This window comes from Pseudomonas sp. NPDC086112, from assembly GCF_044746425.1.
In the GTDB taxonomy this organism is placed as follows: Bacteria; Pseudomonadota; Gammaproteobacteria; order Pseudomonadales; family Pseudomonadaceae; genus Aquipseudomonas.
In genome coordinates this window covers 4,948-61,737 of the sequence record NZ_JBIVCD010000032.1, presented here as the reverse complement: position 1 = coordinate 61,737, position 56,790 = coordinate 4,948, and the positions used below count along the sequence as shown (strand labels likewise).

The 56,790-nt window shown below is 60.3% G+C and carries 51 protein-coding genes and 1 pseudogene (1 of these 52 only partly in view); 27 read left to right on the top strand and 25 right to left on the bottom strand.

The genetic code is table 11. The features are described from left to right. From ACIPLA_RS20530 to ACIPLA_RS20520, 3 genes are all read left to right on the top strand, one after another. Positions 1–1,012 carry the 3' portion of a BMP family ABC transporter substrate-binding protein gene (locus ACIPLA_RS20530; RefSeq protein WP_401175479.1) on the top strand. It extends 71 nt beyond the left edge of the window, so only the last 1,012 of its 1,083 coding nucleotides appear in the window; the start codon falls outside the window, past its left edge; its stop codon occupies positions 1,010–1,012. Between the two features lie 151 nt (positions 1,013–1,163). Then, positions 1,164–2,129: a 2-oxoglutarate and iron-dependent oxygenase domain-containing protein gene (locus ACIPLA_RS20525; RefSeq protein WP_218397375.1), complete on the top strand. Its 966-nt coding sequence runs from the start codon at positions 1,164–1,166 to the stop codon at positions 2,127–2,129. Positions 2,130–2,210: 81 nt separating this feature from the next. After that, complete coding sequence (locus ACIPLA_RS20520) at positions 2,211–3,164, top strand: adenosine deaminase (RefSeq protein WP_007907140.1); 954 nt, start codon at positions 2,211–2,213, stop codon at positions 3,162–3,164. 120 nt (positions 3,165–3,284) lie between these two features. On the opposite strand, the gene ACIPLA_RS20515 is transcribed toward ACIPLA_RS20520, so the two are convergent. The 3 genes from ACIPLA_RS20515 to ACIPLA_RS20505 all read right to left on the bottom strand — a co-directional run bounded on the left by ACIPLA_RS20515 (position 3,285) and on the right by ACIPLA_RS20505 (position 6,781). Then, positions 3,285–4,667: an MFS transporter gene (locus tag ACIPLA_RS20515; RefSeq protein WP_218397373.1), complete on the bottom strand. Its 1,383-nt coding sequence runs from the start codon at positions 4,665–4,667 to the stop codon at positions 3,285–3,287. A 133-nt stretch (positions 4,668–4,800) separates the two neighbouring features. After that, positions 4,801–5,535: a helix-turn-helix transcriptional regulator gene (locus ACIPLA_RS20510; RefSeq protein WP_218397371.1), complete on the bottom strand. Its 735-nt coding sequence runs from the start codon at positions 5,533–5,535 to the stop codon at positions 4,801–4,803. Positions 5,536–5,851: 316 nt separating this feature from the next. Next, positions 5,852–6,781: a LysR family transcriptional regulator gene (locus ACIPLA_RS20505; RefSeq protein ID WP_401175474.1), complete on the bottom strand. Its 930-nt coding sequence runs from the start codon at positions 6,779–6,781 to the stop codon at positions 5,852–5,854. Between the two features lie 117 nt (positions 6,782–6,898). On the opposite strand from ACIPLA_RS20505, the gene ACIPLA_RS20500 reads away from it, so the two are divergent. Further along, positions 6,899–7,912 carry a zinc-binding alcohol dehydrogenase family protein gene (locus tag ACIPLA_RS20500; protein WP_401175471.1) on the top strand — a complete coding sequence of 338 codons (1,014 nt, stop codon included), beginning with the start codon at positions 6,899–6,901 and terminating at the stop codon, positions 7,910–7,912. Positions 7,913–8,143: 231 nt separating this feature from the next. Beyond that, positions 8,144–8,314 carry a hypothetical protein gene (locus tag ACIPLA_RS20495; protein WP_185022254.1) on the top strand — a complete coding sequence of 57 codons (171 nt, stop codon included), beginning with the start codon at positions 8,144–8,146 and terminating at the stop codon, positions 8,312–8,314. 8 nt (positions 8,315–8,322) lie between these two features. Here ACIPLA_RS20495 and ACIPLA_RS20490 read toward each other — a convergent pair whose 3' ends face one another. Next, positions 8,323–9,519 (bottom strand): multidrug effflux MFS transporter, encoded by a 1,197-nt coding sequence (locus ACIPLA_RS20490; protein ID WP_401175468.1) that lies wholly within the window; start codon positions 9,517–9,519, stop codon positions 8,323–8,325. A 107-nt stretch (positions 9,520–9,626) separates the two neighbouring features. Beyond that, entirely contained in the window at positions 9,627–9,824 is a 198-nt protein-coding gene (locus tag ACIPLA_RS20485; RefSeq protein ID WP_008069687.1) for a heavy-metal-associated domain-containing protein, read from the bottom strand. A 161-nt stretch (positions 9,825–9,985) separates the two neighbouring features. On the opposite strand from ACIPLA_RS20485, the gene ACIPLA_RS20480 reads away from it, so the two are divergent. The 3 genes from ACIPLA_RS20480 (at position 9,986) to cueR (ending at position 13,373) form a co-directional block, all read left to right on the top strand. Continuing rightward, positions 9,986–10,369 (top strand): hypothetical protein, encoded by a 384-nt coding sequence (locus tag ACIPLA_RS20480; RefSeq protein WP_008069688.1) that lies wholly within the window; start codon positions 9,986–9,988, stop codon positions 10,367–10,369. Positions 10,370–10,569: 200 nt separating this feature from the next. Continuing rightward, complete coding sequence (locus ACIPLA_RS20475; RefSeq protein ID WP_218397364.1) at positions 10,570–12,963, top strand: heavy metal translocating P-type ATPase; 2,394 nt, start codon at positions 10,570–10,572, stop codon at positions 12,961–12,963. Continuing rightward, positions 12,960–13,373 (top strand): Cu(I)-responsive transcriptional regulator, encoded by a 414-nt coding sequence (cueR, locus tag ACIPLA_RS20470; protein ID WP_007907120.1) that lies wholly within the window; start codon positions 12,960–12,962, stop codon positions 13,371–13,373. The genes ACIPLA_RS20475 and cueR overlap by 4 nt, the downstream gene beginning before the upstream one ends. Here the strand turns inward: cueR and ACIPLA_RS20465 are convergent. Together ACIPLA_RS20465 and ACIPLA_RS20460 are read right to left on the bottom strand one after the other, a co-directional pair. After that, complete coding sequence (locus ACIPLA_RS20465) at positions 13,327–14,541, bottom strand: MFS transporter (RefSeq protein WP_401175463.1); 1,215 nt, start codon at positions 14,539–14,541, stop codon at positions 13,327–13,329. The genes cueR and ACIPLA_RS20465 overlap by 47 nt on opposite strands. A gap of 251 nt (positions 14,542–14,792) precedes the next feature. Continuing rightward, entirely contained in the window at positions 14,793–15,686 is an 894-nt protein-coding gene (locus ACIPLA_RS20460; RefSeq protein WP_007907116.1) for a PA4780 family RIO1-like protein kinase, read from the bottom strand. 444 nt (positions 15,687–16,130) lie between these two features. Here ACIPLA_RS20460 and ACIPLA_RS20455 point away from each other — a divergent pair. Both ACIPLA_RS20455 and ACIPLA_RS20450 read left to right on the top strand, forming a co-directional pair. Further along, a pseudogene (locus ACIPLA_RS20455) lies at positions 16,131–17,219 on the top strand (cache domain-containing protein); the annotation flags it as partial. Positions 17,220–17,309: 90 nt separating this feature from the next. Continuing rightward, positions 17,310–18,077: a methyl-accepting chemotaxis protein gene (locus ACIPLA_RS20450; protein ID WP_370694472.1), complete on the top strand. Its 768-nt coding sequence runs from the start codon at positions 17,310–17,312 to the stop codon at positions 18,075–18,077. A gap of 209 nt (positions 18,078–18,286) precedes the next feature. On the opposite strand, the gene ACIPLA_RS20445 is transcribed toward ACIPLA_RS20450, so the two are convergent. Then, positions 18,287–19,078 (bottom strand): helix-turn-helix transcriptional regulator, encoded by a 792-nt coding sequence (locus tag ACIPLA_RS20445; RefSeq protein ID WP_123500954.1) that lies wholly within the window; start codon positions 19,076–19,078, stop codon positions 18,287–18,289. Between the two features lie 84 nt (positions 19,079–19,162). Between ACIPLA_RS20445 and ACIPLA_RS20440 the strand changes: the two genes are divergently transcribed. After that, positions 19,163–20,191 (top strand): bile acid:sodium symporter family protein, encoded by a 1,029-nt coding sequence (locus ACIPLA_RS20440; protein ID WP_401175459.1) that lies wholly within the window; start codon positions 19,163–19,165, stop codon positions 20,189–20,191. A 21-nt stretch (positions 20,192–20,212) separates the two neighbouring features. Here ACIPLA_RS20440 and ACIPLA_RS20435 read toward each other — a convergent pair whose 3' ends face one another. Continuing rightward, the gene (locus ACIPLA_RS20435; RefSeq protein ID WP_063341659.1) at positions 20,213–21,490 is read right to left on the bottom strand and encodes an acetyl-CoA C-acetyltransferase; all 1,278 of its coding nucleotides are present in this window, start codon (positions 21,488–21,490) and stop codon (positions 20,213–20,215) included. A gap of 271 nt (positions 21,491–21,761) precedes the next feature. On the opposite strand from ACIPLA_RS20435, the gene ACIPLA_RS20430 reads away from it, so the two are divergent. Both ACIPLA_RS20430 and ACIPLA_RS20425 read left to right on the top strand, forming a co-directional pair. After that, entirely contained in the window at positions 21,762–23,114 is a 1,353-nt protein-coding gene (locus tag ACIPLA_RS20430; protein ID WP_123500948.1) for a 3-oxoacyl-ACP reductase, read from the top strand. 2 nt (positions 23,115–23,116) lie between these two features. Beyond that, the gene (locus ACIPLA_RS20425) at positions 23,117–23,971 is read left to right on the top strand and encodes a MaoC/PaaZ C-terminal domain-containing protein (protein WP_218397350.1); all 855 of its coding nucleotides are present in this window, start codon (positions 23,117–23,119) and stop codon (positions 23,969–23,971) included. A gap of 284 nt (positions 23,972–24,255) precedes the next feature. Here the strand turns inward: ACIPLA_RS20425 and ACIPLA_RS20420 are convergent, their stop codons facing one another. Both ACIPLA_RS20420 and ACIPLA_RS20415 read right to left on the bottom strand, forming a co-directional pair. Next, positions 24,256–24,666, bottom strand: a complete 411-nt coding sequence (locus tag ACIPLA_RS20420) for a response regulator (protein ID WP_218397348.1) — start codon at positions 24,664–24,666, stop codon at positions 24,256–24,258. A gap of 70 nt (positions 24,667–24,736) precedes the next feature. After that, the gene (locus ACIPLA_RS20415; protein ID WP_218397346.1) at positions 24,737–24,946 is read right to left on the bottom strand and encodes a Flp family type IVb pilin; all 210 of its coding nucleotides are present in this window, start codon (positions 24,944–24,946) and stop codon (positions 24,737–24,739) included. A gap of 326 nt (positions 24,947–25,272) precedes the next feature. Between ACIPLA_RS20415 and cpaB the strand changes: the two genes are divergently transcribed. The 5 genes from cpaB (at position 25,273) to ACIPLA_RS20390 (ending at position 30,557) form a co-directional block, all read left to right on the top strand. Beyond that, positions 25,273–26,202 (top strand): Flp pilus assembly protein CpaB, encoded by a 930-nt coding sequence (gene cpaB / locus ACIPLA_RS20410; RefSeq protein WP_218397344.1) that lies wholly within the window; start codon positions 25,273–25,275, stop codon positions 26,200–26,202. A gap of 89 nt (positions 26,203–26,291) precedes the next feature. Further along, positions 26,292–27,497 carry a pilus assembly protein gene (locus ACIPLA_RS20405; RefSeq protein WP_123500938.1) on the top strand — a complete coding sequence of 402 codons (1,206 nt, stop codon included), beginning with the start codon at positions 26,292–26,294 and terminating at the stop codon, positions 27,495–27,497. Beyond that, positions 27,494–28,774: a CpaF family protein gene (locus tag ACIPLA_RS20400; protein WP_123500936.1), complete on the top strand. Its 1,281-nt coding sequence runs from the start codon at positions 27,494–27,496 to the stop codon at positions 28,772–28,774. The genes ACIPLA_RS20405 and ACIPLA_RS20400 overlap by 4 nt, the downstream gene beginning before the upstream one ends. Positions 28,775–28,785: 11 nt before the next feature. Further along, positions 28,786–29,670, top strand: coding sequence for a type II secretion system F family protein (locus tag ACIPLA_RS20395; RefSeq protein ID WP_218397342.1), 885 nt, complete (start codon positions 28,786–28,788; stop codon positions 29,668–29,670). After that, the gene (locus tag ACIPLA_RS20390) at positions 29,667–30,557 is read left to right on the top strand and encodes a type II secretion system F family protein (protein ID WP_218397341.1); all 891 of its coding nucleotides are present in this window, start codon (positions 29,667–29,669) and stop codon (positions 30,555–30,557) included. Before ACIPLA_RS20395 ends, ACIPLA_RS20390 begins: the two co-directional genes overlap by 4 nt. A gap of 178 nt (positions 30,558–30,735) precedes the next feature. Here the strand turns inward: ACIPLA_RS20390 and ACIPLA_RS20385 are convergent, their stop codons facing one another. The 3 genes from ACIPLA_RS20385 to ACIPLA_RS20375 form a co-directional block, all read right to left on the bottom strand. Next, positions 30,736–31,113 carry a DUF6124 family protein gene (locus tag ACIPLA_RS20385; protein ID WP_401175452.1) on the bottom strand — a complete coding sequence of 126 codons (378 nt, stop codon included), beginning with the start codon at positions 31,111–31,113 and terminating at the stop codon, positions 30,736–30,738. Positions 31,114–31,805: 692 nt separating this feature from the next. Next, entirely contained in the window at positions 31,806–32,594 is a 789-nt protein-coding gene (locus tag ACIPLA_RS20380) for a response regulator transcription factor (protein WP_218397337.1), read from the bottom strand. A gap of 113 nt (positions 32,595–32,707) precedes the next feature. Further along, positions 32,708–33,178, bottom strand: a complete 471-nt coding sequence (locus ACIPLA_RS20375) for a prepilin peptidase (RefSeq protein ID WP_401175448.1) — start codon at positions 33,176–33,178, stop codon at positions 32,708–32,710. A gap of 75 nt (positions 33,179–33,253) precedes the next feature. Between ACIPLA_RS20375 and ACIPLA_RS20370 the strand changes: the two genes are divergently transcribed. Both ACIPLA_RS20370 and ACIPLA_RS20365 read left to right on the top strand, forming a co-directional pair. Beyond that, positions 33,254–33,694, top strand: a complete 441-nt coding sequence (locus ACIPLA_RS20370) for a TadE/TadG family type IV pilus assembly protein (RefSeq protein WP_401175446.1) — start codon at positions 33,254–33,256, stop codon at positions 33,692–33,694. Beyond that, a complete protein-coding gene (locus ACIPLA_RS20365; RefSeq protein ID WP_401175444.1) occupies positions 33,691–36,459 on the top strand; it encodes an ATP-binding protein in 2,769 nt (922 codons plus the stop codon). Before ACIPLA_RS20370 ends, ACIPLA_RS20365 begins: the two co-directional genes overlap by 4 nt. On the opposite strand, the gene ACIPLA_RS20360 is transcribed toward ACIPLA_RS20365, so the two are convergent. The 5 genes from ACIPLA_RS20360 to ACIPLA_RS20340 all read right to left on the bottom strand — a co-directional run bounded on the left by ACIPLA_RS20360 (position 36,429) and on the right by ACIPLA_RS20340 (position 40,975). Continuing rightward, on the bottom strand, positions 36,429–38,411 hold the full coding sequence (locus ACIPLA_RS20360) for a TadG family pilus assembly protein (protein WP_401175441.1): 1,983 nt from the start codon (positions 38,409–38,411) through the stop codon (positions 36,429–36,431). The genes ACIPLA_RS20365 and ACIPLA_RS20360 overlap by 31 nt on opposite strands. A gap of 265 nt (positions 38,412–38,676) precedes the next feature. Next, the gene (locus ACIPLA_RS20355; RefSeq protein WP_218397333.1) at positions 38,677–39,240 is read right to left on the bottom strand and encodes a DUF4136 domain-containing protein; all 564 of its coding nucleotides are present in this window, start codon (positions 39,238–39,240) and stop codon (positions 38,677–38,679) included. A 53-nt stretch (positions 39,241–39,293) separates the two neighbouring features. Beyond that, complete coding sequence (locus ACIPLA_RS20350; RefSeq protein ID WP_218397331.1) at positions 39,294–39,911, bottom strand: DUF4136 domain-containing protein; 618 nt, start codon at positions 39,909–39,911, stop codon at positions 39,294–39,296. A gap of 12 nt (positions 39,912–39,923) precedes the next feature. Continuing rightward, on the bottom strand, positions 39,924–40,673 hold the full coding sequence (locus tag ACIPLA_RS20345) for a methyltransferase domain-containing protein (RefSeq protein ID WP_030128232.1): 750 nt from the start codon (positions 40,671–40,673) through the stop codon (positions 39,924–39,926). Then, positions 40,673–40,975: a MazG-like family protein gene (locus ACIPLA_RS20340; RefSeq protein WP_095634107.1), complete on the bottom strand. Its 303-nt coding sequence runs from the start codon at positions 40,973–40,975 to the stop codon at positions 40,673–40,675. Before ACIPLA_RS20340 ends, ACIPLA_RS20345 begins: the two co-directional genes overlap by 1 nt. Positions 40,976–41,267: 292 nt before the next feature. Between ACIPLA_RS20340 and ACIPLA_RS20335 the strand changes: the two genes are divergently transcribed. Together ACIPLA_RS20335 and ACIPLA_RS20330 are read left to right on the top strand one after the other, a co-directional pair. After that, on the top strand, positions 41,268–41,561 hold the full coding sequence (locus tag ACIPLA_RS20335; RefSeq protein WP_063341672.1) for a hypothetical protein: 294 nt from the start codon (positions 41,268–41,270) through the stop codon (positions 41,559–41,561). Positions 41,562–41,750: 189 nt separating this feature from the next. Next, a complete protein-coding gene (locus tag ACIPLA_RS20330; protein WP_218397328.1) occupies positions 41,751–43,091 on the top strand; it encodes an MATE family efflux transporter in 1,341 nt (446 codons plus the stop codon). A 19-nt stretch (positions 43,092–43,110) separates the two neighbouring features. Here the strand turns inward: ACIPLA_RS20330 and ACIPLA_RS20325 are convergent, their stop codons facing one another. The 6 genes from ACIPLA_RS20325 to ACIPLA_RS20300 form a co-directional block, all read right to left on the bottom strand. Then, positions 43,111–43,908 (bottom strand): DUF4123 domain-containing protein, encoded by a 798-nt coding sequence (locus ACIPLA_RS20325; protein ID WP_218397326.1) that lies wholly within the window; start codon positions 43,906–43,908, stop codon positions 43,111–43,113. Further along, positions 43,905–45,230 (bottom strand): type VI secretion system Vgr family protein, encoded by a 1,326-nt coding sequence (locus ACIPLA_RS20320; RefSeq protein WP_401175434.1) that lies wholly within the window; start codon positions 45,228–45,230, stop codon positions 43,905–43,907. The genes ACIPLA_RS20325 and ACIPLA_RS20320 overlap by 4 nt, the downstream gene beginning before the upstream one ends. A 233-nt stretch (positions 45,231–45,463) precedes the next feature. Beyond that, positions 45,464–47,377: an arginine decarboxylase gene (speA, locus tag ACIPLA_RS20315; protein ID WP_192345844.1), complete on the bottom strand. Its 1,914-nt coding sequence runs from the start codon at positions 47,375–47,377 to the stop codon at positions 45,464–45,466. A 223-nt stretch (positions 47,378–47,600) separates the two neighbouring features. Then, positions 47,601–47,972, bottom strand: a complete 372-nt coding sequence (locus ACIPLA_RS20310; RefSeq protein WP_007907444.1) for a translation initiation factor Sui1 — start codon at positions 47,970–47,972, stop codon at positions 47,601–47,603. 189 nt (positions 47,973–48,161) lie between these two features. Then, positions 48,162–48,731: an NUDIX hydrolase gene (locus ACIPLA_RS20305; protein ID WP_192345846.1), complete on the bottom strand. Its 570-nt coding sequence runs from the start codon at positions 48,729–48,731 to the stop codon at positions 48,162–48,164. A gap of 3 nt (positions 48,732–48,734) precedes the next feature. Further along, a complete protein-coding gene (locus tag ACIPLA_RS20300; protein ID WP_218397323.1) occupies positions 48,735–49,802 on the bottom strand; it encodes a DUF2333 family protein in 1,068 nt (355 codons plus the stop codon). 289 nt (positions 49,803–50,091) lie between these two features. Here ACIPLA_RS20300 and gcbA point away from each other — a divergent pair, with 289 nt between their 5' ends. The 5 genes from gcbA (at position 50,092) to accB (ending at position 56,783) form a co-directional block, all read left to right on the top strand. Beyond that, complete coding sequence (gene gcbA / locus ACIPLA_RS20295) at positions 50,092–51,762, top strand: diguanylate cyclase GcbA (protein ID WP_401175428.1); 1,671 nt, start codon at positions 50,092–50,094, stop codon at positions 51,760–51,762. A 48-nt stretch (positions 51,763–51,810) separates the two neighbouring features. Then, complete coding sequence (locus ACIPLA_RS20290) at positions 51,811–53,760, top strand: methyl-accepting chemotaxis protein (RefSeq protein WP_401175425.1); 1,950 nt, start codon at positions 51,811–51,813, stop codon at positions 53,758–53,760. A gap of 181 nt (positions 53,761–53,941) precedes the next feature. Further along, positions 53,942–55,681, top strand: a complete 1,740-nt coding sequence (locus tag ACIPLA_RS20285; RefSeq protein ID WP_401175422.1) for a protein-disulfide reductase DsbD — start codon at positions 53,942–53,944, stop codon at positions 55,679–55,681. 132 nt (positions 55,682–55,813) lie between these two features. Continuing rightward, entirely contained in the window at positions 55,814–56,266 is a 453-nt protein-coding gene (gene aroQ / locus ACIPLA_RS20280; RefSeq protein WP_123500889.1) for a type II 3-dehydroquinate dehydratase, read from the top strand. 49 nt (positions 56,267–56,315) lie between these two features. Then, positions 56,316–56,783, top strand: a complete 468-nt coding sequence (gene accB, locus ACIPLA_RS20275; protein WP_401175419.1) for an acetyl-CoA carboxylase biotin carboxyl carrier protein — start codon at positions 56,316–56,318, stop codon at positions 56,781–56,783. Positions 56,784–56,790: the final 7 nt, after the last annotated feature.

Sequence of the window (56,790 nt, the reverse complement as noted above, 5' to 3'; positions counted from 1 at the left end):
CGCCAGTGCTGCCGACCCGCTGAAAGTCGGCTTCGTCTATATCGGCCCGATCGGTGACCACGGCTGGACGTATCAGCATGAACAGGGACGCAAGGTGCTGGCAGAAAAATTCGGCGAGCAGATCACCACCAACTACGTGGAAAACGTCGCCGAGGGCGCCGATGCCGAGCGGGTGATCCGCAACATGGCCAAGGACAAGTACGACCTGATTTTCACCACGTCTTTCGGCTACATGAACCCGACCCTGAAAGTCGCCAAGCAATTTCCCAAGGTGACCTTCGAACATGCCACCGGCTACAAGCAGGACAAGAACCTCGGCACTTACCTGGCACGTACTTATGAAGGCCGCTACGTCGGCGGTTTTCTCGCGGCGAAGATGACCAAGACCAAGAAAGTCGGCTACGTCGCCTCGTTCCCGATCCCGGAAGTGATCCGCGACATCAACGCCATTCAACTGGCCCTGAACAAGTACAACCCGGGTACCGAGATCAAAGTGGTGTGGGTCAATTCCTGGTTCGACCCGGGCAAGGAAGCCGACGCCGCCAATGCGCTGATCGACCAGGGCGTGGACGTAGTGTTCCAGCACACCGACAGCCCGGCACCGATCCAGGCGGCCGAACGGCGTGGCGTGTATGCCGTCGGTTATGCATCGGACATGGCGCACTTCGGGCCGAAAGCGGTGCTGACGTCTATCGTCAATGACTGGGGGCCGCATTACATTCAGGCGACTCAAAGCGTGCTCGACCACACATGGAAATCCCAGGATTACTGGGGCGGTCTGAAGGAAGGTACGGTTGAGCTGCCGATCAGCGACCTGGTGCCGCCCGCGGTAAAAACCGAAGCCGAGCAGATCATTGCCGACATCAAGAGCGGTGCGTTGCATCCGTTCACCGGACCGATCAAGGACCAGGCCGGCGTGGAGAAAATCCCGGCGGGCGCGACGGCAACCAATGCGCAGCTGGCGTCGATGAACTACTACGTCGAAGGCATGAAGGCCGAGATACCGAAGTAATTCCGGCCGAACACAAAACCCTGTGGGAGCGGGCTTGCTCGCGAAGGCGGTGTGTCATGCGATATTGATGTCGACTGACACACCGCCTTCGCGAGCAAGCCCGCTCCCACAATGGATCTTCGGTACTCTTCAGCCAGCGTAGGACAGCAACATGAACCAACTCCCGATCATCGACATCGCCCCACTCTACAGCGATGACCAAAACGCCTGGCAATCCATCGCCACACAAATCGACCATGCCTGCCGCGAATGGGGCTTTTTCTATATCAAGGGCCACCCGATCGCCCCGTCGCGTATCGCCGCCGTGCTCGAGCATGCCCAACGTTTCTTCGCCCTGCCCACCGCCGAAAAACTCAAGATCGACATCACCCAAACCCGCCACCACCGCGGCTATGGCGCCATCGCCACCGAGCAACTCGACCCGAGTAAACCCAGCGACCTGAAAGAAACCTTCGACATGGGCCTGCACCTGCCGGCTGATCATCCCGAGGTGATTGCGGAAAAACCCTTGCGCGGTCCTAACCGTCATCCGTCGTTGCCTGGCTGGGAATCGCTGATGGAGCAACACTACGTCGACATGCAGGCGCTCGCTCAAACCCTGCTGCGAGCCATGACCCTGGCGCTGGGCATTGAGCGCGATTTCTTCGATAGCCGTTTCAAAGAACCGGTCAGCGTGCTGCGGATGATCCATTACCCGCCGCGCCACACTGCCAGCACCGAAGATCAGCAAGGTGCCGGCGCTCACACCGATTACGGCTGCATCACCCTGCTTTATCAGGATGCCGCTGGCGGACTGCAAGTGCGCAATGTGCGGGGCGAATGGATCGATGCGCCGCCGATCGAAGGCACGTTCGTGGTCAACCTCGGCGACATGATGGCGCGCTGGAGCAACGACCATTACCTGTCGACGCCGCACCGGGTAATCAGCCCGTTGGGGGTGGATCGTTACTCGATGCCGTTTTTTGCCGAACCGCATCCCGACACCGCCATTGAATGCCTGCCCGGTTGTCAGGACGAAGGGCATCCAGCCAAGTATCCGGCCACCACCTGCGCCGAATTCCTGTTGTCGCGCTTCGCCGATACCTACGCCTATCGACGGCAACAGGAAGCCGTGTAATGAACCGGCTGGTCAGGTTTTGCTCATTGTTTCTGCGGGCATCTGTAGAATGCCCTCATTGCACCTGATGAGATTTCAAAAATGTACGACTGGCTGAACGCTCTGCCCAAGGCAGAATTGCACTTGCACCTGGAAGGTTCGCTGGAGCCTGAGCTGCTGTTCGCCCTGGCCGAACGCAACAAGATCGCCCTGCCGTGGAGCGACGTTGAAACGCTGCGCAAGGCTTATGCCTTCAATAACCTGCAAGAGTTTCTCGACCTGTATTACCAGGGCGCCGATGTGTTGCGCACGTCTCAGGATTTCTACGACCTGACCTGGGCCTACCTGTTGCGCTGCAAGGCGCAGAACGTGATTCACACCGAACCGTTCTTTGACCCGCAAACCCACACCGACCGTGGCATCCCGTTCGAAGTAGTGCTCAACGGCATCGCCGCCGCTCTGAAGGATGGCGAGCAGCAACTGGGCATCACCAGCGGGTTGATCCTCAGTTTCCTGCGTCACTTGAGCGAAGACGAAGCGCAGAAAACCCTCGACCAGGCGCTGCCGTTCCGCGATGCGTTTGTCGCCGTGGGCCTGGACAGTTCGGAGATGGGCCACCCGCCGAGCAAGTTCCAGCGGGTGTTCGATCGTGCACGCAGCGAAGGCTTCCTGACCGTGGCCCACGCCGGTGAAGAAGGCCCGCCCGAGTACATCTGGGAAGCCCTCGACCTGCTGAAAATCCAGCGCATCGACCATGGCGTGCGCGCCATCGAAGACGAACGCTTGATGCAGCGGATCATCGACGAGCAGATCCCGCTGACCGTGTGCCCGTTGTCGAACACCAAACTCTGCGTGTTCGATCACATGTCCCAGCACAACATCCTCGACATGCTCGAGCGCGGTGTGAAAGTCACGGTGAACTCCGATGACCCGGCCTACTTCGGCGGGTATGTCACCGAGAACTTCCACGCACTGTACACCGATCTGGGCATGACCCAGGATCAGGCCAAGCGCCTGGCGCAGAACAGCCTGGATGCGCGATTGGTGAAACCGTAAGGTTCACCGCACAACCCATGTGGGAGCGGGCTTGCTCGCGAGGGCGGCGTGTCAGTCAACGATGATGTCGACTGGCATACCGCTTTCGCGAGCAAGCCCGCTCCCACATTTGTTCGGTGATTAACGGACGATCACCGGCTCACTCAACTCTTCCAACGTCTTGCCCCGGGTCTCCATCCCGAACATCCACACCACCCCCGCCGCAATCGCAAAACACATCGCCCCCAGCGCAAACACCCCGCCTTGCCCGGTCATCGGGAACACCAGCCCGGTCACTAATGGCCCGAGTAACGACCCCACTCGGCCGATGGCGGACGCGAACCCCGAGCCCGTGGCGCGTGCCGACGTCGGGTACAACTCAGGGGTGTAGGTGTAGAGCACCGCCCACATGCCGAACAGAAAGAACTGCATCAGCAGCCCCGAGGTAATCAACAGACTGACGTTGCCGCCGAACACTGCACTCTGGCCATAAAGAAACGCCATGATGCCGCCGCCTAGCAATGTCACGACGCATACCGGTTTACGCCCCCAACGCTCCACCAGCCAGGCAGCCATGAGGAAACCGGGAATCCCGCCGAGGGAAATCAGCACCGTGTAATACACCGATTGAGTCACCGCGAAACCCGATTGTTGCAACAACGCACTGAGCCAGGACGTCAGGCCATAAAAACCCAGCAAGGCGAAGAACCACACGCTCCAGATCATCATCGTGCGCTGGCGATACTGCGGCGACCAGATCTCCCCTAGCGCAGAGAAGAAAGTGCCCGGTTGACTCGCCACCCGGGGCAGACGAATCGGTTCAGGCAAATCCGCACGACCCAATGAAGCCCGGACCCGATCTTCGATGCCGAGCAAGACCTTGTCCGCCGCGTCATGATGTCCGGCCTGCTCCAGCCAGCGCGGAGACTCGGGAATGAAAAAACGAATCGCCAGGACGAACACCGCCGGCACCGCCAACACCAGAAAGATGTCGCGCCAGCCAATCACCGGCAACAGGAAGTACGACAGCACCCCGGCCGCCACGAAGCCGAGCGGCCAAAAACCATCCATCAACGCGATGTAACGCCCCCGTCGCTTTGCCGGAATCAGCTCCGACAGCATCGACTGAGCAATCGGAAACTCCATGCCCATGCCGATCCCCAGCAGGATTCGGAACAGCGTCAGCGTTTCAACGTTCTGCGCCGTGGAACACAGGTAACTGGCGATGCCCCACAGCACAATGCTCCACTGGAACACTGGTTTGCGCCCGAAGCGGTCGGCCAGCATACCCGACAGCGATGCGCCCAGAACCATGCCGAAAAAACTCGAACTGGCCAGCAACCCGGCCTGCGCCGTGCTCAGGCCAAACTCGGTTTTGATCGAGCCGAGCAGAAAGGTCATCATCGCCAGGTCCATGGAGTCGAAGAAAAATGCCAGGGCAATGATGATGAAAATGATGCGGTGATAACCGCTGATGGGCAGCCGTTCCAATCGTTCTGCCGCGCTGAAGCTTCGTGTTTCCATGCCACATTCCCCCAATCCTGAAAGTCCCCGGATCGAGTGTGCGCGATAGCGGCTGGGGATTATTGCTGAATGCGACCTGTCCACAGCTCTGAACGACGCCTGAAACAAATCCCGGACGTCGCCCTCAATGACTCTAAAGCGCCATTTCCAGTTCGGTTTCCTTGGCGAAGCGATGGATCTCCCGTTGCCCCAAAGCGGTGATCTGCAACGCTCGCGAATCGTTGGGCAGGCTCAACCAGCCCGATTGCATGAACAGCTGCAACAACGCCGCGCCCAATGAACCGCCCATGTGCGGGCGTCTTTCGCTCCAGTCCGGGCAAGCGCAGGCGACTCTGCTGTTACGATGAGCCAGCGCCTGGATGAACACACCGCGCGTTGCCAATTGTGTGGCGCCCTTGTGAGTGATCATGACCCGCTGATCGAATTGCTCGATCCAGCCCGCATCCAGCAGGCGCTGGTAGAGGTCGGCGGCCAGGGTGCCGCCCAGATGGTCGTCGCAGAGCCTGGCCCGCAGCAATGACGAAGGCGCCGCCTGAGGTTTGGCGATAGGGCTCGTGCGTTTGAAAACCTCTGGAATGTCCTGAGGCGCGCTGGCCAGGGTCGCGCTGGCCAGGGCCTCTATCGCGGCGCCGACTTCGGGCGCGGCAAGCCGGAAAAACCGTTTGCGGCCACGGGTTTCGACTTTCAACAGACCTCCGGCGGACAAACGCCCTAAATGCGCACTGGCCGAAGACGGCGACAGGCCGGCCAGCAACGCCAGCTCTTCGGTTTGCCGCGCCGAGCCGTCCATCAAGGCCCACATCATTGCGCTGCGCTTGGGGTCAGCCAGCAATGTGGCGATCTGGCTGATGCAAGGTGCATGTTCCATGTATTCACTCCCTGTTGAATCGTTTCGTCTACTGCTCAGAGACATCTTGACCAGTAATGTGTCGTCGGCCAAGACGCGAAAACCGCCATGGACCGGGCAAAGCCACCCACTCACCCAAGCCATTGCTTCGTGGGTGCAACGAAGGTCTGGTGATGACCATCGGGTATGACCGAATCGAACCTGACCTCGCCATTGCGAGGTCGACGGTGCGTACATGAGGCGGGCGCTAGTATAAGCGGGTTAACCGTCGCTTCCTGCCCTCGGGGATCCATTGATGGTGATAGTTCCTGAGAGAAATTTCGCTATTTGCCTGCGACTAATGATCGACATCCGATTTCGTCGGAAATTGACTGCTTATCCGAGCGCATCGGCTGGCGAGCATTTCCCGCAAAAGGTTCACCGGCTTACTCAATTGTGCGCGATGGGCGCACAGCAAATTCAGCGGTGCACGCTCACAGAGCAGCTCCGGCATCAGCACTTTCAGCCGACCGGCCAGCACATCGGCGGCGACATCGAGCCAGGACTTATACGCAATCCCCGCCCCCGCGACGGCCCACAGACGCACAACATCGGCGTCGTCACTGAAGCGATCACCACTGACCGTCAGGCTCACGTCGCGTTTGCCATCGTGGAAACTCCAGTGATCGTGAACCCGACTACCGAGCATGAATAACAGGCAATTGTGCTGAGCCAATTGCTCCAGATACCGAGGTTCGCCATGCCGGGCCAGGTAACTCGGCGCCGCGCAGAGTACACGACGGTTCTGTGGGGCGATGGGCAACGCCACCAGGCTCGAGTCTTCCGGCTCGCCATACCGCAGGGCAATGTCCACCGGTTGGCGGAACAGGTCGGCGATGCGGTCGCCCAGCAGCAACCGGACCGTGAGCTTCGGATGCTCGCGCTGAAACTCGTCGAGCCATGGCAACAGCAGGTTGCGACCGAAATCCGAAGGCGCCGACAACTGCAAAATCCCGCTGACCTGATCCTGCCCGCTGGCCAGCAAGCGGCGGCCCTCATCGAGATTGCTCAAGGCTGCCCGGGCGTATTCCAGAAAACCTTCGCCTTCCGCGGTCAGGCGCAGGCTGCGGGTAGAACGGGCGAGCAAGCGCGCGCCGAGTTGCTGTTCGATACGCTTCAACGCAGCACTGGCCACCGCCGCCGACATATCCATCACCCGCGCCGCCGCCGACAGGCTGCCCAGGTCTGCAGCCCGAACGAACAACTGCAAGTCATCGAAACGCAACATCGCCAGCCCCGATTATCAAAAAAATATTGAAAGAGACTGCTCTTTTAGCGGGTTTTATCTTGCCGGGAAATAACCAATCATCTGCCCCATCGAAATTATTCCCTCTCAGGAACCCACATGAAAGCCATCGCCTACTACGACTCCCTGCCCATCAGCGACGAAAAATCCCTGCAAGACATCGAACTGCCAGAACCGGTCGCCGGCCCGCGCGACCTGTTGGTGGAGGTCAAAGCCATCTCGGTCAACCCGGTGGATACCAAGGTTCGCCAGAACGTCCAGCCGGAAGGCGGCGCGGCAAAGGTGCTGGGCTGGGACGTGGCCGGTGTGGTCAAGGCTGTCGGCAGCGAAGTGACCTTGTTCAAGGCTGGCGACAAAGTGTTCTACGCCGGCTCCATCGCCCGTGCCGGCGGCAACAGCGAGTTGCATGTGGTGGATGAGCGCATCGTCGGTCATATGCCGAAAACCCTCGGTTTCGCCGAAGCAGCCGCCCTGCCGCTGACTGCCATCACCGCGTGGGAACTGCTGTTCGATCGCCTGCAAGTGCGCGAAGGCAAAACCGATGAAGGCCAGAGCCTGCTGATCGTGGGTGCCGCTGGCGGTGTGGGTTCGATCCTCACGCAATTGGCCAGCCAGCTCACCGGGCTGAAGGTCATCGGCACCGCTTCCCGTGCACAGACCCAGAGCTGGGTGCGTGACCTGGGCGCCGATCAGGTGATCGATCATAGCCAGCCGCTGAGTGAAGAACTCAAACGTGCGGGGTTCGAGCAGGTGACCCACGTCGCCAGCCTGACCCAGACCGATCAACACCTGGATCAATTGGTGGAGGCGTTGGCGCCGCAAGGCAAACTGGCGCTGATCGATGATCCGAAGTCGCTGGACGTGACCAAGCTCAAGCGCAAGAGCCTGTCGCTGCACTGGGAGTTCATGTACACCCGCTCGCTGTTCGAAACCGCAGACATGATCGAGCAGCACAACTTGCTCAACCGCGTCGCCGGGCTGATCGATGCAGGCACGCTGAAAACCACGGTCGGCGAGCACTTCGGGACCATCAACGCGGCCAACCTGCGGCGTGCCCATGCTCTGCTGGAGAGCGGCAAGTCCAAGGGCAAAATTGTGCTTGAAGGGTTCTGAAGAGTAGGAGCTGCCGGAGGCTGCGATCTTTTGATTTTGCTTTTAAAAACACCAGATCAAAAGATCGCAGCCTTCGGCAGCTCCTACAGGGGATGGTGATTTTTTGCCGTCAGTCAGAGAATTGACCGTTGTCACAATTGCGATCGTATTCAGGTCTACAATCGAAAACTCTGCGAACAATCATTTACGTGATGTCTTTTACGAGACGTCTTTTACGAAAGGAGTTCAGCAATGAAGATCCTGATAAAAGAAGTGGCAACATCCTGCTGGCAGGTCCGCCTGGATCAACACGCTGTGACGTTCCGCAGTGAGGCCGAAGCCCTGGCTTTCACTAAAACGCTTGAAGCGCGCTTGCACGCGCCCCATCAGATTCCCGACCGTCAGCATCGCGCTGCTGGCTGAGTCCGTCCTCAGACCTGGGCTTGCGTCAGCGCCCGGGCATTTTGCAAACGTCGGGTGAGCGTCGCCGCGCTCACCACCAGAATCCCGCACAGGCTGATGACCATGGCCATCGGCATGGCGCTGCCATCGTGCAAAACCCCCACCAATGCTGCGGCCCCGGCGGCGACGCTGAACTGCAGGCAACCGAGCATCGCCGAGGCACTGCCCGCCCGCGCGCCCTGACCGTTCATGGCGCAGGCTGAGGCGTTGGGCACAATACAACCCAAGCTGGCGATGCAGAGGAAAAGCGGAATCAGCAATGGCCACAACTGCGCCGTGTGCAACGCACTCACCGCCAATAGGGCCAGACCACCCGCCAGATAGAGCCAGACGGTACGCGCCAATAAAAAGGCTGGACCACGCTTGGCCAGCATCCGGGCATTGACCTGGGCCACCAGAATGAAACCCGCCGCGTTAATGCCAAACAGCCAGCCAAAATGCTCGGCTGGCACGCCATAGAGTTTGATGAAGACGAACGGTGAACCGGCGATGTAGGCAAACATCCCGGCGATGGCGACACCGCCGGTCAGGGCATGGCCGAGGAAGATCGGGTCCGCCAACAACCGACCATACTGGCGTAGCGCGCCCGACAACGGTTGGCGCGGCACATGGGCCGGCAGACTTTCCGGCAGCCCGAGGGCCACTGCCAACCCTGCCAGCGCACTGAAACCGGTCAGTGCCAGAAAGATCGATTGCCAGCCCGTCGTGTTGACCAGCAACCCGCCCAGCATTGGCGCAAGAATCGGCGCCAGGCCCATCACCAGCATCAACTGCGAAAAGACCTTCGCCGAACCCACCGCATCGCATTTATCGCTGACCACCGCCCGCGAAATCACCATGCCCGCGCACCCGCCCAGCGCCTGGACGAAACGTGCACCAATCAGCCATTCCAGCGTCGGCGCATAAGCACAGGCCAATGAAGCGGCGGTGAACAAGCCGACACCTGTCAGCAAGGGAATCCGTCGCCCAAAGCGATCCGCCACCGGGCCGTACGCCAGTTGGCCGATGGACAGGCCAAGGAAATAGGCCGCAAGGGTCAGTTGAACGTGTTTTTCGTCGGTGCCGAAAGCGAACGCCATCGCCGGGAACGCCGGCAGATAGAAATCGATCGCCAGCGGACCGAAAGCGCTCAAGGCGCCGAGAATCAGGATTGCGCGCAAGTTCATCAGGCGTCCAGGTTAGGCATGCGGGTTGGCCATGGATCGGCAGGCCGACAGTCTAGCCTTGCGTGGACGCCTTGAACATTCCGTTAGGTCGCTAACTATTAAAAAACTCAGGCCAGTTTGACGCCATAACCCTCTTCGCTGATCGCGGCGATCACCTGATCGGCCGTCAGCGCACTTTCAACGCCGACTTCTTTTGCCGCCAGATCAATGCGCACGCTGGCCGCGGGATCCTTGGCTTGCAGCGCCTGAGTGATGGCCTTGACGCAGTGACCGCAAGACATGCCTTCAACATTGAACACTTGCATGGGACAACTCCTTGAATGAAGCCCTTTAATGAGGGTTGCAGGCAGTCTCGAGCTTGCCACCATGGCAAGGTCAAGTTCTCAAGCAAGCTGCCGGGCTGGCAATCGGCGCCACGCTCGGCCAAGCTGCGTCCATCTATGACTCGACATCAGGAGATTCAGCCATGCGCTGGTCAGCTCTCAGCCTGTTTGGCTTCCTCAGCCTATTTGCCGCGACACCTTCGGTTCAAGCCGCCGGGGAGGACTACGGCGTGCTGATCATTTCCCGCGAGCGCCTGGAGGTTTCGACTTCCTGCGAGATCGGCGTGTACATCCAGGATCAGCTATCGGCGCGACTGTTCCAGGAACAGAGCACCTCGTTCAACCTGCCGCCGGGCAATGTGTCCCTGCGCCTCAAACTGCTGCCGGGCCAGGTGCCGGGTTGCAACCCGGGCATGCTCGCGCCGGGTTCGCAGAACATCACGCTCAAGGCCGGGGATGTGTTGAAGTTCCGGATTGCGATGACGCAGGAAGGGATGTACCTCAAGCCTGCCGCCCTCGAGTATTGATCACCCCCTACCCGTAGGAGCGAGGCTTGCCCGCGAAGGGGCCATAACAGTCAGCATCGATGGTGACTGTGATGGCCCCTTCGCGGGCAAGCCTCGCTCCTACGAGGTGCAAAGTCGCGAGACGATTTGAAGAGTGGCGCTTGACCTTGCCCGCATGGCAAGGTTGATCCTGTAGACAATTTCTACAGGGAGCGTGACCGATGTCCGAATCCACCACTTTCGATCTGCCGATTGCCGGCATGACCTGCGCCAGTTGCGCCGGACGTGTCGAGCGTGCCTTGAGCAAAGTCATCGGCGCCACGGCCGTCAGCGTCAACCTAGCCACCGAACAGGCTCGGGTTCAAGCGCCCAGTGACAGCCTGCCTGCCTTGATGGACGCGGTGCAGCAGGCCGGTTACAGCGTGCCACAGCAGCCCCTGGAATTGAGCATCGACGGCATGACTTGCGCGTCCTGCGTCGGCCGCGTCGAACGGGCGCTGGCCAAGGTGCCGGGCGTGAAGAGTGTCAGCGTTAACCTGGCCAACGAACGTGCGCACCTCGAACTGCTCGGCCAGGTCGATCCGCAACCCCTGATCGACGCCGTGACCAAAGCCGGTTACTCCGCCAGCGTCTGGGAAGTCGAACACCCGCAAGCCGACATTCAACAGCAACGCCTGCATCGCGAACGCTGGGCCTTGCTGGCGGCCATCGCCCTCGCTTTGCCGCTGGTGCTGCCAATGGTGCTGCAACCTTTCGGTGTGCACTGGATGCTCCCGGCATGGGTGCAGTTTGCATTAGCCACCCCGGTGCAGTTCATCTTCGGCGCGCGCTTCTATGTCGCTGCGTGGAAAGCCGTGCGCGCAGGTGCCGGCAACATGGATTTGCTGGTAGCCCTGGGCACCAGCGCCGGCTATGGCCTAAGCGTTTACGAGTGGGCCACCGCTGCCGGTCGCATGCCGCACCTGTATTTCGAAGCCTCGGCGGTGGTGATCGCTCTGGTGCTGTTGGGCAAATACCTGGAAAGCCGCGCCAAGCGCCAGACCGCCAGCGCCATCCGCGCCCTTGAAGCCTTGCGTCCGGAGCGAGCCATTCAGGTAATCGATGGCCGCGAGCAGGACGTTGCGATCAGCGCTTTGCGCCTCAACGATCTGGTCATGGTCAAGCCCGGCGAACGCTTCCCGGTGGATGGCATCGTTGTGGAAGGCCAGAGCCACGCCGACGAAGCATTGATCAGCGGCGAGAGCCTGCCGGTGCCAAAACAACCGGGCGACAAGGTCACCGGCGGCGCCATCAATGGCGAAGGTCGGTTGCTGGTTCGGACTTTGGCGCTCGGCGCAGAAACCGTGCTGGCGCGGATCATCCGCCTGGTCGAAGACGCGCAGGCGGCGAAAGCACCGATCCAGAAACTGGTGGATAAAGTCAGCCAGGTGTTCGTGCCTGTGGTTCTGTTGATCGCGCTGGCGACCCTGCTCGGTTGGTGGTTGTACGGCGCGCCTCTGGAAACCGCATTGATCAACGCCGTCGCGGTGTTGGTGATCGCCTGCCCTTGTGCACTCGGGCTGGCCACGCCGACGGCAATCATGGCCGGCACGGGTGTAGCGGCGCGCTACGGGATTCTGATCAAGGACGCCGAAGCCTTGGAGCGCGCCCATGAAGTCAGCGCCGTGGTGTTCGACAAGACCGGCACGCTGACGTCGGGCACGCCGCGCATCGCGCATTTGAGTGCCATCGAAGGTGACGAAGCTGCCTTGCTGCAAATGGCTGGTGCGCTGCAACGCGGCAGTGAACACCCGCTGGCCAAGGCGGTGCTGGATGCCTGCACCGAGAGCGACCTGACCGTGGCTGATGTCAGCGACAGTCAATCGCTGACCGGACGCGGCATTGCCGGCAATCTCGATGGTCGGCGACTGGCTTTGGGCAATCGGCGCCTGCTGGAAGAAAGTGGCCTGAGCGCCGGGCCATTGGCTGACTCCGCAACCACTTGGGAAACCGAAGGCCGGACCCTGTCCTGGCTGATCGAGCAAAGCCCTGAACCGCGAGTGCTCGGCCTGTTCGCCTTCGGTGACACGCTCAAACCCGGCGCCTTGCAAGCGGTACAACAACTGAGCGCACGAAACATTAGCAGCCACTTGCTGACCGGCGATAACCGCGGCAGCGCCAAGGTGGTCGCCGAGGCGCTGGGCATCAGCGATGTCCACGCCGAAGTATTGCCGGCGGACAAAGCCGCCACCGTCGCCGCACTGAAAAGAACCGGTGTGGTGGCAATGGTCGGCGACGGCATCAACGACGCACCGGCCCTTGCCGCGGCAGACATCGGCATCGCCATGGGTGGCGGCACCGACGTCGCCATGCACGCGGCCGGGATCACCCTGATGCGCGGCGATCCACGGCTGGTGCCGGCGGCGCTGGAGATCAGCCGCAAGACCTACGCGAAGATTCGCCAAAACCTGTTCTGGGCCTTTGTCTATAACCTGATCGGCCTGCCACTGGCGGCGTTCGGCTTTCTCAACCCGGTGCTGGCCGGCGCCGCCATGGCGCTGTCGAGCGTCAGCGTGGTGAGCAATGCATTACTGTTGAAAACCTGGAAACCCAAAGACCTGGAGGATCACCGATGAACATTGGCCAAGCGGCCCGCCAGAGCGGTCTGAGCGCGAAGATGATTCGTTACTACGAATCCATCGGCCTGCTCAAGGCGGCCCATCGTACCGACAGCGGCTATCGGGTCTATGGCGACGACGATCTGCATACTCTGGCGTTCATCAAGCGCTCTCGGGATCTGGGGTTTTCGCTGGAAGAGGTCGGCAAGCTACTGACCCTCTGGCAAGACCGCCAGCGGGCCAGCGCCGATGTGAAGGCGCTGGCCCGTCAGCACATCGACGAGTTGAACCAGAAGATTCGCGAACTCGGCCAACTGCGCGACACCCTGCAAGACCTGGTAGAACATTGCCACGGCGACCATCGCCCGGACTGCCCGATCCTCAAGGAGCTGGCGTCGGGCTGCTGCGCCGAACCCGCCCATTCCTGAGCGCCAACCCCTTCGCCACCAGCAACGTGGTGAGGGGAATGCCATGGAACAACAACACCACCGCGCCAGGCGTCCACCAGGAATAGAACGGCGCGGCGATCAACATGCCAACGCCGAACCCGGTCATTTGCAGCAGCGTCAGAAAGCTGAAAATCGGCAGGCGCAGGTTGTCCGGTTCACGTTGCAGGCGCGACATCAGGCCGACTTCCGAGAACCCGTCGCCCAAGCCTGCGGGCAACGAAAACAGCAGCAAGCCGTAAAGGGTTTGCTGTTGGAACATCAGGATGAAGCCGCAGGACATCAGCAAAACGCCGAAGAAGAATCGCCGTTCCAAATGAACGTTGTCCGTACCTTTCAGGCGACTGGCGATTCGCGCACCGATGAATTTTCCGCTGGCCCAGACCGCCAGCATCAGGCCCAAGGTGGTGCTGGGCGACTCGGGTGTCAGCAGTTTTGAAATGATCGGGAGGCCGACGTTGTGTGCGGCGCTGCCAAGCGTATCAGCCATGGCAACGGCCAGCATCGCCGTCAGCACCGGCGCCGTGCGCAAACCCTGACGCAGGGCTGACCATTCGCCTTGTTGGTGAAGGGGCTCATCACTGGGTGCCGGTCTGGAAAACCGCAGCGGCACAATCAACAACGCCGCCAGCAGGTAAGTGGCCACGTTCAGGGCAAACACCGTTTCAAAGCCAAACCCCGCCACCAACAACCCCGCTACCAGACTCCCGCCGACCATCGCCGCAGACGATGCAGAGGTTATCCAGGCGTTGGTCGTGAGCAGTTGCGCCTTATCGATCATGTGCGGCAATTGGCTGTTGAGGCCGATGGCGAACATCGAATTGCCGAACCCCAGGCCGAACGCGATCAGCGGTAACAGCAGCGCTTGTTGGGTGACCGGTAGCACCAACAGCAGGCCCAGCAAACCGGCGCGCAGCAGGTCGAAGGCAATCAGCGGCAGACGCCCGGCCCAGCGGCGATAGAACCGGGTGCCGATCAAACTGGCAAAAATCCCCCCGGCGACACGGCTGGCGAGGAAGATGCCGACGCTCATCGCGCTGTTGCTGAGCAGATAGACGTAGGTGGCCAGGGCAACCATGTTGAGGAAAGCGCCGAAGTCCGAAATCAGCCGGGCGGCGATGATCAGTCGGGCATTGCAGGTGGAGTTCACATTCAGTCCTTGAGTGTGGGGGTTTGAAGATACCTGCATGTGGGCAGGGTGTGAGCACTGTTTCACTTACACCAAAAATCTACTGTGGGAGCGGGCTTGCTCGCGAAAGCGGTATGTCAGTCAACGGTGATGTCGGCTGACATACCGCCTTCGCGAGCAAGCCCGCTCCCACATTGGATCTTCGTCAAGTTTTGGTATTCGGTGATCCTATGAACAAAAACCCGGCCGAAGCCGGGTTTTGGGTCAACCGATCACTGCATCCAGGGTGGAGGCGGTTCTTCGGCTTTGCTCGGTGGCGCGTCGTCCGCAGCGCGGATCGCTTGCTTGCGCTCTTCATCGAGACGGGCCGCCTCGATCTCGCGCATGATCCCGCCGACGTCTGCCAGTTCTTCCGGCTCGTCGAACTCGCCGGTCAACACACTGGCCGGGTGCAAAGTGCCCGCTTCGTACAATGCCCACATTTCCTTGGCGTACTTGGTGCGTTTCAACTCCGGTGCAAAACGACCGAAGTACGACGCCATGTTGCCCACGTCCCGCTCCAGCATGTTGAACGCGTGGTTGTTGCCCGCCGCATCCACCGCTTGAGGCAAGTCGATGATGACCGGGCCGGTCGGCGTCAGCAGCACGTTGAACTCGGACAGGTCACCATGCACCAGACCGGTACACAGCATCAGCACGATCTGCGAAATCAGAAACGCGTGATATTCGCGCGCCTGGTCCGGCTCCAGCACCACATCGTTCAGACGCGGCGCGGCATCGCCGTACTCGTCGGCCACCAGCTCCATCAGCAGCACGCCTTCGAGGAAGTCATACGGCTTGGGGACTCGCACACCGGCACCGGCCAGGCGGAACAACGCCGCCACTTCGGCATTCTGCCAGGCGTCTTCGGTTTCTTTCTTGCCGAACTTGGAGCCCTTGGCCATCGCTCGAGCCTGCCGGCTGTTGCGCACCTTACGGCCTTCCTGATACTCGGCCGCCTGACGAAAACTGCGTTTATTCGCCTCCTTGTAGACCTTGGCACAACGCAGCTCGTTGCCGCAGCGCACCACATAAACAGCTGCTTCTTTACCACTCATGAGTGGGCGCAGCACCTCGTCGACCAGACCGTCCTCGATCAGGGGTTCAATGCGTTTTGGAGTCTTCATCAGCTTTTATTGTGGGTCCTTTATTACCAAACACGCGAAAGTCATTCGTTATACGGCAATCCACTCATTCGCGGGAGGGGTTGCCGACCTATGAACGTTCCCATGAACATCAAGAAGCACACAATGTGCCGGATTAATCAGACTCAACTCATCGACCGCTCAAGATCATAGCTGAGCCTGCGCCACTTGTTGATGAAGGGCTACAAGGGCATTTGCGACAGAATCTGACACGTAGCCCCTACCCTTCGCCGGATTTTTCTCAACAGGCCTCAATTTCCACGTTCCTCAGCCGAAGTCATTAGAGAGAAAAGGAATTGTCCGACAATCGCCCCGACAATGATAACGAGGGCGCACTCAAGGATCGGGGTATCGAACGTTTTCGGCTGCCAATAATCCGCGAGTCATCTGCACTGCGTGGGCCTACAAGAAAAAACTGGAGTGCGGATGAACATCAAACAGAAGTTGACCTGGGCGTTTGCAATCATCGCCTGCTTGCCCGTGGTGCTGGTCGCCACCCTCGTAGTGCTGAACTTGCGCAGCGATGCCAAGGATAATTTTGTCGACGGCAGCGGCCGCGAGATTCGTCAGGTCAGCAATGCCATGCAGTTGTTTTTTGACGGCATCAGCCAGAACGTCGATTACCTGGCCACCCAACCGCTGATCAAGAACTCCGACGATAGCCTCAAGACCTACATGAGCGCCAACGCCGAGAGCATTCCCCAAGGCGAGTCGGACAAAAATATCTTCGCCCTCCTCCAGGACCTGGGCAACAGCCACCCGGCCTACGCCTATGCCATCCTCGGTACGGCGGCGGGCGGTTACGTGTCCTGGCCGGACGATGCGAAGCTGAGCAATTACGATCCGCGCCAGCGCCCTTGGTACAAAGCCGCGCAGGCCAAACCCGGCAAACCATTTCGCACCGAGGCCTATTACTGGGCTCAGGATGACGCGACTTACGTCAGCACCGTGCGCACCATCGACAACAAACTGGGCACCAACGGCGGCGTGGTCAGTATCGACGTGACGCTCAAGCAGCTCACCGAAATCGTCAAACAGATCAAACTCGGCGAAACCGGCTACCTGATGCTGGTGGAAAACACCGGCACGGTACTGGTCGATCCGAAGCAACCAGCAAACAACTTCAAAGCCCTGACCAGTCTCGGCGACGGCTACGCGCAACTGGCCAAGGCCGGCAAAGGGCTGGTGGAAGTCGAGCTCAATGGCGAGCGCTACATGGCCAACGTCTGGCCGTCGGAACAACTGGGCTGGACCTTTATCGGCCTGATCAAGCAAACCGACGTGATGAGCTCGGCCACTCAACTGACCTGGCTGATCGCGATCATCGCGGCGGTACTGGCGGTGTTCTTCGCCATCGTCGGCGCCAGTTTCGCCAGCTTGATCGTGCGGCCGATCCGCAGCGTGGCCAGCGGTCTGGAAGGCATCGCCCAGGGTGAAGGCGACCTGACCAAGAACCTGCAAATCCGTGGCAGCGACGAAACGGCTCAATTGGCCAACTGGTTCAACCAGTTTCTGGCGGCGATTCGCAACCTGATTCAAAGCATTGGCGGCGCCGCGACCAAGATCCTCGCCACCTCCCAGAGCTCGACGCAAGTGTCCAGCGACATGGCCGAAGCCGCCGGACGCCAGCGTGAAGCGGTGGACATGGTGTCCACGGCGTTCCACGAAATGGTCGCCACCGCCAACGAAGTCGCACGCTCCTGCAGCCAGGCCGCCGAGTCGGCCGACAGCGGCCAACGCCAGGCGCGCGAAGGTCAGCAGCAGATCGATGCCGCAGTGAGCAGTGTTGATCGCTTGAGCCAGGAAATCGAACAGTCGGCGCAATCGATGCAACAGCTTGAGCGCGATAGCAACGACATTCAGTCGATCCTCGGGACCATTCGTTCCATCGCTGAACAGACCAACCTGCTAGCGCTGAACGCCGCCATCGAAGCGGCCCGGGCCGGTGAACAAGGTCGTGGTTTCGCGGTGGTGGCAGATGAAGTTCGCGCCTTGGCCAAACGGACTGCCGACTCCACGGCGGAAATCGACGGGCTGCTGGGCAACCTGGCCAAGCGTACCAGCCAGGTGACGCAGCAGATGCATGCGAGCCTGGAAGTGTCTCAGCAATCGGTGACCCGCATCGGCGAAGCGCGAAGCAGCTTCGGGCAGATACGTGAATCGGTGGATGTGATCCGCGACATGAACACTCAAATCGCCACGGCGGCTGAGGAACAGCATCAGGTGGCGGAAGACATCAATCGCCACATCAGCCAGATTCATGGCGATGCGCAGTTGGTGGCAGAACTGGCGAATTCGGCGCGTCTGGATTCTCAGAGCCTGGCTGGTTTGTCGAATGAGCTGGATGGGTTGGTTCGGCGGTTCAGAACCTGATCCAACATCCCGGTGGCCGCTTCGCGGCCAATCGCGGGCAAGCCCGCTTGTATGGTAGGACTTGAAGGGAGCGGGATTGCTCGCGAAGACAGATTGTCAGCCAACAGAGATGTTGAATGTGATGGCCTCTTCGCGGGCAAGCCTCGCTCCTACAGGTTTTGTGTCGGATGCGATCCCTGTAGGAGCGAGGCTTGCCCGCGAAGGCGTCATCACTGCCTAAACAACTCCCCCGGGGTAAACCCGAACAACCCCTTGAACGCCGCAATAAACGCCGACGTCGAGTCATACCCGCAAGACAGCGCGGCATTGGTCACGCTGTTCCCCTCCTCCAGCAAACTCAGCGACGACAGCAGCCGCATGCGCTGCCGCCAGCCGCGGAAGCTCAACCCGGTTTCACGCTGGAACAAGCGCATCAAGGTCTTCTCCGACGTACCCAAACGCTCGGCCCATTCCTGCAAGGTCGCATTGCGCTCAGGGCTGTCGATCAGCTCGTTGCATAAACCCAGCAAACGTTCATGCCGGGGCAGCGGCAGGGAAAACCCCACCTCCGGCAGACTCGCCAACTGATCCAGCAGCACGCCCACCAATCGCGCTTCCTGGCTGTCGCCCTGTGGATATTCCACGGGAAGCAGGCAAAAGCGCTTGATCAGCTCCCGCGCCAATGGCGTGACTTCCAGCACCCGGCAACGCCCCTCCGCCCACTGGCAGTCCTCGCGGCGCACATACAGGCTGCGCATCTCGGCACGCATCGACGTCACGACCTGATGCTCGAGATCCGCCGGAATCCAGATGCCCCACTGCGGCGGTGCAAAGAAGCTGCCCTCGGCGGTATGCACACCGAGAACGCCGCTGATGGCGTAGGAAAACTGCACCCAATCGTGACGATGCGGCGACGTCCATGAACCGGCGTTCAGACTTTCCGCCCGCGCATACAACGGACGCGGCAACGCCGTCAGTGCCGGGATGGTGCGTTCGAGGGAAAGTTGTCCGTTAGTCGGCATTGATTGGCCTTATGTCGCAAGACGGCTGATGGAGCCGACGTTAGGCTAAGTCATCAATTCTTACAAACGTATTCGGTGCCCATCATGCATGCCTTCAAACACCTCAAACGCGTGGTCACCGACTGGTTCTTGTGCGGCATGCTGCTCGCCACGCTACTGGCGTATGTCTTCCCGACCTTCGGCGCCACCGGCGGCGGGATGCACGCGGAGTATGTGATTAACATTGGCGTGTTTCTGGTGTTCTTCCTCCATGGGATCAATCTCTCCAGCGAGCAGATCCGCCACGGGCTGAAGAACTGGAAGCTGCACGTGATGGTTCAGGCCTTCACCTTTGCGGTGTTTCCATTGATCTGGCTGCTGAGCGACAAACTGCTGGGTTCGCACATCCCCTCACTGCTGATGCTCGGCTTCCTCTATCTCTGCGCCCTGCCTTCGACCATTTCCTCGTCCGTGGCCCTGACCGGTAGCGCGGGCGGCAACGTACCGGCAGCGATTCTCAACGCGAGCCTGTCCAGCGTGCTGGGGATTTTTCTGACACCGTTGCTGGTGAGTTTCGTGGTCGGCAGCGGCGCTGGCGGTATCGACCTCGGTGCAACCCTGCTCGACTTGTGCGCCATGCTGCTATTGCCGCTGGTGCTCGGGCAATTGCTGCGGCCGTTACTGGGCAAGTTTTTCGCTCGGCACAAGCGCTACACCAACATCGCCGACAAACTGGTGATCCTGCTACTGGTGTACTCGGCGTTCTGCAACTCGATGGTGTCGGGGATGTGGCAGCAACAGGGCAACAGCGTGATTCTGACTGCGCTGATGGGCAGTGCGATTTTGCTGGCAATCATTCTGTGGATGACCACCCGCACCGCTCGGGCGCTGAAGTTCAGCCCTGCCGATGAGATTGCCTCAGTGTTCTGCGCCAGCAAGAAATCCCTGGCGGCCGGTGCGCCGATGGCGGCGCTGATCTTCGGCGCCAACCCCGGCCTTGGCTTGATCCTGCTGCCGATCATGATCTATCACCCGTTGCAGCTGATCGTCTGCTCGATGATGGCCGAGGGTTACGTCAACCGCAACCGGGAACTGGCCGCGCATCAAAGCGCGGCAGTGCTCAACCCCCAATAATCAGCAATCAGCAATCAGCAATCAGCGCTCGATAATCGCCGTCACGCCCTGACCGCCCGCGGCGCAGATCGAGATCAACCCTCGGCCCTTACCCGCCGCGTCCAGCAGCTTCGCCAGGTTGGCGACGATGCGCGCACCGGTGGCGGCAAACGGATGCCCGGCGGCCAGTGAGCTGCCTTTGACGTTGAGCCGGCTGCGGTCGATGGAACCCAGTGGCGCGTCGAGCCCGAGGCGGGTTTTGCAGAACGCCGGATCTTCCCAGGCCTTCAACGTACACAGCACTTGCGCGGCAAACGCTTCATGGATTTCGTAGTAATCGAAGTCCTGCAAGGTCAGGCCATTGCGCGCCAGTAACCGCGGCACGGCATAAGCCGGCGCCATCAGCAGGCCTTCGGCACCGTTGACAAAATCCACCGCCGCCGCTTCGCCGTCACGCCAATAGGCGAGGATCGGCAAGCCGCGCTCTTTCGCCCATTCTTCACTGCCCAGCAGCACCACCGACGCGCCATCGGTGAGTGGCGTGGAGTTGCCCGCGGTCAGGGTGCCCTTGGCGCTTTTCTCGAAGGCCGGTTTCAGTGACGCCAGTTTTTCCAGGGTCAGGTCCGGGCGCAGGTTGTTATCCCGGGTCAGGCCGAGGAACGGCGTCATCAAATCGTTATGCCAGCCTTCGGCGTAGGACGCGGCCAGTTTCTGATGGCTTTGCTGGGTCAGCTGATCCTGCTCGTCACGCGGGATGCTCCAGGTTTGGGCCATCATTTCACAGTGTTCGCCCATCGACCGGCCGGTACGCGGCTCGCCGATGCTTGGAAAGTCAGGCATCAAGTGGCGGGGACGCAGTTGCAGGAAGGTTTTCAGTTTGTCGGCGGTGCTTCGGGCGCGGTTGGCTTGCAAGAGGATCTTGCGCAGGCTTTCGTTGACACCGATCGGCACGTCCGAGGCGGTGTCGACGCCGCCGGCAATGCCACATTCGATCTGACCCAGGGCGATTTTGTTCGCCACCAGCAACGTCGCCTCCAGCCCCGTGCCGCAGGCTTGCTGGATGTCATAGGCCGGCGTCATCGGCGACAACCGCGAGCCGAGCACGCATTCGCGGGTCAGGCCGTAATCACGCAAATACTTGAGCAGCGCTCCAGCCGCCACTTCACCCATGCGCACACCGTGCAGGTTATAGCGCTCGATCAAGCCTTCCAGCGCTGCGGTGAACATCGCCTGGTTACTGGCAGTGGCGTACGGCCCGTTGGACCGGGCAAAGGGGATACGGTTACCACCGATAATCGCGACGCGGCGCAGCTGAGTCATGAAAAAGCTCCTTTAAATCAACTATGAACACCAAACCCTGTGGGAGCGGGCTTGCTCGCGAAGGGGCCGGCCCATTCAACATCTCCGTTGACTGACACACCGCTTTCGCGAGCAAGCCCGCTCCCACAGGGGGCTGCATTTGCTGAAAGTCCTGCTAAACCCAATCTCAAACTAACCTGCAATGATCAAGCGTAGGCCGTATCTCGTGGGTCGAACGACTAATTGCCATTCCTGGTCCACACTTTTAACCCCAGCTGCTGGAGCGTGATCCATGTCTGACCGCTATATCGACTTCGCCAATTCGTCCATCGGCCATCGTGTGGTCGGTGCCCTGGGTCTGCCGTCGCCGGTACGACTGGAACGCTGGCAAGCAGGCCGGCTGCGGCCTATCGAGGGGGCGCTGTTGATTGGCGGTGGCCCGCTGGCGGAAAAAGTCAGCACCCTCGCCAACCGCCTGACCGACACGATCTACAGCTACGGCACCGATCCGACCCTGGCCACCGCGTGGATTCCCGGCCACGGCCAGAAACTCAAAGCCGTGGTGTACGACGCCAGTGACCTGGTGCAGGTCGATCAGTTGAAACAGCTGCGCGAGTTCTTCCAGCCGCTGATGAAAAACCTCGACCACCATGCGCATCTGGTGATTCTTGGCCGGGCGCCGGAGACCTTGAGCGACCCGTTCGCCGCCAGCGCCCAACGCGCCCTTGAAGGTTTCAGCCGTTCGCTGGCCAAGGAACTGCGCAGCGGCGGCACGTTGCAGCTGATCTATGTCGGCGAAGGTGCCGAAGATCAACTGGAAGGCCCATTGCGGTTTTTCCTCTCGCCCAAAAGCGCGTTCATTTCCGGACAAGTCATTCGTTTGAAGGCGTGTGAGGCGCAGGTGATGGACTGGAGTCGCCCCTTGTCAGGGCGCAAGGCTCTGGTGACGGGCGCGGCGCGCGGCATCGGCGCTTCGATCGCCGAAACCCTGGCCCGCGACGGCGCCGAGGTAATCCTGCTCGACGTGCCACCGGCCAAGAACGATCTCGAGGCCCTGGCCGCACGCCTCGGCGGGCGCGGCATCACGTTGGATATCTGCGCCGAAGACGCCGCCGCACAATTGATTGAACACTTGCCCGACGGCATTGACATCGTGGTCCACAACGCAGGCATCACCCGGGACAAAACCCTGGCCAACATGACCCCGGAATTCTGGGACGCGGTGCTGGCGGTCAACCTCAACGCGCCGCAAGTGCTGACCAAGGCGTTGCTCGACAGCGGCACCTTGCGCGACAACGGCCGAGTGATCCTGCTGGCGTCCATCAGCGGCATCGCCGGCAATCGCGGGCAAACCAATTACGCCGCGAGCAAGGCCGGGTTGATCGGCCTGGCCCAGGCCTGGGCGCCGCTGCTGAGTGAGCGCGGCATCAGCATCAACGCCGTGGCGCCAGGGTTCATCGAAACCCAAATGACCGCGCACCTGCCCTTCGGCCTGCGCGAAGCCGGGCGGCGCATGAGTTCGCTGGGCCAGGGCGGCCTGCCGCAAGACGTCGCCGAAGCCGTGGCCTGGCTGGCACAACCGGGCACCGGAGCGTTTACCGGGCAGGCGTTGCGCGTCTGCGGGCAAAGCGTTTTGGGAGCCTGACCATGACCACCGACTGGCACACACTCAATAGCGAACCGGGCCTGAAAACGCTGTATGTGAAAGCGGCAACGCGCCGCAAAATCACCGGTACCACGCTGCCCGACCTGGGTTATCACTGCTGGGTCAATGTCGATCCGAAACGCCTGGAGGCTTATCGCAAGGTCTGTGGTTTTGCCGACAACGGGCTGCTACCACCGACGTATCCACACATCCTGGCGTTTGCCTTGCAGATGCAATTGCTTACCGCCAAAGCGTTTCCTTTCCCGCTGCTGGGGCTGATTCACTTGAGCAATCGCATCCGCGTCTTGCGCCCCATGGGCGGCGTACACCGGGTGCGGGTCAGCGTGAACGTGCAGAACCTGCAACCTCATGCCAAGGGGGCGACGTTCGATTTGGTGACGACACTCGACGATCAGTTGGGCGTGCTGTGGGAGGCTGAAAGCCAGATGCTCTGTCGCGGCGTCAAACTGGAAGGCGAGCCGGTCGAGGAAGCGTTTGCATCGACGCTGTCGCTGACCGAAGTGGCCCACTGGAAAGCACCCACGGACATTGGCCGCCGATACGCCAAGGTGTCCGGAGACTACAACCCGATCCACCTGAGTGCGATCAGCGCGAAGCTCTTCGGTTTCCCTAGCGCCATCGCCCATGGTCTGTGGAACAAGGCGCGTACGCTGGCAGCCCTGAGCGATCATTTGCCGACGGCAAACATCGAGATTGCGGTGCAGTTCAGGAAACCGGTGCGCCTTCCCAGTGAAGTGACGCTGATGTCCAGTGCGGCGGGGTCCAGCGGGGATTTTCAGTTGATGGGCGCGGGGGAGCTGGAACATATGGTCGGGCAGTGGCGGCCGGTTGCCTGATTATCCGGTACATACGCGGCTCCACTGTAGGAGCGAGGCTTGCCCGCGAAAGCTTTCTAACATTCAACATTGATATCGCCTGACACGCCGCCTTCGCGGGCAAGCCTCGCTCCTACAGTGGTCGGCAGTGGTCGGCGTATGTCTGAGAGAGATGGGTCGGCTTTCAGGCCGCCAAGATCAAAAGATCGCAGCCTTCGGCAGCTCCTACACGGACGACGCGTTTCGCCTGTAGGAGCTGCCGAAGGCTGCGATCTTTTGATCTGTTTTCTGCTCTAGACCGTAGATCAGGAACTGACCAAATCCCGAGGCTGCGGAAATAAATTATTCAACGTCTCCAACAACCGCACGTGATAAATCGGCTTGCGAAACAAATCCAGCACCTGCAACCGCAACATATCACTCACATCCTCCATATCCGCATGCCCCGACGTCACAATCACCGGTAAATGCTGACGAGCCGTATGCTCACGCAACCGCTTGATCAACGACATGCCACTCTCCTCCGGCATCCGCAAATCAGTAATCACCAGTGCAATATCAGGATGACAAGTCAAATGATGAAGGGCGAGTTTGACCGACGTTGCCGTAAAACAAGTAAAGCCCTCGCCCTCCAGCAACTCGGCCAGTTCCAGTAACGCATCCTCTTCATCATCGACCAGAAGCAGCTGTTGGCGTGGCAGCGCGGGAGCATTCATGGATAAACCACCTGCAATGGACTAAGCGTTGACGTTAGAACCGCCCTGGCAGGTTAGCAAGCTGTCGGCATCAAGCAGGAGGCACCAGCGCTTCCTTGATCACGGTAAAAATATCGGTTATCGCACCCGAGATAGGCGTCATGAACACTGCCAACGCAACCGCTGCCATACCCGCAATAATCGCGTATTCGATGCCCGAGGCACCTTCCGTATCTTTGGCCAGGTATTTGAACAAAATGATTTCGGATTTGATCTTCTGAACCACTTTAGTAAAGGACATGACGTGTCTCCTATGACAGGAGGGTGTTGCACGGCCGCAACATGATTCCCCTATGCCAGCATCAGCATTGTCGGCAAACCCCAGACCAACAACTGTAAGAACCTATTAATACTTAAGTATTAACCAGTTCACTGACGTCATAAAACAGTGCTTTTGCCTTCAGCCCGTTACTTTTGTCAGATATTTACTGCCCTGTAATGGCTTTTTGCTCTACCTGCGCTACCGTCAAATAGCGAAATAGTTCGATGTTCATAGCTGCCTGATTGCGAAGTCATCTCATTTATAAACTCTTGGGGGCGTTACGCAGCAGGAAAGGGAGAGCCGTCATGAACAGTCGCGTCACCATGGGCCTGGCCGGGCTGTTTCTGGTAGGCGCCATCATTGCCGGTTATTGGGGGCTGGCGTTGAGTCGCCAACCGGCACCCGAATCCGTCGCGCAATCCGGCACGTCATCGGCCCCGATATTGGCGCCGGCAGACGACCCGACTCGCCAGCCAGTGGTTGTGCTGTTACGTGACATCGCGCCGTTCGAGCAAATCAGCGCCGCCGACGTGACGCTGGAAAAACTCCGTACCGCCCCGGCCGGCAGCCTGTCCCGTCTCGATCAAGCCATTGGCCGTACGCCCTGGCGCACGCTGACTGCCGGCAGCTGGCTCAATGATGAAAGTTTCGAAACCGGCGGTGCGCTGGCGCGAATGATCCGCCCCGATGAGCGTGCCCTCGCGGTGGCGGCGGATGACGTGGTCAATGTCGGCGGTCAACTGAGCCCCGGCGACTATGTCGACGTCCTGCTGTTTCTGCGCATGGACACCAACAACCTCCAGCAGTCGGCCCAGGTGGTGATTCCGGCGTTGCGGGTGCTCGGTGTCGGCGACCAGTTGGGGCTGATGAACGATGGCCTGCCTGCCAACCCGGCGCGCAGTCACGAGGAGCGACTCAAGCAAGACCAACTGCGCGCCAGCGCTCGCACCGTTTTGCTTGCCGTCCCTGAACCCCTCTTGAGTCGCCTGATGCTCGCGGCTCAGGTCGGGGTTTTGCGCCTGGCCGTGCGCAGCGCCGAGGAAAAACGTCTGAACCAATACTGGGCCGGCAACCGCGACTCAAAGGCGAGCCTGGCCAGTGCCAATCGCGAACTGGTGCAGTTCAGTCAACTGGCCCTGGCCGGCACACCAAAACCCATAAGCGGCGGCGCAGCACCGCGCAAGACGAGTGTGGAGGTCATCCGCGGCAATGAAGTCACCCAACAAACGCCCTGAAACCAGCGAGGACGCTTCTCCATGCGCAGACGCTTCACGCGGTACTTCCTCGACAACGGCCACTTCGATAAACGCGGCGGATTATCGCTATGAGCCAACCCCAGAACCTGAGTCAGACGTTCCTCGCGATCACGCGTAACAGCACCGACTTCGAGTGGCTGCAAGGTGCGCTTGCCCCTTTGGGCCGGGTGATCAGCGCCGGTGGCGGCAACCTCGATGAACTCTTGACGCTGGTGGACGTGACCTTCGCCAACCTGGTGTTCGTGGGTCTGGACCGGGAGCATGTGGTGGCCCAGAGCGCGTTGATCGAGGGTGCTCTGGAAGCCAAACCGATGCTGGCAATCGTTGCCTTGGGCGACGGCATGGACAACCAACTCGTGCTCAATGCCATGCGCGCCGGTGCGCGGGATTTCGTCTCTTACGGCTCGCGTTCCAGTGAAGTTGCCGGGCTGGTGCGACGCCTGAGCAAACGCCTGCCGACCGTGACGCCGAATATGCAACAGAGTCAACAGGGTGGCCTGACCGTGCTTTACGGTGCGCAGAGCAATGCCGATGGAGCATTGCTCGCCAACCACCTGGCGCACGTGGTGCAAAAGAGCGGTCAGCAGACACTGTTGCTGGATCTGGGCCTGCCGCGTGGCGACAGCCTTGCGTTGCTGGGGCTGGAGAGCTCGTTTCATTTTGGCGATGCGTTGCGCCATCTGCGGCGCCTGGACGCGACGCTGATCGACAGTGCCTTCACCACGTGTGACGCCGGGCTGCGGATTCTCGCCTACGCCAGCAACGACGAACCACTGGAACAGACCAGTGCCGCCGAACTGTACATGCTGCTCAGCGCCTTGCGTCAGCATTTCCAGCACATCGTGGTGAACCTCACTGGCCAGTCGGACAGCGAAGCGTTGCGTACCTTCGTCAGCCATTGCGACAAGTTGCTGTGGTACACCGATCAGAATGTGCTCGACTGCCGACGCAACCTTGAGGTGCTCGGCCGCTGGCGCGAAAAAGGCCTCAAGCTCGATCACGCCAGGTTGCTGGTGGACCGCTATCTGCGCAACGTCGCGCCAGACTCCGATACCTTGAGCAAAAGCTTCGGCATGGAGGTTATGGCGGTCCTTGCCTACAGCCCGGAAGTACGGCTCAACGCCAAGAATCAGGGGGTGAGCCTGTTCGAGCTGGCCCCGCGCGAAAACCTGACCCAAAGCCTGCGCGCCCTCGGTGAACGCCTGGCCAAACGCTCCGAAGACCTGGACAAACCCAAGGCTGGCTGGTTCGACCGATTGAGGGGCGCGCCATGAGCGGCGAAAAACTCTTCGGCGCCCCCTCCCACGGGCCGGCCGGCAATACCGACCACGAAGGCCTGAAACTGGTGCTGCACCGCTACATCATCGACGCCATCGAAGAGTCCGGAAAAAACCTGCTGGAAGGTTCGCGGCCAATGCTGTCGCAGTTCGTCATCGACAAAGTTGCCGAGTACATCGCCCGTCTGCACCTGGCGATTTCCCGTTACGAGATGGAGCGACTGGCCGAGGAACTCGTCGACGAGCTCACCGGGTTCGGCCCCCTGGAGGTGTTGCTGCGTGATTCGACGGTGACCGAAATCCTGGTCAACGGCCCGCACCGGGTGTTCGTCGAACGCGAGGGTGTGTTGCACCTGAGTGACCTGCGATTCATCGACGACCACCACGTCGAGCGGGTGATGCAACGGATTCTCGCGCCCCTGGGCCGACGGCTCGACGAGTCTTCACCGATGGTCGATGCGCGTTTGCCCGATGGCAGCCGGGTCAATGCGATCATCCCGCCCATTGCCCTCGATGGCCCGTGCCTGTCGATTCGAAAATTCCGCAAGGACATGCTCAAAAGCTCCGATCTGATGGCGATGCAAACCATCGATCAGGCGATCTTTGAGTTCATTCAGGAGGCCGTGGGCAAGCGCTGCAACATCCTTGTCAGCGGCGGTACCGGCACCGGCAAGACCACGTTGCTGAACATTCTCAGCCAGTTGATCGCCCCTCACGAACGCCTGGTCACCATCGAAGACGTCGCCGAGCTGCAACTGGGCCATCCTCATGTGGTACGCCTGGAAACCCGACCGCCGAATGCCGAAGGCCACGGCGAAGTGAAGGCCAGCGACCTGATTCGCAACGCGCTGCGGATGCGCCCGGACCGGATCATCCTCGGCGAGATTCGCGGCGTCGAAGTGGTCGACGTGCTCACGGCGATGAACACCGGGCATGACGGTTCCATGAGCACCGTGCACGCCAACAATGCCCAGGATGCGCTGTTGCGCCTGGAGACCCTGGTGGGCCTGACCGGACGCACCATCGCTGAGCGCACGCTGCGGCAAATGATCTGCGCCGCACTGGACGTGGTGATTCAACTGACGCGCCTGCCCGATGGCCGCCGCTGCGTCAGCGAAGTGGTGGAGGTCGTGGGTATTCGTGATGACATCTATGTGACCAATACGCTGTTCCGCTTCGACCGACGCACCGGTTTCGGTTTTCTGCGCGAGGCGGTCAACCCCGCCGGCGAAAAGCTGCGTCGCGAGTCGGCGCTCTCTCCCTTGTCGCACTAAAGGATCACGGCATGCTCAAACCGGCGCTGCTCATCCTGATTTGCCTGACGTTGCTGGGTTTGTCGATCCGTTTGTTCTACAACGGCCTGCGCCAGACCGGCATCGATCGAACCCTCGGTCGCTTGATGCAAGGGCAACCGCAACTGGCGGTGGCGAAATCATCCTGGGCTGGCCTGGAACGGGCCTTTCTACGCGCTGGCCTCGGTCGTCCCACCGAGCGCCTGAGGTTGTGGCTGTTGCTCTGGACCGTGGGCATTTTGCTGGGGTTTGCCCTCGCCAGCTGGATCGGTTTGCTGGCGTTGTTGCTGATGCCACCTCTGGCTCTGCGGTTGTACATCAGTTGGTGCTACCAGCGCCGGCTCAAGCGCATGATCGAACAACTGCCGCCGTTGCTCGATCACACCGTGCGAAGTCTGAAGTCCGGACGCACCCTGGCCGATGCGGTGCTGGTCGCCATCGACGCCGCCGAAGACCCACTGAAGAACGCCATGGGCCGGGTTCAGCGCAATGTGCACCTGGGCGTCAGCCTGCCTGACGCTGTCACGGACTTCGCCGAACTGTACGAGAAAGACGAGTTTCGATTATTTGCGCTGGGCCTGAAGGTCAATCACCGCTACGGCGGTAATGCCAGTGAGCTGTTTGAGAACCTGATCAAAATGGTCCGTGAACGCGACCAGGCTGCGCGCCAACTGCGCGCCATGACGGGCGAAACCCGCATCACAGCGATGGTGCTGGCCCTGATGCCTGTGGGGCTCGCCGGCTACTTCTTGCTGTCCAATCCGAAGTACCTGCTCGCCATGTGGAACAGCAGCTCGGGGCAAATGATGCTCGCGACCGCGTTTGGCCTGCAGGTGGTGGGTTGCCTGGCGCTGTGGCGCATGTTGCGCAGCGTATGAAAATAGCCCTGCTGATCAGCGCACTGTTGTTTCTCGGGGCCACGCTGTTGCTGCTCAGTGGGCTGCTGGACCAACATCGGCGTGCTCGCCAAGTGGCTCAACGACTGGACGGTAAACCGCTGAACGACCATCGCGTCAGTCACTGGTTGCAAGCGCTGGGCAACAGCCGTATCGGTCAACGCTCGGTCAAACTGGACAACGAAACCCAAATACTGCTCAACCGCCTCGGCTGGCGCAGCGCCCGGCAACGCTCGCTGTTCGCCGCCTGCCAGATCGGCATCCCGGTGCTTGCGTTGATCCTGAGTCTGTTGATCCAGAGCGTGTTCTTCCCGCAGGTGAACAACCCTTGGGTCACCCCGGCCTTCGCCACCGCTCTTGGTTACTTGCTGCCCAAACGCTTGCTGGCCGCTGCCGCACACCGTCGGCAAAGACAACTGGCGATCGAGATTTCGACCTTCATTCCACTGCTGCGTATCCTGTTCGAATCCGGCATGGCGGTGGAGCAGTCGCTGCGAGTACTGAGCATCGAAGGCAAACAATTACTGCCGGCCCTGACCCATGAACTGCGCCTGATACTGACCCGGGTCGATTCCGGCCTGGAACTGGGCGAAGAACTGAACAAGGCCACCCAGTTACTGGCAGTGGACGAATTCACCGACACCTGCGTGATACTTCAGCAATTGATCCACCAGGGCGGCGGCGCCATGAAATCACTGCTGGGGCTCAAACTGCTGCTCGATGACCGGCGCCTGACACGCTTGCAGGAATACATCTCCAAGATGTCCGCGAAAATGTCCGTGGTGATGATGTTGTTTCTGTTCCCGGCGCTGCTGATCGTACTGGCCGGCCCCAGCTTCAGCGCGTTGGCCCGGGCCTTTCATCATTGAAAGGCACAGCGGCGATCCCGTAGGAGCGAGGCTTGCCCGCGAAGGCGGCCTGACAGCCAACCAATCTCTCGCAGATGCACACGATTCAACTGTGGGAGCGGGCTTGCTCGCGAAAGCGGCGTGTCAGTCGACATCAATGTTGAATGTCTTCGCGGGCAAGCCTCGCTCCTACAGGGGATCAGCTGTGTGGCGCGGGTTTTGGTATGGCGACGTTATCCAGCATCCGGTTCACCGCCAGTTCTGCCAGCATGACGATCTGTTGAATCGCCATCGCCGTGTGCCGGTGCGGTCCTTCCAGATACCCCGCAAAATCACCCGCCATCACACTGGCCTGGGCCAACGATTCACAGGTATGGGCCAACAGGTCTTCGTCTTTGATATCTGGCGCGACCATATACATCGTGCTCGGCTTGCGGGCCGTGGGGGCTTTGAGGGCGGATGGGTTGAGGTAGTGATCGAGCGCGCGGTTAGCGGCGTCGTGGAGTTTTTTTGAATCAGCAGATTCGTAAGGGGAAACGTTGTCAGTTTCTGGGGGATTCGGGGTTGCTTTGAACATGATTACACCTCTGGGATGAAATGGAGCCACTTCCAAATTGCCGCGACGCAATTTGGGGTGGCAGCTGTACGCGGGTTCGCGGACCGATCCCCGAGGCAGCTCGGCATACCCGAAGGTATCCCGCGCACAGTCGCCATGACACGAAACGACAGACACCCAAAAGTGTTGTGGTTTGGTGGAGCGATTATGCCTCAAGAATCGAGCCGCGACGCCCGGTCGCTGAATTGTCAGCGACGGACAAAGGCTAGAGACGCAGCGTCCGACGGGCAACCTGAAAAACATGTGGGAAGGTTCTGATGTTTTTATCGATCGATAAACATCGTTGCCTCTGAGGCCGCCTTCGCGAGCAAGCCCGCTCCCACAGTTGAATCGTGTGCATCCGGGGGAAATTGGTCGGCCGTCAGTCCGCCCTTGAAAGGCAACAGCGATCCCCGTAGGAGCGAGGCTTGCCCGCGAAGGCGGCCTGACAGCCAACCAATCCCTTGCAGATGCACACGATTCAACTGTGGGAGCGGGCTTGCTCGCGAAAGCGGCGTGTCAGTCGACATCAATGTTGAATGTCGGACCGTCTTCGCGGGCAAGCCTCGCTCCTACAGGGAATTGCGTTGGTGAACGTGCTTTTCGTAGGAGCGAGGCTTGCCCGCGAAGAGGCCCTTCGGCAGCTCCACAATAGAGCGGCGTACACCCGAAATTCAGTGCGCAGTAAGCCGCCGCACACCAGCATTACCGGGCGACAACGCCAACGCCACTTGCGTGCGGTTATGCATATGCGTCAACCGCAACACCTGCGACACATAAAGCTTCACCGTGTTCTCGGTAATCCCCAACTCACAGGCAATCTGATAATTGGTCTGCCCCTTGCCCACCAACCGCGCCACCTCCAGCTGCCGCGGCGACAGCTGATTGAAAACCGCCGGCATCTCCACCCGCTCCGCCTCACTGAATGCACCGTCAGCCGAATCCGACGAAGACGCCGAAGACGGTCCCCGACGAACCTTGTCCAGATCCTGATACAGCTCGTCGATCGACTCACAAAGGTACTGCAGCTTCTGACTCAAATGCCCCAACTGCAGATTTTTCTGCCGCTCCTGCAAGACCACTTCCTGGCGCTGCAAACCTTCGAGCAACTCAGCCAGATCAATCGGTTTCTGATAGTAGTCAGCGAACCCGGCGCGCAAGGCCTTGATCACATCCTGCTTGTCGGCGCGACCGGTGAGCATGATCGCCTCGAACGCCCGGTGTTTGCCGGACAACCGTTGCAACGCCTGAACGAGCTGAATGCCATCCATGTCAGGCATCTGCAAATCACAGAGCACCAGGCCGATATCCTCGTATTCAGTGAAACGCTCGATCGCCTGCTTGCCGGACTGACAAGGAACACAGCGATAACCATTGCGCTCGATGAACTCGCACAGTTCTTCGACAATCAATGGTTCGTCATCGACCACAAGTACTTTTATTGCCGAGATACGCTTGTTCACGTGTCACTCCAGGCTTGACCGTTCCTGTACCCATTTCCGAAGGCTGTACAACAACTGTTTTGAAAGTAGACGCACTTTCCAACTATGTACATAGAACGAGTGGCGCCCGGCGACTAATGCAGCCAGACCAGAGTAAGCAACATGCCCACCAGCACGAACGGCGCAAAGGGCTGCTTTTTTGACGTTCCTGGTCCCAGGTAACGAAGACGTTCCCTAAGCCCCTGCCCCATATACAGCCAGAGTCTTGGCGCCAACAGCAGCCAGAACGCACTGGCCAATCCGGCGCCTATGAAGCCGCCGAGCAGGTGCATACCGTCCGTCGCAAGGCCCAGCGTCGCCATCAGTTTCACGTCGCCCGCCCCCAAACGTTTCAATGCATAACCGGGCAAGGTGAAGGCCAGTGCCAACAACAAAGCCCAGCCGCCCTGTACCGCCTCGGCCCCCAACCATGTGGTGCCCGTCCACAACAGATACGCCAGCGCCAGTACACCCGCGCCAAGGGTCAGGCCATTGGCGATGTGCCGCTCTCGGACATCCTGTGCTGCGCAAAGCGTCAGCCAGATAAGTAGGACAAAGTTCTGCATCCGGTAAAAAACGTCCGTTTTGGCTGAATGATTCTATGCTGATACTACGTCGTGACGGTCAGGGTAGACGCACTCATGAAAACAGGCCTCCCCCGCAAACAAAAAGGTGCCGTGGCGATTGAGTTCGCTTTGGTGTTCATCATCTTTTTCGCCGTGTTTTATGGGCTGGTGAGTTACAGCCTGCCACTGTTGCTGATGCAATCGTTCAATCAATCGACGGCCGAAGCGGTGCGCCGCAGTGTGGCGCTGGACCCGAGCACCGCCAATTACGACACCGCCGTCAGAAACATAGCCACCAACGAACTGACTCGGCAGCTGGCCTGGATTCCCGCCGCGCTGAACTTCAATGTAGCCACCGACGCCAGTGCCACCTACACCGGTGGCGTGCTGACGGTCACCATCAATTACCCCACCAGTAAACTGAATCAGGTCCTGCCGTTCCTGGTGCTGCCGGGGATCGGCTCGGTGCCCAATCTGCCGGCGACCCTTACCGCCCGCTCGAGCCTGCAATTTTGAGTTCCGGGGACAAACTCTTCGGGCGCCTGCTCAATCGCCAACCGCAGCAGCCCTCGACCAGTGCTGACCCTGCGAGCGTGCAACGTGTCGGTTTGCAGCTGCATCTGGATGACGAAGGCCGAGTGATTCAGCTGACCGGCCCGCTGCGGCATCTGCTGGCGCAACAAATGCCCGGCGCGCAGACACCGCATCTGCTCGATTACCTCATGCCCCATAGCGCCCTGTCGGTCGAAGGCGCGCCTGCCGAGTGGCAAGGACAAAGCCTGGACCTGGATTTCTTCAGCCTCGGCGAACAACCGCTGCATCTGCGTGGCTGGGTGCAGCCGTTGGGCGAAAACTGGCTGCTGCAGTTGATCGACATCGGCGACCTGCTGCTCGAACGTCGACAAGCGCGCAGCCGTGAACAATGCCAGTTGCTCGCGGCGCAGGTCAGTGAACAGTTGCGCCTGTGCAGCCTGACGCGCTTGCCCGAGGTGCTGGCGGAGCAACTTCAAGGTCTGGCCCAGCGCTTTCAGATCCCCTGCATCGCCATGGCTTTGCTCGATGAACAGGCCGAGGGTTGGCTGATTCACCAGCATTACGCGGCCTTCGATGCGCCACTGTTGTGGGAAATCGATCAACGCTTGGGCACCGGTCTCGACAGTTTGAATGGCTCCGCTCCCCAGCAATTGACTCCCAGCGAACACCCGCGCCTGCAAGGCATCTTCGGCAATGCCGAAGGGTTCGCGGTGCCTTACCACAATGCCCAGGGCGTGGTGGCCTGGCTGCTCTGTGGTTTCTACCCGGTGCAACAGCGTGCCCCGGATCTGAGCGAGCGCGACTGGTTGCAACTCACCGCAGCCCTGGCCGGCCCGCTGCTTGAGCGCTTGCACGAGCATCAGCACCATCTGCAACTGGAGCGGCTGGAGTCTCTGCAAGCCTTGCTCGGCACCGGCTGGTGGGAGGTCTTCAGTGACAACGCCGAGGTGCAATTGGCGCCATCGCTGGCCGGTACGCTCAACCTTGCGAGCACGCGTTTGCCGCTGCACGACTGGCTCGAACAGATCCACCCCGCCGACCGTGAAGAGCTGACGATTCGCCTGCAAACCTTGCAGGATGAAGGCGCGCCGTTGCTGCTGTGCGTACGCCTGCATCGTCCCGACGCGGCACAAACGCCGATCTGGTATCGACTGCAAGGTCAGGCCCTGGGCATCGGCAGAAACCGGCGGCTGGTGGGTTTCATGCTCGACATCAGCGACATCAAGAATCAGGAGCAGAACGCCGCTGCCGCCCATGCCCGGCTGGACAACCTGATCGCCAGTTCGCCGGCGGTGATCTACGTACAGCGCTATGTCGAAGGTGCGCTGCAACCGACATTTTTCAGCGACAGCCTGTTGCCGCTGCTCGGTTGGTCGCTCGCCGATTGTGCCGCCGGCGCGTTGGTGGAACGGGTCCATCCCGAGGACCGCGACGGCTATTTCGAGCGCACCCGGCAACTGCTGCGCGAAGGTTCGGTGCGTGCCCGTTATCGGCTGCGCGACAGTCGCGGCGATTACCACTGGCTGCTGGACGAAGCCAAACTGCTGCGCGATGACCTCGGGCTGCCGGTAGAAGCTGTGGGCCTGTGGCTGGATGTCACCGAGGCGACCCTGGCCGCCGAGCAAGTAAAACAGAGTGAAGAGCGCTATCGGATCCTGGTGGAAGATTCCCCGGCGATGATCTGCCGCTACCTTCCAGACCTGACGCTGACCTTCGGCAACCGCCCCCTGGCGACCTACCTGGAATGCCAGCCCGAGAAGCTGCCGGGAGTGAACCTGGGCAGCTGGATGTCGCCGGAACAGCGCGAAGCGTTCCTCCAGCGGCTCAGTCGACTGAGCCCGGGGTTCCCGGTCAGCACCGCGGAAATCAACCTGCAACTGCCGGGACGGGAACACGCCTGGTGGGTCTGGTCGGATCGCGGGGTGTTCGACGAGCAAGGTCGCTTGCTGGAGATTCAAGCCGTGGGCCGTGACAACACCGAAGTCCGGCGCGCCCAGCAACAGCTGACCCAGAGCGCGAAAATGGCCACCCTTGGCGAAATGGCCACCGGGCTGGCCCATGAAATCAATCAGCCGCTGAACGTGATGCGCATGGCCATCGTCAATGTGCTCAAGCGCCTGAGCAATGGTGACGCGCAAATCGATTACCTGACAGACAAGCTCAACCGCATCGACGCGCAAGTCCAGCGCGCCGCGCGGGTGGTGGATCACATGCGGGTATTCGGTCGGCGTTCGGAGATCGAGCAACACCCGTTCAATCCGGCGCAAGCCATCGAAGGCACGCTGTCACTGCTGTCCGAAGGCATGCGCGGCAAAGGGGTCGAGCTGCGGGTGAGCCAGACCGGATTCGAAGTGCAGGTGCGCGGTTACGTCGACCAGCTGGAACAGGTGTTGATCAATCTGATGGTCAATGCAAGGGATGCGCTGCTGAGTAAGCGCGAAGCCGACCGGGAGTTCAAACCGTGGATCTCGGTGTATGCCGAACGTGATGAATACTCGGTGCGACTGTGGGTCGAGGATAACGGCGGCGGTATCGATCCACGGCTGCTGGAGCGGATTTTCGAACCGTTCTTCACCACCAAACCGGTGGGTGTCGGCACCGGGCTCGGGTTGTCGGTGAGTTACGGCATCGTCGCAAACATGGGCGGTAAGTTGAGTGTAAGAAACTCGACCGAGGGCGCGCGGTTTTGTATCGAGTTGCCGATTGCCACAGACGATCAGATCACCAGCGTCGCGCGCCCCGAGTGACAACTGAGATTGGCGCCGACGTCGACCTTGTTCAAGTCGATCCCAAGGCTTAACAGCAAGGTGTTGATCAAGCTGTCGAGCAACGGGCTGAGCACGCTGTTGATCGCGCTGACCAGCAAGGTAGTGACGCTGCTCAGGATCGTCCCCAGACCGCTGACGAGACTGCCCGACGGGCCATACATGTCCACGTGAATGTTAAGCGGGGTGTTGAGCAGGTTGCTGACAATACTGCTGGTGGTGAATGAGTAGTAGAACGGCGGCTGATTGATTTCCGGCAGGCTGCTGGCGGGTGGTGCGGAGTACACGTGGGAAATGTTGGCGTTCGCCGCCACGCTGGTGTCGGCCACGATATCGATGCCGCCACCGACGCCGGGCACACGCGGATCGCAGGTAATGGGCAAAAACAGAATCCGGTGACAGGTTTTGATCCCGATATCGATCACCTTCAACGGCTGCACCGTAACCGTCGGCGGTGTGGTGTTGCTGCCGAACATGCTGGCCGCATCGATCCGGCCGATTTTCAGGTTCACCAGCGATGTACTGGTGCTGGTGGTCAGGGTCTTATTGGTGTTACTGACGCAGCTGTAGGCCGTGACGTAACTGCTGGCGCTGGCGACCTCCAGCGCCACGTCGAGCCGTATCGGCCCCGGCAACACGATGATATCGGGTGTCTGGCAGGGCACGCCCAAGGCACAGGTCAGTGAATTGAGCACCGCCACCAGGTTGAGATTGAGCAAGGCGTTTAGGGTGTTGGTCAGCGGTCCTGCCAGATCGGTTACCGCATTGACCAGCGCCACGATGGCGTCGAGTGCCGGCAAGTCGATCGACAGCAATGTGCGAACCTGCGCGGTTCTCACGTAGATCCGATTGGGGCCCAGTGGATCCAGCGCCGCGTTTTTCGGATTGCCTATTGCCGAGAGTTGCGGCGGCTCCAGGACCTGCACCCGGGCCGTGATTTGCGCCAGCCCCGCCAGATTGATCGGTAGCGTCGCCACCAGACCGTTTTTCTTGTTGGCCAGTTGCACGATGCCTTCGATCAGGTTGAACACGCTCACGTTAGTCGCGAACGCCGACATGTTGCTGCCATTCTCGACGTGCAACAAATTGCCCAGCACCACGGTCGTGGAGCCTGCGGCAACCTTGAGTGCTTGCAGACCGACGATGGTCGCCGTCGCGCCGAGAGTGCCGCCGGGGTCCAGCACGTTGACGGCCGTCTGGATCAACTGGCTGACGGCCACCGAAGTGCCCAATACCTGGCTATACCCGGCGGCGTTGACGCCGAGGTCGACCTTCAGTCGATCGAGGTAACCGAGCAGGCTGATATTGCTGTTCAGCAACCCCTCCCAACCCGCCACGGAGAGGTTCAGACTGCCGCCCAACAAACCACCGAACAGCGCATTAAGGGTGGCCGACTTGCTGGTATCGATAGTCAGCACCGTACTGCGAATGGTCAGCGATGCCAGCGGAGGTGGCAACGCTGCGACGGCGGTCGCGGTCAGGTTGAGGGTCGCACCGGCTGGAGCACCGCCGAACACGGCACCAATACCACCGGCAAAACTCTGCAGGATCGAATGGCTGACGGTCACCCGAATGGCTTCGCTGCTGCTCGGATCAGCCGTAAAAACCCGAAGATTATTGGCGTCCAGACTCAAGGTGCCACAGGCTACCGCCAAGCTGCGGGTGGAGTCAGGAAGGGAGAAGTCGTTGCGGTTTGCACTGGCGGTGGCATAGACGGTAGCGGTGGCACCCACGGCGCAATCACCGTTACGCGTGGCAGCCTCCAGCGCGGCCATATCCACCACCCGTTGCAAGCTGCGTTTTTCCAGGTACAGGCGGCCGCTGTCGACCAAGATCAGCAGAAACACCAAGGCCATGCCCAAGGTCAGCACCGCCATCAAACCAATCGCTCCCCGTTGCCGGGCCGGGCTACGAAACTGCAAGCAGGGAGACATGGGCGCACTCCTTTGCCGGCGCACTGGCGAGGGTTACCTCCATTGGTGAGAAGCAGTGTAGACAAGGGTTAGCCAGATTGCTGGCAACTCGCCATCCAAGACAACAAAAACCCAATATGGGAATGGGCTTATTTTGGGCTTGTGTGACGACGAAGATCCTGTAGGAGCGAGGCTTGCCCGCGAAGAAAACACCGCAGTTTTTCATTCATTACGCGTTATCGTTCTTCGCGGGCAAGCCTCGCTCCTACAGGGGCTGTGGTGTCGGTTAGTTCAAGCGCGGTGGATAGTTAGCCAATATCCGCCCGACCGTCTCGTGGATTTTATTGCTACGATCCTGCGGGTTCGGTGTGCGACTAAGCGTCTGCTCGTCGCTGCCGCGCCACACCAGTTTGCCGTCCTTGCCATCGAGCAGGTCGATCTGAATGGTCGCCACCTTGTAGCTGATGTTGCGCGTTTCGTTGTACATCGGCCCGCCCCAGTAGCCGTACCATGGGCCACCATAACCGCCGCCATAGTTGGTAGTCACTTGTTGCTGGCGATCTTCGACGATCAGGTAGGCCTGTACCTTCAGATCCGCACTGGCGCCGGCAGCAGCCGGACGCAAGCCGCGCTGATCCAGCTGATCGGCAACGGACTGGCGGATGCGTTGTTCGGTCAGGTCACTCTTGATCCGTGGATCATCGGGACGGTATTGCACGGCGGGCTCTTTCCAGCTCCAGCTACGATAGGCGGCAAAGTCGCGGCTGGCATCGAAGTCATGATTGACCTGGTTGGCGGCGCAGGCAGTGAGCAGCGCGGCCATGGCCAGTAAAGCGAGACGGCGGAACATGATTATTCTCCGATAGAAGACATGCACCTGCGGGAGGCTTCCGGTAAAAGAAGCTAACTAGGAGGATACGCCGACATGGCCTTTTCTACAGCTTCGCGAATGGCATCGGCACGCTCGCTCTGGCTCCCCTGGCTGCTGGTTTCGGCACTGGCACTCCATACCGGCTGGCCAGTGCTCGCGTCGAACAGCTCGACACGCACCACCACGACTTGTACCTGATAAGTGCGGATGACCGGCACCGTGTTGTACATGCCGTAACCGCTGCCGTAGCGGTTATAACCGCCGCCGTAATAACCCCCGCCGTAACCATAGTCGTCCTGCACCTGACGCAAGCGGGTTTCCAGATGCAAATCAGCGCTGACCAACAGGTCCGCCGGGCGGTTGTCGTGCAGTGGGCGCAAGCCGCGTTGATCGAGGGCATTACTGACCGCTTCGGCCACCTGCGCCGAGTCGGCCCAGGCCGTGCCCGGTGGCAGGCGTCCGTTGAGCCAGGCCCAGCTGCGATAGCGGCCGTAATCGCGTGGCGGCGCCGGGTAGGCGCTGCGGTCGAAGGTGGTGGCGGCCTGAGGCGGTGCCGGTGGCAGGGGATTGGAGGTCGCGACATAAGGGTTGCTGCCCTGACAGGCTGCCAACCCGAGACAGATCACCAGTAACCCTGAACGACTTTTCATTTCGCGCTCCGCTCAGATCGGCCGACAGATCCAGTGCAGGTAGCGCCCAAGCCCGGCGAAACTTGGGTGACGGCGGTGGGCCAGTTCCATTTCCAGCAAGTCCGGAAGTTCGACGCGGGCCTGGAATTCCACTGGCATGTAGTCATAAAAAACCCGCACCCCACTCTGGGTTTCGACCTGCCACATGCTCTCAAGTTGCGCCGCCAGTTCCCGTGGATCCAGTGGCTGCTGCGGCGTCAGGCTCTGCTTTTCGCCGGCCATGTCGTTCTTGCGCATCTTGCGGAAATGCCCCTTGAGCAGGTTGCGGTAGATCAACGCATCGCGGTTGTAGAACGCCAGGGACAACCAGCCGTCCGGCTTCGTCAACTGATGCAGCACCGGCAAAATCGCATGGGGTTCAGCCAGCCATTCCAGCACGGCGTGGCACAGCACAAGGTCGTAAGGTTCAGTGAGCTGACCGAGCAGATCCTGCCACGGCGCCTGGATGAACGTCGCCGTCTGCCCGGCTTCGGCGAAGCGTTGGCGGGCGCCTTCAAGCATCGGTTCGGCAGGTTCGGCGAGGGTCACCTGATGACCTCGCTCGGCCAGCCACAACGACATGTGGCCCAGGCCGGCGCCGATGTCCAGTACACGCAACGGGCGGTCCGGCAGGGTTTCGGCCAGGTCGGCTTGCAGCACCGCGAGCCGGATCGCACCTTTGGCGCCACCGTAGATTTTTTCGGCGAAACGGGTCGCCAGTTGATCGAAATGACGGTCGCTCATCAGCTGAACCGCCGTTCGCTGTCCGCAAGCTTGCTGCGCACCACTTCATTCATGTCCAACCCCAACTCGCTGCACAGCAGCAGTAGATACAACACGATGTCGCCGACTTCCTGCCCGACATGGGCGAGCTTGTCCGCCGGCAACTGGCGTGACTGGTCTTCGGTCAGCCACTGGAAAATCTCCACCAGCTCGGACATTTCCACGCTCGCGGCCATGGCCAGGTTTTTCGGGCTGTGAAATTGCCGCCAGTCATTGCGGTCGCGAATGGCGTGCAGGCGTTCGGTCAGTTCAACAAGGTTCATCGGGCTCTCCTGGAGGCGTATAGCTTCAGGGGGATGGCGGGTGAAGGCAAGATCTATGTAGCAGCTACCGAAGGCTGCGTTCGGCTGCGCAGCAGTCGTGAATATGGCTGACGCGCTCTGCCTGACGTACCGCAATTTCCGGTTTGACGACTGCTTCGCAGCCGAACGCAGCCTTCGGCAGCTGCTACAGAGATGTTTGCGCCATACTTGGACGGTCGGGAACTCGGCAGCACGATCAATAGCCCAATGCTCGGATCCGGCAACCACGCCACCACTCCATCAGGACGTACACATGCAGGTAGAAAGCTTTTTCGAATGGCTCGGCCAGATAATCGGTTCGGCCATCCGGTTCATCATCGATGCCCTCAGTGGTCTGTTCAACCTGTTGAGCAACGCCGGCAGCAATTTTGTCGAAGGGTTGGCCCAGGCGCTGGGCATGGACACTTCGATCATCAGCATCATCACGCTGATCATCGGGCTGATGTTGCTGTGGGCAGCGATCCGCGCCTTCATGAACGCGTCGATCATCATGGGGATTATCTGGTTGCTGCTGGGATTGTGGTTGCTGAGCTGGATTGTTCATTAAGGCAACCCACCATCAATGTGGGAGCGGGCTTGCTCGCGAAAGCGGTGTGTCAGGCGACTGATAGGTTGAATGTAAGAAAGCCTTCGCGAGCAAGCCCGCTCCCACATTGGATCTGTGATGTTTTGTAGATTGCGTTCTCTTGGCTGAACATAATCTGCCCTACAATGCAGGCGCCCCCAAGGAGCCTGCATGTCCAACCTGATTGCCGACTGGCGCGACCGTCCGACCCATCGTCGAGTCTGGGCGCTCGCCGCCCCGATGATTCTCTCGAACATTTCCGTACCGCTGGTAGCGCTGGTCGACAGTACTGTCATCGGCCACCTGCCCCATGCTCATCAACTCGGCGCCGTCGCGGTGGGCGCCAGTCTGTATACCTTTCTGGCCTGGGCCATGGGCTTTCTGCGCATGGGCTCCACCGGGTTCGCCGCCCAGGCTGCCGGACGCGGAGATGGCGCAGCGTTGCGGCAGATTTTGCTCCAGGGTCTGTTGTTGGCCATGGGCCTGGCCATCGTGTTGGGTGCTGTGGGCGTGCCGTTGAGCGGGGTCGCGTTGCACTTCATGCAACCGTCGGCCGAGCTGGATCAGTTGACCCGCGAATTCTTCCACACGCGGCTGTTTGGCTTGCCGGCGGCGCTGGCCAGCTACGCGCTGGTGGGCTGGTTCCTCGGCACCCAGAACGCTCGGGCTCCGCTGGCGATTCTGCTGAGCACCAATCTGGTCAACATCGCGTTGAACCTCTGGTTTGTACTCGGCCTGGAGTGGGGTGTGGTCGGCGCGGCCCGGGCCTCGGTGATCGCCGAATGGACCGGCGCGCTGATCGGCCTGTTCATGACCCGCAAGGCTCTGCGCGCCTATCCCGGCCATATCGCCTGGGCAGCGCTGGCGTTGTGGCAGAGCTGGCGCCCATTGCTGGCGGTCAATCGCGACATCTTCATTCGCAGCCTGGCATTGCAGTCAGTGTTTTTCCTGATCACCGTGCAAGGCGCGCGGCTGGGCGATGCCACGGTCGCCGCCAACGCGTTGCTGCTCAACGGTCTGCTGCTGACCGCCCACGCGCTGGACGGTCTGGCTCATGCCGTAGAAGCCCTGTGTGGACACGCCATCGGTGCTCGCGACCGAGAAGCCCTGCGGCGCTCATTGGTGGTGGCGTGCGGTTGGTCGTTGCTGGCGAGTGTGGGGTTTGCCTTGCTGTTTCTGTTCGCCGGGCACCTGTTCATCCAGATGCAGACGGACATCCAGAGCGTGCGCGATACCGCATTCCTATACCTGCCTTACCTCGCGGTGCTGCCGCTGATTGCCGTCTGGAGCTACCTGCTCGACGGTCTGTTCATTGGCGCCACCCGCGCCCGGGAAATGCGCAACGGTATGCTGCTGACGGTGATCCTGCTGCTGCCCTTCGCCTGGGCGCTGCAAGGCTTGGGCAACCATGGACTGTGGATAACCTTCCTGTTGTTCATGTTGCTGCGCAGCCTGACCCTTGGTGCATTCGCCTGGTACTTGCGCAAGCACGATGGCTGGTTCAAAGGATAACGAGGGCCGGCCTTCACGTTCAGGGTTGATCGTTTTGCCACCGGTTGCGCAAGCTATCGAGACGCTCCTGCTGGCTGGCTCCCGACAATGGCTGCCCGGCCACTGCGTCGGGATGCTGCAAGCGCAGCCATAACCAGTCATCGAGCACCGCACGTTCGCTGAAACCCAGCGCCAGCCCTTCCTGCAAGTAAGCCCATACGCTGTTGTAACCGGTGCCGGTGGATCGGCTCCAGCGCCAGGCGTGTTGTTCCAGCAGGCAGGTTTGCAAGGTGTCTCGCTGACGCAGGCTGAGGTTTTCTTCAATGGCCAGCGGCCGGACGGCAAGCCGCGGATTGAACAACTGCTGCCAGCCCTGACAGCCTATCGCCCGGTCGGCCCAGGTGCCACCGAACCAGCGCAACTGATCGATCGGACCGAGCCAGCGACTCAACTCCTGCGCATCGCAGGCATCAAAAAAATAACTCGCCGTGTGTGGATTGTAGTAACTCAACAAGGCCCGGTGATGCAGACCCAGCGTGACCGTGAGCATGCGTCGCAAATGCTCCAGCAACTGCGATGGCGTTGCTTCACTGGCTAGCAGCAATCCGCTCCAGATGTGTGGCGCACTTTGGCATAACTCGGTCAGTGCCGGGCATTCGCGAAGGTCGACCAAGACCGGGCCGTACTCACGCAACGGGTGAAACTCAGTGCCTTCGAACAGGCGGAACCATCGGGCATGAGTAAACTGTTGCCGCAAATTCGCACCGGCCTGAGGCTCGCCCGGAATATCGAGCAACAACCATTGCGCAGTCGAGTCGGGCGCCTGAGCGGCGATCATGCCGCACCGCTCTGGCCAAACTGCGTCGCCGCCCGACAGGTGCAGAAGGACTGCATGCAATGACTGAAACTGCCGCCACCGGGCAGCAGGCACAGGAGCACCAAGGGTTCGCTGGATTGCAGCATGCCCAGCAAGCCGTCGAGCGCCAGGTTCGCATCGGTCACCAAGGAAGGTTGCAGGTCGGGTATGACGGGCTCTGTGCTCGACGCTGCGCAGGGAAGAAATCCGCTGATCAAGGGTTGATCCGGATCGCCTTCGATGAAGCTCACCAGCACCTGCGCCCCTTCGCACAACGGCAGACTGCCCGCGTCTCCCAACTCGGGAGCCAACGGCAACCAGCAGTGGCTGGGCGCTGCGCCTTCCCCCTGATAAAGCCAGTCAAACTGCACCGCTACCGGTCTGGACAGATCCGGTTGAGACTCATCGACCTCGACGACCCACGCCCGTTGCAGGCTGTGCATCCTGGGTTTCATGACCGAATGATCTGCCACGAAAGGCACTTCCTGCACAACGGCGCGCAGTTGATTGCTATAGGGAAACCCTGGCTCCTGCCCCCCTTGATGCTCGACATGGGTCAGCAGCCAGAGACGATTGCAGTCCACACACGGGTGGCCGGACAGCGGCATCAGTTGACCGCTGCGCAGCGTCGCCAGATTCGTCTGGCCTTCGGCGATCTGACCGCAGCCGTGAAGCTTGAACTGATGCACACCTGGCCGTTCGTTCTCACCCTCAAAGACGCTCTCTTCGCCACGACTGAACTGCCCCAGGCCATCACCGAAAACCAGACAGTGTCCCGCGCGTGCGCAGTGTTCGAAATGGTAATGAAGGCGTTCCTGGGCGCACAGACGCTGGAGAAACTGCAGGTCTGATTCCCGGTACTGCGTGCAGAAATCACGGGGCGGGTAATCGCCACTCAGGTCGAAGCGACGCCCCTTACCGGCAATGCCGTGCTCCTTGAGTACTTGAGCGAGAATCTCCGGCACCGAGCGCTGGCTGAAGATTCGCTGATTGAAGCGCTGGCCCAGACACGCCAACCTGGGGCCGAGACGCACACGACATAGCCCGGGCTCACCGCCATGGCCAAGCTGAACGAGGCCAAGCAGCTGCCCGTGAATACCCTGCCCCTGGGGCCCGAAGTGCAAAAAGGCCGAACGATACAGCAGGCTCGCAAGGTCCAGCGTCGGGTCATCGTTCAGCAGATCCACGTCGAACACAAAGGGTTCGCTGATGGCTTCACTACCGGTAAAGGCCAAGACCTCAAAGGGGTCGGGAAGACCCGCTATATCCAGACGAAATGACGGCTCGTTGACTGGATCGAACATCGGCGATTCTCTACAGGAGGGGCGGCCGGGGATTCTCGCTGAGAGACATGGCCGAGTAGAGTGCCGAAATACAACTTAGGAAATGACCTACGTGAAAAGAAGACCGCATCGCTTGGATAGCCCGGTCTGTGGTTCATTTCACTTGAAAAAAGAGAAGCCCCGCACCAGGTCATCTGAAATTTCCGCACTGTACGGAGAATTTTCAGACAACCCGATGAGAACGGAGCCTTACCTCAAGAAGACAGGTAAGACGAGCGGGTCAGGCCCAGACGCAAGGCGTCGAGGAACTGGGTACGCTCGGCGGCGCTGATGCGGGCACTGGCGCACTTGTCGCGGTAGTGGGTCATCAGCTCTTCCGGCGACAAGTGCACGTAACGCAGCATGTCTTCGATGGTGTCGTGGGTTTCGATACCGGCGTGGTACACGCTGCCATCGGCGTTCTGGTAGATGTTCACCGAGTCGGTGTCACCGAACAGGTTATGCATGTCGCCGAGAATTTCCTGGTAGGCACCCACCAGGAAGATCCCCAGCAGGTAGTCTTCACCGTCGTTCAGACCGTGAACCGGCAGGCTGGTCTCGATGCTCTGCTCGTCGACGTATTGCTTGATCTTGCCGTCGGAGTCGCAAGTCAGATCTTGCAGCACCGCACGGCGCAGCGGCTCTTCGTCGAGACGGTGCAACGGCAAAATCGGCAGGACCTGGCCGATGGCCCAAGTGTCCGGCAGGCTCTGGAATACCGAGAAGTTGCAGATGTACTTGTCAGCCAGCTTGTCGTTGAGTTCGTCGAGCACCTGACGGTGGGAACGCTGACGGGCCTTCAACGAGTTGTGCAGGCGGCGGCAAACGGCGAAGTAGCATTGCTCGGCCAGGGCTTTTTGCGCCAGGGTCAGCTTGCCATCGGCGTATTGAGTGGCCACGTCGCTCATGTAGTGCGTCGCGCGCCAGTACGTTTCGGTGACCATCTCGATGTCGGTCGGGCCGAGCAGATCAACCAGCCATTGCACGGTTTCCGGCAGCTCGTCCTTGTTATCGATCTTCGGCACGTCGTCATTGTGTTTCTCGACGTCGGTCACCTGAACCACCAGCATGGCGTGGTGAGCGGTCAGGGAGCGGCCGCTTTCAGAGAAAATGTTCGGGTGCGGCAGGCTCTGCGCGTCGCAGAACTCCTTGAGCATCCCGACCACGACACCGGCGTAATCGTCCATGTCGTAGTTGATCGAACTGGCGTTACGCGAGTGAGTACCGTCGTAGTCCACGCCCAAACCGCCGCCGACGTCGATGTGATCCACCGGCAGGCCAAGGTTGCGCAGCTCGCCGTAATAACGGATCGCTTCCTTGAAGCCGTGCTGGTAGTCAGCCAGGTTGGCGATCTGCGAACCCATATGGAAGTGCAGCAGGCGAATGCCCTGATCCAGGCCGGCCGCACGGAAACGCTCGACCACCGACAGCAGTTGCGCCGCCGACAGGCCGAACTTGGATTTTTCGCCACCGGTGTCTGCCCACTTGCTCGACGCCAGGGACGACAGACGCACGCGCAGGCCGACCTGCGGCTTGACCTTTAGCGCCGCTGCTTCTTCGATCACCAGACCGACTTCGGATTCTTTCTCGATCACGATGAACACGTTATGACCGAGCTTCTGGCCCATCAGCGCCAGACGGATGAACTCGCGGTCCTTGTAACCGTTGCAGACGATGGTGCCACCCTTCGGTGCCAACGCCAGAACAGCGAGTAACTCAGGCTTGGAGCCGGCTTCCAGACCGATCGATACGTCCTGGGTGGCGATGATGTTTTCGATCACCGCTTCCTGCTGGTTGACCTTGATCGGGTACAACGCCGTGTACTTGCTCTGGTATTCCAGACGCTCGATGTTGGCGTCGAACGCACCGGTCAGCTGACGCACGCGGTCTTGCAGGATGTCAGGGAAACGCACCAGCAACGGCAACGACAAACCACTTTTGCGCAGTTGGTCGACTTGCTCGAAGAGGTCGATAGGCGAACTGGTCGGACCGTTCGGACGAACTTCGACGCGACCGGCGTCATTGATCGCGAAATACCCGGCCCCCCAATGGCGAATCCCGTAAACACTGCGGCTGTCCGCAACTGTCCATTGGCTGCCATCGTCTTTGCGTGTGCGTCGTACGGACATCGAAGTCCCCTATAAAGAAGTCATAGAGCGTCGCCTGGGTTCAGGCCGGCGCAGTCTAAAGAATGAAAATGACGATTAGCCTGCATGCAAGGGGCATAGACCTCGCATTCAGCGCTGAGTTTAGAAACCGGTCAGAACAGACTCTGTGAAAACCATGTAGACGACGCCAGACCAGAATTGAATCGGGGCCGGATCAAGCCGAGGGTGGTTTTCACAGAGGCTGCTAGCCGCCGGACTTCTTCGCTTTGAAACCGTGTTTGATCAGCTCGGCCAAGAGTAGCTCGACATGATCGCCCTGGATTTCGATGATCCCGTCTTTCAACGCCCCACCGGTCCCGCAACGTTTCTTCAACGTAGTGGCCAGATCCTTGAGCGCGTCTTCGGCCAACGGCACACCGGTGATGGTGGTCACCGTCTTGCCGCCACGGCCCTTGCTTTCGCGACGCACGCGGGCAATGCCGTCGCCGGCCGGGATAACGGTTTGTTTGCAGATGCAGGCATCCACCGGTTGACTGCAATCCGGGCAATGACGACCTGCGTCGGTGGAAAATACCAGGCCACCAAGGGCGGCGAAGGATGCGGCTTTTTTGGCCACCGGCAATCCTCTTGGGAGGACAAAGACTGGTCGCGGCAACCCGGGAGGGAGCCATCGACCGCGAAGCCCCACTCAGGCAGGGGCAGCGCTACTGGACCGTTATACATCGCTGTATTACCGGTTCAGTTTGAAAAGGTCGCGCAGTGTAACGGCAAAAAGCCGACTTGCTAAGAGCCAATCGGCGCCAATTTATACCTTCTTTGCGACGTCGGTTTGCCGGGCCTTCAGATAGCGCTGTAAAGCTGCCAGAGAGTCCGGGCAATAAGGCTTCTGCGTGATTTCCAGCATGACCTGATCGATCGGGATGAAGCGCGCTTCCAGCACCTCTTCCGGCTGCAGGATCAACGGACCATCCCACACCGCCGAAAACGCCGAACACCAGAGTCGGTTGCCGGTGTCCTCGAAGAAAAAGTGATCATGGGCGGTTAGTTCCACACCGCTCACGCCCAATTCCTCTTCCAGCTCACGGGCCGCCGATTCGGCGTAAGTTTCGGTGGCCAACACCATGCCGCCGGCCGCTACGTCCCAGTAACCGGGGTAGATCGCTTTGCTCAATGTGCGCCGGTGTACGCACAACTCACCGGCGGAATTGAACAGCATGATGTAGGTGCCACGCCCGATCAGCTCGCGTTCGCGCAGCTCGGAGCGGACCAGAGCGCCGAGCAGGTTGTCCTGCTCGTCGACCCAGGCGATCTGTTCGGCATCGGAGGCCGCACGGTGCGCGGCCTCACGCATGTCATCGACGGAGCTATCGACCATGACTCAGCCCTGATTGAGCAATTGACGCAAATCGATCACCGCGGCGTTGGCCCGGGAGATGTAATTGGCCATGACCAGCGAGTGGTTGGCCAACACACCGAAGCCGCTGCCGTTGAGGATCATCGGACTCCAGACTGGCTCTTGCGAAGCTTCCAGCTCACGAATGATCTGGCGCACGCTGACCGTGGCGTTCTTCTTCGCCAGCACATCGGCAAAATCGACTTCGATGGCACGCAGCAGGTGGGACAACGCCCAGGCCTGACCGCGGGCTTCGTAGAACACGTTATCGATCTGCAGCCACGGGGTCTCGACGACTTCTTCGTCAACCTGCGGCACCTGACCGAGCGCCGGGACTTCAGTCTTCAGTGCGGTGTTGAGCTTGACCCGGCCAACACTGGCCGACAGCCGTTGCGACAGCGAACCCAAACGGGTTCCCACATCACCCAGCCAGTTGTTCAGGTTGTCGGCGCGGGCATAGAACAGCGCACTTTTCTGTTCAGGCCCCGACAGACGTGCCTGATAACGGCTCAGGGAGTTGATGCCTTCCAGGTACTCCGATTCGCTGGACGGCAGCACCCAGCTCCTGTTGTCGAAGTTGAAACGCGGCTCGGCCTTGGCCAGGTCGGCGTCTTCGGCGGACTGCGACTGGGAACGGGCGAAGTCTTTACGCAGCGCACGACTCAGGTCGCGGACCTGGACCAGCACGCCATATTCCCAGCTCGGCATGTTGTCCATCCACAGGCCCGGCGGGAAACGGTCGTTGGAAATATAGCCACCCGGCTTGGTCAGCAAAGTACCGGCGACGGTCTTGAGGGTTTCCACCGTGGTGTACCCGACCACCATCTGCTTGCCTTCTTTCTCGGCCGCCACCTGGGCATTCTGCTGAACCGGGAACAGCGCCGGTTCCTGGCTCCAGTACCAGCCCAGCGCGATCGCCACCAACAGGTAAAGAACAATCAGAGTAGCCAGCGCCCGGCTGAACAACAGACCGCCAAAATAACTGCGGGTGGCCGATTTCGGTTCAGCGGCACGCTCAGGCGCGCTGCCTGTGCGGTTCTTCCAGTCCAGCATGGCGATATCCTTTCAATCACTTGAGTTCATCGGTTCGACCACAACCCTACGCCATCGTGCGTCATTTGCCGCGCATTAAATCCTGCACGTCACAGCGAGCCACACAATGACTGCAGTCGAGCTGCCACTATAAATGAAGCACAGCGCTGAGCCTATGCGACCAGTCGGTCAGAAACTGAATGAAGTCGCTTTGCAGATTATTGACCTACGACACTCATGCAATCGAAAAGAGGTGCTAGCATAGAGCCACCAGTCGATCTCAGCATGCACCCTAACTAGTAGTCAGGATATGACCGAGCCAGAAGACCCCAGCCGTGAGCGCCTCAAGCACCACTTTGCCCAGCGGGTCATTCATCAGGCACGCCAGATTCTTGAGATATGGCAACGCCTGCAGCGCAACGAATGGTCCACCACCGACTTGTCGGAGTTGAGCGAAGCCAATCTGCGCCTGCTGCGTTTTGCCGAACGTTTCGAACAACCGGAACATACCCAGCTGGCGCGCCACATCGGCCAGTCGCTGGAAGCGGTGGACGCCAACCGCGGACGCCTGAGCAGCGGACTGATCACTGACCTCAATCGCCTGATGCAGCGCCTGTCCCGCACCGGCCTGCGTCATGGCGATCAGCTCGAACACACCTTTCTGCCGCCGCTGCGCAAGCCGATCTACGTGATGCTGCAAGATCACGACCGGGCCGAACGGCTGGCCAAACAACTAGAATTCTTCGGGCTCAGCGCTCAATCCCTCGACAGTGTCGCCGCGTTCCGCTCCTCGATGGTCGAGCGGTTGCCGGCGGCGATTGTCATGGACGTCGACTTCAGCGGCGCCGGCATTGGCCTGAAACTGGCGGCCGAAGCCCAGGAAGGTCTCGATCAGCCCTTGCCGCTGTTGTTTTTCAGCTTGCACGAAACCGATACCCCGACCCGCCTCGCCGCCGTGCGTGCCGGCGGCCAGGAATTTCTCACCGGCACCCTCGAAGCCTCGAGCCTGCTGGAAAAAATCGAAGTCCTGACCTGCGTCGCCCAGTACGAACCTTATAAAGTACTGATCATCGACGACTCCCGCGCCCAGGCCTTGCACACCGAACGCCTGCTCAATAGCGCCGGGATCGTCACGCGGACTCTGATCGAACCGATCCAGGCCATGGCCGAACTGGCGGATTTCCAGCCGGACCTGATCATCCTCGACATGTACATGCCGGCCTGCACCGGTACTGAACTGGCCAAGGTGATCCGGCATAACGACCGCTATGTCAGCGTGCCGATCATTTATCTGTCAGCCGAAGACGATCTGGACAAACAGCTCGACGCCATGAGCGAGGGCGGCGACGACTTCCTGACCAAACCGATCAAGCCACGACACCTGATCACCACCGTGCGCAACCGCGCGGCGCGGGCGCGCAATCTGAAAGCGCGGATGGTGCGTGACAGCCTGACCGGTTTGTACAACCACACTCACATTCTGCAATTGCTCGAAGACTGTTCATTCCGTGCCCGCCGCGAAAGCAAGCCGCTGAGCTTTGCGATGCTCGACATCGACCACTTCAAACGGGTCAACGACAGCCACGGCCATCCCATGGGCGACCGGGTGATCAAGAGCCTGGCGCTATTCCTCAAGCAACGGTTGCGCAAGACCGACTTCATTGGCCGCTACGGTGGTGAAGAGTTCGCCATCGTCATGCCCGACACTGATATCGAATCGGCCTACAAGGTGCTCGATGAAATCCGTCAGCGCTTTGCCGAAATTCACTACCCGGCTCAGCCCCAGGACCTCTGGTGCACGTTCAGCGCCGGTGTCGTCGAATTGCGCGAAGACTCCGACAGCCTGCTGATGGCCAGCCAGGCGGACGAGGCGCTGTACCGCGCCAAGGACGCCGGTCGCAACCGCGTACAAGCCGCGCGAGAATCAAAGCAAAGTGCCACTTTTTCATCGGAATCGACCCATTCGGTCATAACTCTGTAATAGAAACGCAATAACTTCAGGTACTTACCATTCTGCCGTTGGTAGACCATGATGCGCCTGAAGCTGTTGACCAATCTCAATACCCTCCTTCTGGTCGCCGTGTGCGTGGCCCTTGGCACCACCCTCTGGTGGTCGCAAAAAGCCCTGGAACGTCCCTATCTATTGATGGAGCGTTATCTGGGGCTGTCTCAGCAGTTTCAAAATGAAGTGGCGCGCAACGTCGAGGATTACCTGGCCAGCGGCGATGCCCTGCGCCTGAGCAGCGCCAGCCAGGCCATCGACGCCTTGCAAAGGGAACTCGATGAGTTGCCACCAGCATTGGCCGACACCTTGCGTCCCAGCCTGTCGAACCTGACTGAATTCAGCAAAACCGACCTGCTGGCCGCCGGCAAACTCGCGGGCGACCCGCAAGCGCTGCTGCTGCAAGCCGAACGCGAACTCGGCGCCAGCCTGGATCAACTCAGCCAGTACGCCAGCGGTAATGCGGCGTACTTGACGCCCTTGCTGGTCGCCTCCCAACACCTGGGCAAACTGTCCCTGGCTCGAGACAAACTGGTCAGCAGTGGTCGCAGCGAACTGGCCGCCGATGTCGAACGAGAAGTCGCTAACATCCGCACTCAAGCCGAGCAACTAGACGCTTTACCGCTACTTGGCGTGACCGCCAGCACCGAATCGAACACCGATGATTTCGCCGCGATGATGGGGCTGGAGAACACCGAGAAAACCGTCGCCGAAGATGCCGGTGTCGGCCTCAAGCGGGAACTCAACAGCCTGCTCACCCGATACCCCTCGGAACTGGCGCGCACTCGCGAACAGATCCAGAAACGCGCCGACCTCAGCACCGCGACGCACTTGAAAATCGCCGCCGTGCAGCAGTCCATCGCCGGGCTGGAACCCGTGGTGCGCGCCCAACACGGGCAGATCCAGAGCGAAGTGCGGTTGATGCAAGGGGTGATGATCGGGCTGATCCTGCTGATCGCATTGCTCATCGATACTTTGCAGCGACGCCTGGCCCGAACCCTGACCAACCTCGCTCCGGCGCTGTCGACCTGGGCCGAAGGTGACTTCAGCCGCGACATTCAACTGGGCGCGACCAACCGCGAGCTGCATGACATTCAAGCCTCGCTCAATCGCTTGCGCGCCTATCTGGTCGACCTGGTCGGCACCATTCGACTCAACGCCGAGCAAGTCGCCGGCAGCAGCCGAACGTTGGCCGAATTGAGCAATGACCTGCACAGTGGCGCCGAGCATCAGGCCGGCGACACCGCGTTGATCCGCGACTCTCTGGGTGAACTCGAGGCGACGATTCAACAAGTCGCCGGTGACGCCAGCCAGGCTGCGGATGCCAGTCGTCATGCAGGACTTGCGGTGGAACACGGTCAGAAAGTGATCGGCCTGAGCCTCACCGGGCTGCATGCGTTGGTGGGTGAAGTGCAAGGCAACGCGCAGATGATCGAACATCTGGCCGAGGAGTCGGCGACCATTGGCGGTGTGCTGACGGTGATCCGCTCGATTGCCGACCAGACCAACCTGCTGGCCCTGAACGCCGCCATCGAAGCAGCCCGCGCCGGAGAAATGGGCCGAGGGTTTGCGGTAGTCGCCGAAGAGGTTCGCTCACTGGCACAACGCACCGCCGGGGCCACGGCCGAGATCCAGACGCTGATCGCCGGCCTGCAAACCGCCGCGCGACAATCGGTCGAAGGCATGCGCGCCCAGGTCGAACACGCCGAAGCCACGGCCAATCAGGCCCAGGCAGCCGACGGTGCGCTGGATAAAATCGTCGGGGCGATCCAGACCATTTCCGACACCGCCGTGCGCATCGCCGATGTCACTGCCCAGCAGAGCGGCGCTGTCAGCGAAATCCGCGATCACAGTGAGCGGATTCACCAATTGGGTGGGGATAATTTGCTACGCATCGGCGAGGGGCGTGAGCAAGGGGAGAATTTGTTGGTGCTGGGTGGACGGTTGCATACGGCGGTGCAGGCATTTCGGGTCTGACACACCGTCTTCGCGAGCAAGCCCGCTCCCACATTTGATCGCATTCCCCTGAGCGAACTCGGTTAAATGTGGGAGCGGGCTTGCTCGCGAAGACGTCGGAACATTCACCACAGAACTCCCCGCCCTGCACACCCCGTCCCCGTCCGCTATCATGCCCACACTTTCGATACGCGAGATTGTCATGCGCCGTTTGCTTTGCCTGCTGTTTTTAGTGCTCGCCCTGCCGGCCTCCGCCGCCGGGTTGCTGGACAGTCGGCCCAGTTCCACCCTGGGTTCGATCAACAACAGCACCGACTTCCTGCCGGTGCGCGAAGCTTTTAAGTTGAGTTTGGTAGAAAGTACGCCGCAATCAATCAAGCTACGCTTCGTTGCCACCGAGGGTTATTACCTCTACCGCCATCGCTTCCAGTTTCGCGCCGACCCGGCCGACATTGGCCTCGGCGCGGCGCAACTGCCCAAAGGCGAACAAAAGCACGATGAGTTCTTCGGCGATGTCGAGGTTTACCACGGCATTCTCGATGTAGAACTGCCACGCACCGATTCACGCGCCTTTACCCTGGCCGTGACCTACCAGGGCTGCGCCGACAAAGGCCTGTGTTATCCGCCTGAGACAGAACGCCTGAATATTGATGGCAGCGGCGCCGCAACCACAGCCTGGAGCTGGCGCGAACTGGCGCTGTTTTTTCTTGCAGGTGTTGGCCTGACCTTCACTCCCTGCGTACTACCAATGCTGCCGATCCTCTCCGGGGTGGTCCTGCGCGGACAGGTTGGCGGGTTACGCGGCTTCAACCTGTCGCTGGCTTACGTATTGCCGATGGCCCTCTGTTTCGCCCTGCTCGGGGCCTTGATGGGAATGTTCGGCGCACAGCTCAATCTTCAGGCGCGCTTGCAGTCGGCTTGGGTGCTGGTGCCGTTCGCGATGTTTTTCGCGGTATTTGCCCTGGCCATGTTTGGCGTCTTCGAACTGAAACTCCCCCATGCCATCAGCAGCCGCCTGGACCGGATCGCCGGGCGTACCGAAGGCGGCTCATTGTGGGGCGCGGCCGTGCTGGGCGTGGTGTCGAGCCTGCTGGTTTCGCCGTGTGTATCGGCACCACTGGCCGGCGCACTGCTGTACATCAGCGCCAGCGGCGATGCTCTGGGTGGCGGATTGAAATTGTTCATGCTCGGCTTGGGCATGGGTGCGCCGCTGTTGCTGGTGGCAACCGGCGGCGCAGCCTGGCTGCCGAAAAGCGGACCTTGGCTGATCTACGTGAAAAACGCGATTGGGGTGCTACTGCTCGGGCTGGCGATTGCTTTGCTCAGCCGGGTATTGCCGGGCCAGATCACCTTGCTGTTGATCGGCTTGCTCGCCGGTGGCGTCGGGTTGTTTATGGGCGCACTGGAATTCGTCTATAAACCGCCAAGAAAACGCCTGGGGCAATTGCTCGGGATGTTCTTGCTGTTTTATGCCCTGGCCTGTTGGTACGGCGCCTTCAGTGGCCAGACCGATCCGTTCAACCCCATTGGCCAACCGCGCAATGTCGCCAGCAACGGTCAACCGCCAATCGCCGGCAACTGGCAAACCATTACCACACCAGCCGAACTGGACCGCGTCCTCGCCGAAGCCAAGTCCTCCGCTACACCGCTGCTGCTCGATTGGTACGCCGACTGGTGCATCAGTTGCAAAGTCATCGAACACGAAGTGCTCACCGATGCCAATGTCGTCGAACGCCTCAAAGGTTATCGATTGATCCGTTTCGACATCACCGCCAGCAACGCCGAACAACGCGCCCTGCTCGACCGCTACAAGCTATTCGGTCCTCCGGCGCTGATGTTTTTCGGCAAGGATGGCGTCGAACGTGTCGATGTGCGGGTGATTGGCGAGATCAGCGCGAAAAACTTCGCCGAACGTGTTGCGAAAGCAAATGACCGGATTTAATTACCCGGTCATATATTTCGCGTAAACATCGGCCATCGTGCTGGCTATTGCATAGAACTGGACAGTCACAAAGGCTTTGCGGCATAGTCGCCGGGTTCTGACAATTGCACACAGATGACAAAGGAGCAGCAGATGGCGACCTTATTGGTTTTACACGGCCCTAACCTGAACCTGCTCGGCACCCGGGAACCGGGCGTCTACGGTGCAACGACGCTGGCGCAGATCAATCAGGATCTGGAACAGCGGGCGCGCAATGCCGGCCACCATTTGCTCTATCTGCAAAGCAACGCCGAGTACGAATTGATCGATCGCATCCACGCTGCTCGCGGCGAAGGTGTGGACTTCATTCTGATCAATCCAGCAGCTTTTACGCATACAAGTGTCGCATTACGTGACGCGCTGCTGGCAGTGAGCATCCCATTCATCGAAGTGCATTTGTCTAACGTGCACAAACGCGAACCTTTCCGCCATCACTCTTACTTCTCCGACGTTGCGGAGGGAGTGATCTGCGGCCTTGGCGCCAGCGGTTATCGACTGGCCCTGGAGGCCGCCCTAGAGCAGCTTGAAAGACAGGCAACAGCTTGAACAACAAGCGTTAAACGCCCCCTGACCGACCCTTGGGAGTTGATGATTCATGGATATCCGTAAAGTTAAGAAACTGATCGAATTGCTGGAAGAGTCCGGTATCGACGAGCTCGAGATCAAGGAAGGCGAAGAGTCCGTACGCATCAGCCGTCACAGCAAGACACCGGCTCAGCAGTACTACGCTCCCGCTCCTATGCATGCTCCGGCACCGGCGCCTGCGCCTGTCGCTGCTGCTCCGGTTGCCGCCGCCGTACCTGCTGCTCCGGCCGCGCCTGCGCTGAACGGCAACGTTGCCCGCTCGCCTATGGTCGGTACTTTCTATCGCAAATCCTCGCCGTCCTCGCCGTCCTTCGTTGAAGTCGGCCAGACCGTGAAGAAAGGCGACACCCTGTGCATCGTCGAAGCCATGAAGATGATGAACCACATCGAAGCTGAAGCCAGCGGTGTGATCGAATCAATCCTCGTCGAAGACGGCCAGCCGCTTCAGTACGACCAACCGCTGCTCCCCATCGTATGAACCGCGG

Excerpts from the sequence above, each read along its gene's own strand:
- ACIPLA_RS20525 (WP_218397375.1), top strand. The coding sequence starts at position 1,164 with ATGAACCAACTCCCGATCATCGACATCGCCCCACTCTACAGCGATGAC.
- ACIPLA_RS20520 (WP_007907140.1), top strand. The coding sequence starts at position 2,211 with ATGTACGACTGGCTGAACGCTCTGCCCAAGGCAGAATTGCACTTGCAC.
- ACIPLA_RS20515 (WP_218397373.1), bottom strand. The coding sequence starts at position 4,667 with ATGGAAACACGAAGCTTCAGCGCGGCAGAACGATTGGAACGGCTGCCC.
- ACIPLA_RS20510 (WP_218397371.1), bottom strand. The coding sequence starts at position 5,535 with ATGGAACATGCACCTTGCATCAGCCAGATCGCCACATTGCTGGCTGAC.
- ACIPLA_RS20505 (WP_401175474.1), bottom strand. The coding sequence starts at position 6,781 with ATGTTGCGTTTCGATGACTTGCAGTTGTTCGTTCGGGCTGCAGACCTG.
- ACIPLA_RS20500 (WP_401175471.1), top strand. The coding sequence starts at position 6,899 with ATGAAAGCCATCGCCTACTACGACTCCCTGCCCATCAGCGACGAAAAA.
- ACIPLA_RS20495 (WP_185022254.1), top strand. The coding sequence starts at position 8,144 with ATGAAGATCCTGATAAAAGAAGTGGCAACATCCTGCTGGCAGGTCCGC.
- ACIPLA_RS20490 (WP_401175468.1), bottom strand. The coding sequence starts at position 9,519 with ATGAACTTGCGCGCAATCCTGATTCTCGGCGCCTTGAGCGCTTTCGGT.
- ACIPLA_RS20485 (WP_008069687.1), bottom strand. The coding sequence starts at position 9,824 with ATGCAAGTGTTCAATGTTGAAGGCATGTCTTGCGGTCACTGCGTCAAG.
- ACIPLA_RS20480 (WP_008069688.1), top strand. The coding sequence starts at position 9,986 with ATGCGCTGGTCAGCTCTCAGCCTGTTTGGCTTCCTCAGCCTATTTGCC.
- ACIPLA_RS20475 (WP_218397364.1), top strand. The coding sequence starts at position 10,570 with ATGTCCGAATCCACCACTTTCGATCTGCCGATTGCCGGCATGACCTGC.
- cueR (WP_007907120.1), top strand. The coding sequence starts at position 12,960 with ATGAACATTGGCCAAGCGGCCCGCCAGAGCGGTCTGAGCGCGAAGATG.
- ACIPLA_RS20460 (WP_007907116.1), bottom strand. The coding sequence starts at position 15,686 with ATGAAGACTCCAAAACGCATTGAACCCCTGATCGAGGACGGTCTGGTC.
- ACIPLA_RS20450 (WP_370694472.1), top strand. The coding sequence starts at position 17,310 with ATGGCCGAAGCCGCCGGACGCCAGCGTGAAGCGGTGGACATGGTGTCC.
- ACIPLA_RS20445 (WP_123500954.1), bottom strand. The coding sequence starts at position 19,078 with ATGCCGACTAACGGACAACTTTCCCTCGAACGCACCATCCCGGCACTG.
- ACIPLA_RS20440 (WP_401175459.1), top strand. The coding sequence starts at position 19,163 with ATGCATGCCTTCAAACACCTCAAACGCGTGGTCACCGACTGGTTCTTG.
- ACIPLA_RS20435 (WP_063341659.1), bottom strand. The coding sequence starts at position 21,490 with ATGACTCAGCTGCGCCGCGTCGCGATTATCGGTGGTAACCGTATCCCC.
- ACIPLA_RS20430 (WP_123500948.1), top strand. The coding sequence starts at position 21,762 with ATGTCTGACCGCTATATCGACTTCGCCAATTCGTCCATCGGCCATCGT.
- ACIPLA_RS20425 (WP_218397350.1), top strand. The coding sequence starts at position 23,117 with ATGACCACCGACTGGCACACACTCAATAGCGAACCGGGCCTGAAAACG.
- ACIPLA_RS20420 (WP_218397348.1), bottom strand. The coding sequence starts at position 24,666 with ATGAATGCTCCCGCGCTGCCACGCCAACAGCTGCTTCTGGTCGATGAT.
- ACIPLA_RS20415 (WP_218397346.1), bottom strand. The coding sequence starts at position 24,946 with ATGTCCTTTACTAAAGTGGTTCAGAAGATCAAATCCGAAATCATTTTG.
- cpaB (WP_218397344.1), top strand. The coding sequence starts at position 25,273 with ATGAACAGTCGCGTCACCATGGGCCTGGCCGGGCTGTTTCTGGTAGGC.
- ACIPLA_RS20405 (WP_123500938.1), top strand. The coding sequence starts at position 26,292 with ATGAGCCAACCCCAGAACCTGAGTCAGACGTTCCTCGCGATCACGCGT.
- ACIPLA_RS20400 (WP_123500936.1), top strand. The coding sequence starts at position 27,494 with ATGAGCGGCGAAAAACTCTTCGGCGCCCCCTCCCACGGGCCGGCCGGC.
- ACIPLA_RS20395 (WP_218397342.1), top strand. The coding sequence starts at position 28,786 with ATGCTCAAACCGGCGCTGCTCATCCTGATTTGCCTGACGTTGCTGGGT.
- ACIPLA_RS20390 (WP_218397341.1), top strand. The coding sequence starts at position 29,667 with ATGAAAATAGCCCTGCTGATCAGCGCACTGTTGTTTCTCGGGGCCACG.
- ACIPLA_RS20385 (WP_401175452.1), bottom strand. The coding sequence starts at position 31,113 with ATGTTCAAAGCAACCCCGAATCCCCCAGAAACTGACAACGTTTCCCCT.
- ACIPLA_RS20375 (WP_401175448.1), bottom strand. The coding sequence starts at position 33,178 with ATGCAGAACTTTGTCCTACTTATCTGGCTGACGCTTTGCGCAGCACAG.
- ACIPLA_RS20370 (WP_401175446.1), top strand. The coding sequence starts at position 33,254 with ATGAAAACAGGCCTCCCCCGCAAACAAAAAGGTGCCGTGGCGATTGAG.
- ACIPLA_RS20360 (WP_401175441.1), bottom strand. The coding sequence starts at position 38,411 with ATGTCTCCCTGCTTGCAGTTTCGTAGCCCGGCCCGGCAACGGGGAGCG.
- ACIPLA_RS20355 (WP_218397333.1), bottom strand. The coding sequence starts at position 39,240 with ATGTTCCGCCGTCTCGCTTTACTGGCCATGGCCGCGCTGCTCACTGCC.
- ACIPLA_RS20350 (WP_218397331.1), bottom strand. The coding sequence starts at position 39,911 with ATGAAAAGTCGTTCAGGGTTACTGGTGATCTGTCTCGGGTTGGCAGCC.
- ACIPLA_RS20345 (WP_030128232.1), bottom strand. The coding sequence starts at position 40,673 with ATGAGCGACCGTCATTTCGATCAACTGGCGACCCGTTTCGCCGAAAAA.
- ACIPLA_RS20340 (WP_095634107.1), bottom strand. The coding sequence starts at position 40,975 with ATGAACCTTGTTGAACTGACCGAACGCCTGCACGCCATTCGCGACCGC.
- ACIPLA_RS20335 (WP_063341672.1), top strand. The coding sequence starts at position 41,268 with ATGCAGGTAGAAAGCTTTTTCGAATGGCTCGGCCAGATAATCGGTTCG.
- ACIPLA_RS20330 (WP_218397328.1), top strand. The coding sequence starts at position 41,751 with ATGTCCAACCTGATTGCCGACTGGCGCGACCGTCCGACCCATCGTCGA.
- ACIPLA_RS20325 (WP_218397326.1), bottom strand. The coding sequence starts at position 43,908 with ATGATCGCCGCTCAGGCGCCCGACTCGACTGCGCAATGGTTGTTGCTC.
- ACIPLA_RS20320 (WP_401175434.1), bottom strand. The coding sequence starts at position 45,230 with ATGTTCGATCCAGTCAACGAGCCGTCATTTCGTCTGGATATAGCGGGT.
- speA (WP_192345844.1), bottom strand. The coding sequence starts at position 47,377 with ATGTCCGTACGACGCACACGCAAAGACGATGGCAGCCAATGGACAGTT.
- ACIPLA_RS20305 (WP_192345846.1), bottom strand. The coding sequence starts at position 48,731 with ATGGTCGATAGCTCCGTCGATGACATGCGTGAGGCCGCGCACCGTGCG.
- ACIPLA_RS20300 (WP_218397323.1), bottom strand. The coding sequence starts at position 49,802 with ATGCTGGACTGGAAGAACCGCACAGGCAGCGCGCCTGAGCGTGCCGCT.
- gcbA (WP_401175428.1), top strand. The coding sequence starts at position 50,092 with ATGACCGAGCCAGAAGACCCCAGCCGTGAGCGCCTCAAGCACCACTTT.
- ACIPLA_RS20290 (WP_401175425.1), top strand. The coding sequence starts at position 51,811 with ATGATGCGCCTGAAGCTGTTGACCAATCTCAATACCCTCCTTCTGGTC.
- ACIPLA_RS20285 (WP_401175422.1), top strand. The coding sequence starts at position 53,942 with ATGCGCCGTTTGCTTTGCCTGCTGTTTTTAGTGCTCGCCCTGCCGGCC.
- aroQ (WP_123500889.1), top strand. The coding sequence starts at position 55,814 with ATGGCGACCTTATTGGTTTTACACGGCCCTAACCTGAACCTGCTCGGC.
- accB (WP_401175419.1), top strand. The coding sequence starts at position 56,316 with ATGGATATCCGTAAAGTTAAGAAACTGATCGAATTGCTGGAAGAGTCC.